46 protein-coding genes, 1 tRNA gene and 1 pseudogene are annotated in these 57,347 nt (G+C 64.0%); 15 read left to right on the top strand and 33 right to left on the bottom strand.

Translation table 11 applies throughout. From position 1 onward, the window contains the following. Nucleotides 1–81: 81 nt before the first annotated feature. Together carA and VEC01_RS13690 are read right to left on the bottom strand one after the other, a co-directional pair. Entirely contained in the window at nucleotides 82–1,236 is a 1,155-nt protein-coding gene (gene carA / locus VEC01_RS13695) for a glutamine-hydrolyzing carbamoyl-phosphate synthase small subunit (protein ID WP_324901450.1), read from the bottom strand. A 263-nt stretch (nucleotides 1,237–1,499) separates the two neighbouring features. Further along, a complete protein-coding gene (locus VEC01_RS13690; protein ID WP_324901449.1) occupies nucleotides 1,500–2,651 on the bottom strand; it encodes a response regulator in 1,152 nt (383 codons plus the stop codon). A gap of 193 nt (nucleotides 2,652–2,844) precedes the next feature. Here VEC01_RS13690 and VEC01_RS13685 point away from each other — a divergent pair, with 193 nt between their 5' ends. Beyond that, on the top strand, nucleotides 2,845–3,291 hold the full coding sequence (locus VEC01_RS13685; RefSeq protein ID WP_324901448.1) for a C40 family peptidase: 447 nt from the start codon (nucleotides 2,845–2,847) through the stop codon (nucleotides 3,289–3,291). A 1-nt stretch (nucleotide 3,292) separates the two neighbouring features. On the opposite strand, the gene VEC01_RS13680 is transcribed toward VEC01_RS13685, so the two are convergent. The 8 genes from VEC01_RS13680 to pstS all read right to left on the bottom strand — a co-directional run bounded on the left by VEC01_RS13680 (nucleotide 3,293) and on the right by pstS (nucleotide 10,821). Continuing rightward, nucleotides 3,293–4,195, bottom strand: a complete 903-nt coding sequence (locus VEC01_RS13680; RefSeq protein WP_324901447.1) for a patatin-like phospholipase family protein — start codon at nucleotides 4,193–4,195, stop codon at nucleotides 3,293–3,295. Nucleotides 4,196–4,288: 93 nt separating this feature from the next. Continuing rightward, entirely contained in the window at nucleotides 4,289–5,584 is a 1,296-nt protein-coding gene (gene phoR, locus VEC01_RS13675; protein ID WP_324901446.1) for a phosphate regulon sensor histidine kinase PhoR, read from the bottom strand. Between the two features lie 9 nt (nucleotides 5,585–5,593). Beyond that, a complete protein-coding gene (locus tag VEC01_RS13670; RefSeq protein ID WP_324901445.1) occupies nucleotides 5,594–6,283 on the bottom strand; it encodes a response regulator in 690 nt (229 codons plus the stop codon). 3 nt (nucleotides 6,284–6,286) lie between these two features. Beyond that, on the bottom strand, nucleotides 6,287–6,994 hold the full coding sequence (gene phoU, locus VEC01_RS13665; RefSeq protein WP_324901444.1) for a phosphate signaling complex protein PhoU: 708 nt from the start codon (nucleotides 6,992–6,994) through the stop codon (nucleotides 6,287–6,289). A gap of 34 nt (nucleotides 6,995–7,028) precedes the next feature. After that, nucleotides 7,029–7,793, bottom strand: a complete 765-nt coding sequence (gene pstB, locus VEC01_RS13660) for a phosphate ABC transporter ATP-binding protein PstB (protein ID WP_324901443.1) — start codon at nucleotides 7,791–7,793, stop codon at nucleotides 7,029–7,031. Between the two features lie 13 nt (nucleotides 7,794–7,806). After that, entirely contained in the window at nucleotides 7,807–8,652 is an 846-nt protein-coding gene (gene pstA, locus VEC01_RS13655) for a phosphate ABC transporter permease PstA (protein WP_324901442.1), read from the bottom strand. Then, nucleotides 8,649–9,596 (bottom strand): phosphate ABC transporter permease subunit PstC, encoded by a 948-nt coding sequence (gene pstC, locus VEC01_RS13650; protein ID WP_414691450.1) that lies wholly within the window; start codon nucleotides 9,594–9,596, stop codon nucleotides 8,649–8,651. Before pstC ends, pstA begins: the two co-directional genes overlap by 4 nt. Nucleotides 9,597–9,777: 181 nt before the next feature. Then, nucleotides 9,778–10,821 carry a phosphate ABC transporter substrate-binding protein PstS gene (gene pstS / locus VEC01_RS13645; protein ID WP_324901440.1) on the bottom strand — a complete coding sequence of 348 codons (1,044 nt, stop codon included), beginning with the start codon at nucleotides 10,819–10,821 and terminating at the stop codon, nucleotides 9,778–9,780. Between the two features lie 179 nt (nucleotides 10,822–11,000). Between pstS and ppk1 the strand changes: the two genes are divergently transcribed. Continuing rightward, nucleotides 11,001–13,103 (top strand): polyphosphate kinase 1, encoded by a 2,103-nt coding sequence (gene ppk1, locus VEC01_RS13640; protein WP_324901439.1) that lies wholly within the window; start codon nucleotides 11,001–11,003, stop codon nucleotides 13,101–13,103. A 10-nt stretch (nucleotides 13,104–13,113) separates the two neighbouring features. Further along, entirely contained in the window at nucleotides 13,114–13,575 is a 462-nt protein-coding gene (locus VEC01_RS13635) for a SixA phosphatase family protein (RefSeq protein WP_324901438.1), read from the top strand. A 10-nt stretch (nucleotides 13,576–13,585) separates the two neighbouring features. Here the strand turns inward: VEC01_RS13635 and upp are convergent, their stop codons facing one another. The 4 genes and pseudogenes from upp to VEC01_RS13615 all read right to left on the bottom strand — a co-directional run bounded on the left by upp (nucleotide 13,586) and on the right by VEC01_RS13615 (nucleotide 16,316). Then, on the bottom strand, nucleotides 13,586–14,236 hold the full coding sequence (gene upp / locus VEC01_RS13630) for a uracil phosphoribosyltransferase (RefSeq protein WP_324901437.1): 651 nt from the start codon (nucleotides 14,234–14,236) through the stop codon (nucleotides 13,586–13,588). A gap of 76 nt (nucleotides 14,237–14,312) precedes the next feature. Next, a complete protein-coding gene (locus VEC01_RS13625; RefSeq protein ID WP_324901436.1) occupies nucleotides 14,313–15,551 on the bottom strand; it encodes a DUF445 domain-containing protein in 1,239 nt (412 codons plus the stop codon). A gap of 105 nt (nucleotides 15,552–15,656) precedes the next feature. Then, nucleotides 15,657–15,820 (bottom strand): annotated as a pseudogene (locus tag VEC01_RS13620) (galactosyldiacylglycerol synthase); the annotation flags it as partial. A 67-nt stretch (nucleotides 15,821–15,887) separates the two neighbouring features. Then, nucleotides 15,888–16,316 (bottom strand): hypothetical protein, encoded by a 429-nt coding sequence (locus tag VEC01_RS13615; RefSeq protein WP_324901434.1) that lies wholly within the window; start codon nucleotides 16,314–16,316, stop codon nucleotides 15,888–15,890. A gap of 132 nt (nucleotides 16,317–16,448) precedes the next feature. On the opposite strand from VEC01_RS13615, the gene VEC01_RS13610 reads away from it, so the two are divergent. Then, on the top strand, nucleotides 16,449–18,527 hold the full coding sequence (locus VEC01_RS13610) for a methyl-accepting chemotaxis protein (RefSeq protein ID WP_324901433.1): 2,079 nt from the start codon (nucleotides 16,449–16,451) through the stop codon (nucleotides 18,525–18,527). A 19-nt stretch (nucleotides 18,528–18,546) separates the two neighbouring features. Here VEC01_RS13610 and VEC01_RS13605 read toward each other — a convergent pair whose 3' ends face one another. The 5 genes from VEC01_RS13605 to VEC01_RS13585 all read right to left on the bottom strand — a co-directional run bounded on the left by VEC01_RS13605 (nucleotide 18,547) and on the right by VEC01_RS13585 (nucleotide 25,034). Continuing rightward, nucleotides 18,547–20,004 (bottom strand): Ppx/GppA phosphatase family protein, encoded by a 1,458-nt coding sequence (locus VEC01_RS13605; protein ID WP_324901432.1) that lies wholly within the window; start codon nucleotides 20,002–20,004, stop codon nucleotides 18,547–18,549. A gap of 139 nt (nucleotides 20,005–20,143) precedes the next feature. Then, nucleotides 20,144–20,944: a substrate-binding periplasmic protein gene (locus tag VEC01_RS13600; protein ID WP_324901431.1), complete on the bottom strand. Its 801-nt coding sequence runs from the start codon at nucleotides 20,942–20,944 to the stop codon at nucleotides 20,144–20,146. Nucleotides 20,945–20,996: 52 nt separating this feature from the next. Next, nucleotides 20,997–23,567, bottom strand: a complete 2,571-nt coding sequence (locus VEC01_RS13595) for a bifunctional diguanylate cyclase/phosphodiesterase (protein WP_324901430.1) — start codon at nucleotides 23,565–23,567, stop codon at nucleotides 20,997–20,999. Between the two features lie 160 nt (nucleotides 23,568–23,727). Beyond that, entirely contained in the window at nucleotides 23,728–24,780 is a 1,053-nt protein-coding gene (locus VEC01_RS13590) for an acyltransferase (protein ID WP_324901429.1), read from the bottom strand. Nucleotides 24,781–24,943: 163 nt separating this feature from the next. Then, a tRNA-Ser gene (locus VEC01_RS13585) sits at nucleotides 24,944–25,034 on the bottom strand. Nucleotides 25,035–25,426: 392 nt separating this feature from the next. Here VEC01_RS13585 and VEC01_RS13580 point away from each other — a divergent pair. Next, nucleotides 25,427–27,181, top strand: a complete 1,755-nt coding sequence (locus VEC01_RS13580; protein ID WP_324901452.1) for a GGDEF domain-containing protein — start codon at nucleotides 25,427–25,429, stop codon at nucleotides 27,179–27,181. Between the two features lie 48 nt (nucleotides 27,182–27,229). On the opposite strand, the gene serS is transcribed toward VEC01_RS13580, so the two are convergent. From serS to VEC01_RS13560, 4 genes are all read right to left on the bottom strand, one after another. After that, nucleotides 27,230–28,525, bottom strand: a complete 1,296-nt coding sequence (serS, locus tag VEC01_RS13575) for a serine--tRNA ligase (protein WP_324901428.1) — start codon at nucleotides 28,523–28,525, stop codon at nucleotides 27,230–27,232. A 121-nt stretch (nucleotides 28,526–28,646) separates the two neighbouring features. After that, the gene (locus VEC01_RS13570; protein WP_324901427.1) at nucleotides 28,647–29,942 is read right to left on the bottom strand and encodes a replication-associated recombination protein A; all 1,296 of its coding nucleotides are present in this window, start codon (nucleotides 29,940–29,942) and stop codon (nucleotides 28,647–28,649) included. A gap of 139 nt (nucleotides 29,943–30,081) precedes the next feature. Further along, entirely contained in the window at nucleotides 30,082–30,723 is a 642-nt protein-coding gene (lolA, locus tag VEC01_RS13565; protein WP_324901451.1) for an outer membrane lipoprotein chaperone LolA, read from the bottom strand. A 23-nt stretch (nucleotides 30,724–30,746) separates the two neighbouring features. Then, the gene (locus tag VEC01_RS13560; RefSeq protein ID WP_324901426.1) at nucleotides 30,747–33,083 is read right to left on the bottom strand and encodes a DNA translocase FtsK; all 2,337 of its coding nucleotides are present in this window, start codon (nucleotides 33,081–33,083) and stop codon (nucleotides 30,747–30,749) included. Nucleotides 33,084–33,316: 233 nt separating this feature from the next. Between VEC01_RS13560 and trxB the strand changes: the two genes are divergently transcribed. From trxB to VEC01_RS13545, 3 genes are all read left to right on the top strand, one after another. Next, on the top strand, nucleotides 33,317–34,273 hold the full coding sequence (trxB, locus tag VEC01_RS13555) for a thioredoxin-disulfide reductase (protein WP_324901425.1): 957 nt from the start codon (nucleotides 33,317–33,319) through the stop codon (nucleotides 34,271–34,273). A 54-nt stretch (nucleotides 34,274–34,327) separates the two neighbouring features. Next, nucleotides 34,328–34,966, top strand: a complete 639-nt coding sequence (locus tag VEC01_RS13550; protein WP_324901424.1) for a Smr/MutS family protein — start codon at nucleotides 34,328–34,330, stop codon at nucleotides 34,964–34,966. A 235-nt stretch (nucleotides 34,967–35,201) separates the two neighbouring features. Next, nucleotides 35,202–35,804, top strand: a complete 603-nt coding sequence (locus VEC01_RS13545; RefSeq protein WP_324901423.1) for a trimeric intracellular cation channel family protein — start codon at nucleotides 35,202–35,204, stop codon at nucleotides 35,802–35,804. 50 nt (nucleotides 35,805–35,854) lie between these two features. Here VEC01_RS13545 and VEC01_RS13540 read toward each other — a convergent pair whose 3' ends face one another. Both VEC01_RS13540 and VEC01_RS13535 read right to left on the bottom strand, forming a co-directional pair. Continuing rightward, the gene (locus VEC01_RS13540; RefSeq protein WP_324901422.1) at nucleotides 35,855–36,193 is read right to left on the bottom strand and encodes a P-II family nitrogen regulator; all 339 of its coding nucleotides are present in this window, start codon (nucleotides 36,191–36,193) and stop codon (nucleotides 35,855–35,857) included. 219 nt (nucleotides 36,194–36,412) lie between these two features. Then, nucleotides 36,413–38,464: an NAD(+) synthase gene (locus VEC01_RS13535; RefSeq protein WP_324901421.1), complete on the bottom strand. Its 2,052-nt coding sequence runs from the start codon at nucleotides 38,462–38,464 to the stop codon at nucleotides 36,413–36,415. Between the two features lie 183 nt (nucleotides 38,465–38,647). Between VEC01_RS13535 and VEC01_RS13530 the strand changes: the two genes are divergently transcribed. Together VEC01_RS13530 and VEC01_RS13525 are read left to right on the top strand one after the other, a co-directional pair. Then, a complete protein-coding gene (locus VEC01_RS13530) occupies nucleotides 38,648–39,778 on the top strand; it encodes a GNAT family N-acetyltransferase (RefSeq protein WP_324901420.1) in 1,131 nt (376 codons plus the stop codon). Nucleotides 39,779–39,877: 99 nt separating this feature from the next. Then, a complete protein-coding gene (locus VEC01_RS13525; RefSeq protein WP_324901419.1) occupies nucleotides 39,878–40,933 on the top strand; it encodes a serine/threonine-protein kinase in 1,056 nt (351 codons plus the stop codon). Nucleotides 40,934–41,053: 120 nt separating this feature from the next. Here the strand turns inward: VEC01_RS13525 and VEC01_RS13520 are convergent, their stop codons facing one another. Then, a complete protein-coding gene (locus VEC01_RS13520) occupies nucleotides 41,054–42,730 on the bottom strand; it encodes an HDOD domain-containing protein (RefSeq protein WP_324901418.1) in 1,677 nt (558 codons plus the stop codon). Nucleotides 42,731–43,131: 401 nt separating this feature from the next. Between VEC01_RS13520 and VEC01_RS13515 the strand changes: the two genes are divergently transcribed. Next, nucleotides 43,132–44,010, top strand: coding sequence for an EamA family transporter (locus VEC01_RS13515; protein ID WP_324901417.1), 879 nt, complete (start codon nucleotides 43,132–43,134; stop codon nucleotides 44,008–44,010). A 44-nt stretch (nucleotides 44,011–44,054) separates the two neighbouring features. Here VEC01_RS13515 and ppa read toward each other — a convergent pair whose 3' ends face one another. The 5 genes from ppa to hemC form a co-directional block, all read right to left on the bottom strand. Further along, entirely contained in the window at nucleotides 44,055–44,594 is a 540-nt protein-coding gene (gene ppa, locus VEC01_RS13510) for an inorganic diphosphatase (protein WP_324901416.1), read from the bottom strand. Nucleotides 44,595–44,754: 160 nt separating this feature from the next. Next, nucleotides 44,755–45,951: a heme biosynthesis protein HemY gene (locus VEC01_RS13505; RefSeq protein WP_324901415.1), complete on the bottom strand. Its 1,197-nt coding sequence runs from the start codon at nucleotides 45,949–45,951 to the stop codon at nucleotides 44,755–44,757. Beyond that, the gene (locus VEC01_RS13500) at nucleotides 45,951–47,105 is read right to left on the bottom strand and encodes a uroporphyrinogen-III C-methyltransferase (protein ID WP_324901414.1); all 1,155 of its coding nucleotides are present in this window, start codon (nucleotides 47,103–47,105) and stop codon (nucleotides 45,951–45,953) included. Before VEC01_RS13500 ends, VEC01_RS13505 begins: the two co-directional genes overlap by 1 nt. After that, complete coding sequence (locus VEC01_RS13495; RefSeq protein ID WP_324901413.1) at nucleotides 47,102–47,884, bottom strand: uroporphyrinogen-III synthase; 783 nt, start codon at nucleotides 47,882–47,884, stop codon at nucleotides 47,102–47,104. The genes VEC01_RS13500 and VEC01_RS13495 overlap by 4 nt, the downstream gene beginning before the upstream one ends. 76 nt (nucleotides 47,885–47,960) lie before the next feature. Beyond that, complete coding sequence (hemC, locus tag VEC01_RS13490; RefSeq protein WP_324901412.1) at nucleotides 47,961–48,908, bottom strand: hydroxymethylbilane synthase; 948 nt, start codon at nucleotides 48,906–48,908, stop codon at nucleotides 47,961–47,963. Between the two features lie 118 nt (nucleotides 48,909–49,026). Here hemC and ppc point away from each other — a divergent pair, with 118 nt between their 5' ends. Further along, nucleotides 49,027–51,885 (top strand): phosphoenolpyruvate carboxylase, encoded by a 2,859-nt coding sequence (ppc, locus tag VEC01_RS13485; RefSeq protein WP_324901411.1) that lies wholly within the window; start codon nucleotides 49,027–49,029, stop codon nucleotides 51,883–51,885. Between the two features lie 10 nt (nucleotides 51,886–51,895). On the opposite strand, the gene VEC01_RS13480 is transcribed toward ppc, so the two are convergent. Together VEC01_RS13480 and VEC01_RS13475 are read right to left on the bottom strand one after the other, a co-directional pair. Beyond that, nucleotides 51,896–52,687: a LytTR family DNA-binding domain-containing protein gene (locus VEC01_RS13480; protein ID WP_324901410.1), complete on the bottom strand. Its 792-nt coding sequence runs from the start codon at nucleotides 52,685–52,687 to the stop codon at nucleotides 51,896–51,898. Then, nucleotides 52,684–53,745 (bottom strand): sensor histidine kinase, encoded by a 1,062-nt coding sequence (locus VEC01_RS13475; RefSeq protein WP_324901409.1) that lies wholly within the window; start codon nucleotides 53,743–53,745, stop codon nucleotides 52,684–52,686. The genes VEC01_RS13480 and VEC01_RS13475 overlap by 4 nt, the downstream gene beginning before the upstream one ends. Before the next feature lie 38 nt (nucleotides 53,746–53,783). Here VEC01_RS13475 and argH point away from each other — a divergent pair, with 38 nt between their 5' ends. The 3 genes from argH to VEC01_RS13460 all read left to right on the top strand — a co-directional run. Beyond that, the gene (gene argH / locus VEC01_RS13470) at nucleotides 53,784–55,178 is read left to right on the top strand and encodes an argininosuccinate lyase (RefSeq protein WP_324901408.1); all 1,395 of its coding nucleotides are present in this window, start codon (nucleotides 53,784–53,786) and stop codon (nucleotides 55,176–55,178) included. Nucleotides 55,179–55,619: 441 nt separating this feature from the next. Further along, the gene (locus VEC01_RS13465) at nucleotides 55,620–56,204 is read left to right on the top strand and encodes a TRAP transporter small permease subunit (protein ID WP_324901407.1); all 585 of its coding nucleotides are present in this window, start codon (nucleotides 55,620–55,622) and stop codon (nucleotides 56,202–56,204) included. Nucleotides 56,205–56,222: 18 nt separating this feature from the next. Next, nucleotides 56,223–57,347 (top strand): TRAP transporter large permease (locus VEC01_RS13460; protein ID WP_324901406.1); only part of this gene is annotated, 1,125 nt, incomplete at its 3' end.

Genomic DNA, 57,347 nt, shown 5'->3' with positions numbered 1-57,347 from the left:
CCGGAGTAGTCGAATTCGCACGCCTGGCCGATGATGATCGGGCCGGCGCCAATGATCAGGATGCTTTTGATGTCTGTGCGCTTAGGCATTTTTGTGTTTCTCCATCATCGCCACGAAGCGATCGAACAGGGGGGCGATGTCAGTCGGGCCGGGCGATGCTTCCGGATGGCCCTGGAAGCAGAACGCCGGCTTGTCGGTGCGCGCGAAACCTTGCAGCGAACCGTCGAACAGCGACACGTGGGTGACGCGGCAGTTGGACGGCAGCGTATCGACGTCGACCGCGAAGCCGTGGTTCTGCGAGGTGATCATTACCTGCCTGGTGTCGAGGTCCTGCACCGGGTGGTTCGCGCCGTGGTGGCCGAACTTCATCTTCAGCGTCTTCGCGCCGGAAGCCAGCGCCATGATCTGATGGCCGAGGCAGATGCCGAAGGTCGGAATGCCGCGCTCGATCAGGTCGCGCGTCGCCGCGATCGCATAATCGCAAGGCTCCGGGTCGCCGGGTCCGTTGGACAGGAAGATGCCGTCCGGGTTCAGCGCCAGCGCATCGGCCGCGCTCGCCTGCGCCGGCAGCACGGTGACCTTGCAGCCGCGCTCCGCCAGCATGCGCAGGATGTTGTACTTCACGCCGTAGTCGAAGGCGACCACATGGTATTTCGGATCGTCCTGCCTGCCGTAGCCGCTGCCGAGCTTCCACTCGGTTTCGTTCCAGACATAGGATTCGGTTGTCGACACCACCTTCGCCAGGTCCATGCCGGCCAGGCCGGGGAAGGAGCGCGCCAGTGCCAGCGCTTCCTCGGCGCTCGCCGATTCGCCGGCGACGATGGCGCCGTTCTGCGCGCCCTTTTCGCGCAGGATGCGGGTCAGCTTGCGGGTGTCGATGCCGGCGATGCCGACTACGTTCTCCGCCTTGAGGTATTCGGACAGGCTGCGCTTTGATCGGAAATTCGAGACCAGCAGCGGCAGGTCCTTGATGATCAGGCCGGCGGCGTGGATCTTCGACGCTTCGACGTCTTCTTCATTGACGCCGACATTGCCGATGTGCGGATAGGTGAGCGTGACGATCTGGCGGCTGTAGCTGGGATCGGTCAGGATTTCCTGGTAGCCGGTCATGGCCGTGTTGAACACGACTTCGCCGATCGTATGACCGGGAGCACCGATGGAAAAACCCTGAAAGATTGACCCGTCTGCGAGCGCAAGGATGGCCGGAACTGATTGGCCAGAAAAAAATGGCAGCAAGGGTAACTCCTGAGATGTTTACCGCCGCTGCGCCGCGCCAGAACGACCGTCGACCAAACGGCTTGCGCTGGCTGTCACGGGTCTTTTTGGGACGGAAATGGAAGGGGTATGCGCTACGGCGGACTGAATTAGTTAAACCCTGAGATTATAGCCGAGAACGCACTCCCCTGCAAACCCGTACGGCTGCTGCAAGCCCGTTACAGCCAGCCGCAGGAGCGCCCGCATCGTGACCGAAACAGCAAGTTACAGCCCGGCCAAATTGCTTATTCCCTGGTCTTTGCCAGGAGCATTTCAACCAGTGGCTGCAATTCCGCCGAGAGCTTGCCGACATGCGGCAAAACCTTGTCGCGGCGCCCCTCCTTGAGCCATTGCAGCAGCGTCGCAAGGTCCGGCACCGGGACCAGCTCGCTGCCGTCATCGCCGCCGTCAAATACGGTTTCGCCGCGATCGAACGCGCCTTCCTCCTCGGCGCCGACAACCCCGGTGACCGCATGATTCAGGCCGAGCGCGGCACGCCGCGCCGCAGCGTCGCATAGCGAGCGCAGCGTCTCCTGCGCCCCGCCGCCGGCGTCGCCGAGAGCCGCCACGCCGCAGCTCGCGATGAACGACATGCGGCGGTCGCCGGCCAGATGCACACAGGCAATGGCGCGGCAAACGCGTTCGGCAAAGATGCGGGCGGCGTCGAAATTGATACTTCCGGTTACCACAGTAAATTCCGCCTCGCCGGTTTTCGAGACCACGTCCGTCTCGCGTACAGTGCGCAGCAGCAGCTGTCCGATCGCATCCACCACGCCGGGCGGCGGTAGCGCGGGAACCCCTGCGAGCTCGACATGCCGGATGCCGGCACGGACGTTGAGCACGGCGAAATTCTTCCTTCCGGCGACTGCGGCGGAAAGAAGCGCCTCCCCTTGCGCCTGCAATTGTTCCGAAGTGGGAAGCGCGACCGGCGCGCTGCCGGCAACATTGCGCACCAGCGCCTCGAGGCTGCGCTCGAATTCGCGCTGCGTCGCGACCAGCTTGGACAGGATATCGAGGCGCGACAGGAGCTGCGCCGTGCCGATGCCTTTCGTGATCAGGTCGGTCGCCCCGGCTGCCTTCACCCGGTCGCGTTCTTCCTGCTCGTCACTGCCCGAGACGACGACGACCGGGATGTCGCGGATGCGGCTGATCCTGGAGCTGCGGATGCGCTTCAGCAGCCCGTAGCCGTCAAGCCTGGGCATGGTGAGGTCGGTAATGACGACGCGGATGCCGGGATCGAGCAGCAGGGTTTCCCAGGCCTGCTCGCCGTCCAGCGCTTCGCGGAACTCGAACATCCCCTCGATGCGCTTGATCAGCGTCGCGCGCACGATGCGGGAATCGTCGGCGATCAGCACCCGGGGTTTGACGGGTAGGTCCATCGGTGTCGGTGTTGTCATGCTGTTTCGTCAATAGCTGCCCTGATGCAAGCATAGCGCTCCGCATAAAATTTTGACAGCTCTACCCTACTTCCCGTACATTGGGTCGTCGCCCGGCGATTACATTACATTTTTTACAATGATTCGACGACTTCTCCCGCTCCGACCGCATGCCTGCGCCATTGCTCTGGCACTGTGGGTTCCGGCCGCATCGATGGCGGAACCGGTCGTCGCGGAACAGACCACGATGCTCACCAGGTTGCAGGACCTGACCTCGCGCGCGTCCGAGGTGGCATTGCGCGCGATGAGCCTGATCGGCGTGCGCTACAAATACGGGGGCGACGCGCCGGAAAACGGGCTGGACTGCAGCGGCCTGGTGCGCTACGTGTTCAAGGAAGTGTGGGGAACGGAACTGCCGCGCACGTCGGTGGAAATGAGCCGTCTCGGCGAGCGCGTCGATACGAAGGAATTGCAGCCGGGCGACCTGGTGTTCTACAACACGCTGCGCCGCGGTTTTTCCCATGTCGGCGTCTACCTCGGCGACAACAAGTTCATCCACGCCCCTTCGCGGGGCGGCGAAGTCCGTATCGAAAGCATGGATATTTCGTACTGGAAGAACCGTTTCAACGGCGCGCGCCGCATCAACACCCCGCCGCAATAACTCACTGCTCGCGCCGCGCCGCAAGCTTGCGCTTGATTTCGGGCATCAGGGCTGCTGCCGCCTGCTCGCCGGCGAGGATTGCGGTATTTCTTCCAGGGAAATCATTTCCCTTCATGCTGCCAAGCCGCGGCTGGATCACCACGTCCGCCTCCTTCAGTTCGAAGGCATTGATGCTCTGCCCCATGATCGCAAAAGTTTGCAGCAGCACATCAAGCGTGCTGGCGGACGGCTGCGCCTCCGGCTGCGATGAAATGTTCACCGCGATCACGAAATCCGCTCCCATTTCCCTTGCAAAGCGGACTGGGACAGGCGACACCAGCCCGCCGTCGACGTAGGATCGCTCGCCGACACGCACCGGCTGGAAGACACCCGGTACGGCCGAGGACGCCCGCACCGCGGCACCGGTGTTGCCGCGCCGAAAAAGAATGGCTTGTCCGCTCTGCAGGTCCGTCGCAACCGCGCCAAAGGGTCGCTTCAGCTTTTCCAGCGGGAGGTTGTTCACACTGCGGTTGACGTAATGTTGCAGCGCCTCGCCCTTGAGCACGCCGGTCGCCTTCGCAAACAGCGGCACCGACCAGTCCGAGATCGCGGCCTCATCCATTTCCAGCGCCATCTTGTGCAACGCAAACCCGTCGTTGCCTGCCGCATAGAGCGCGCCGACCAGGCTTCCCGCGCTGGTGCCGACCACAAGATCCGGAACGATTCCCTGCGCCTCCAGCGCCTTGATCACGCCGATGTGCGCGAAACCGCGTGCCGCGCCGCCGCCCAGTGCAAGACCGACGCGCACCTGGCGCACCTGTTTCGGCTGACCGGCCTGCGCCGCAGGCGGCGGTTCCACGGTGGCGCACGAAGGAAGAAGGACGGCGATGAGGACGGCCAGGACTGCCGACGAGAAACGTTTCATGAAGAAGTGGAAATACTGCGGAATGCGTCGGAAAAGACCGGGCGCGACAAGTCCCGGCGGAAACAGCGCATTGTAGCGGATCGCGCGCCCGCTCTACTCCACGTAAATCGCCTTCCTCGGGAACGTCACCGTGAACGTGCTGCCTTTGTCCGGCTCGGATGTGATCGCCAGCGCTGCATCGTGCCGAAGCAGAACATGCTTGACGATCGCCAGGCCGAGCCCGGTACCCTGCGTTTCCCGCGAACGGCTCTTGTCCACCCGATAGAAGCGCTCGGTCAGGCGCGCGATGTGCTCCGGCCGGATGCCGATACCGGTATCCCGCACCACGAACTGTGCCCCCGCATCGCATGCCTGCCACTCGATCGCGATGCTCCCGCCCGCCGGCGTGTAGCGCACCGCATTGGAGACCAGGTTGCCGAAGGCGCTGCGCAACTCCTCGGTGCCGCCCTTGATATCGGGGCCTGCCGCACGCAGGGAAATTGTATGTCTGCCGGCCGACAGCGCGATCGCTTCCTGCTCGATCTGTTCGAGCAGGACGCGCAGGGCAACGCGTTCGGGCCGCAGCGGGTAATCCACGGATTCGAGGCGGGTCAGCGTCAGCATGTCTTCCACCAGGTTCTGCATGCGCTGCCCCTGCTCGCACATCAGCTTCAGGTGCGCCATCCGGGTCTTCGGGTCGAGGTCGGGCTGGGTGGTGGCGATTTCGAGAAAGCCGTTGATCACGGTGAGCGGCGTGCGCAGCTCGTGCGACGCGTTGGCGATGAAATCGCGCCGCATCATCTCGATGCGCTCGGCTTCCGTGGCATCGTGGGTGACCAGGATCTGGCGCCGGTTCTCGAACGGAATGATCTGCACCACCAGCTTGCGCTCGCGCAGGCTCATGGTCAGCGGCTGCTCATAGCGGCCGAGGATGATGTAGTCCATGAACTCCGGGCTGCGCACCAGATTGGTCACGCGCATGCCCTTGTCGCGTTCCAGGCGCAGCCCCAGGTGGCGCTCGGCGGCCGGGTTGCACCATTCGAGGAACAGCACGTCATCCATGATGACCACGCCGTCGGGCAACAGGCTCATCGCCTGCCGGAAGCGGGCCAGCCACTCGGTCAATTCGGCCTGGTTCTTCTCATCGCCGCGCCGCATCCGGTACAGCCGCGCAAAGACTTCGGTCCATGCGCCCCAGCCGTCCGGCACCTTCGCGCTATTGGGATCGTTCAGCCAGATCGACAGCCGGTAGAGGTAGTGCAGCTGCACGACCACGAAAATCAGCAATCCGGCGATGGCGGCCACGAGCCCGGGCACCAGGCCGAAGAAATACCAGGCAGCCGCGGCGCCGGCGAGCACGAGCGACAGGCGCAGTCCGGCCGGAATCCAGAAGAGCAGGCGTGGATGCATGAGGAAGTATTATTTTTCGGACAGCATGTATCCTACACTGCGCACGGTCTTGATCAGCGTTTCCGCCTCCTTGAGCGCCTTGCGCAGCCGCAGCACGTGCACGTCCACCGTGCGCTCCTCGATCACGACATGGTCGCCCCATACCTTGTCGAGCAGCTGGCTGCGCGAGAATACCCGCTCCGGATGGGCGAGGAAGAACTTCAGCAGCTTGTATTCCGCGTGGCCGATGTCGATCTTCCGGCCGTGCAGCGATACCGAACAGCTGACGGGGTCGAGGGCCACCGGACCGGCCGTCATCACCCCTTGCGCATGCTCGGGCGCCTTGCGCCTCAGCAGCGCCTTGATGCGCGCAGTCAGTTCGCGCGGCGAGAACGGCTTGGTGATGTAGTCGTCGGCGCCGTTGTCCAGCCCGGCGATCTTGTCCTCTTCCATGCTCTTGGCGGTCAGCATGATGACCGGGAGGCCGTTGAGCTGGCGGTCGCCGCGCAGGCGCGACAGCAGGCGCAGCCCGGACTGGTCAGGCAGCATCCAGTCGAGCAGCACCAGCTGCGGCACCCGGCGCTGGATGAATTCCCAGGCGTCGTTCGCGGTGCTCACCGCAAAGGTGTTCCAGCCCGCCGCCTTGAGCGTGAAGGTGACGAGTTCGACGATGGAGGGTTCGTCTTCGACGATCAGGATGGTGGTTTGGTCGACTGCCATGGGTCAGACGCCGCTATCGAGCTTGCTGTGGACATAGTCAGTATGCCGGATATCCTTGCCTTCGACGATATAGATCACGTATTCGGCAATGTTTTTCGCATGGTCGCCGATACGCTCGATCGCCTTGGCCACCCATAGCGTGTCCAGCGCCACCGAGATCGTGCGCGGATCCTCCATCATGAAGGTGACCATCGCCCGCGTGATCGCCCTGAATTCATGGTCGATGGTCTCGTCGCGGGTAATGATGCCCACCGCCTGCTTTTCATCGAGGCGCGCGAACGCATCCAGCGCGTCGTGCAGCGATTGCGCCGCGCCGGCAGCCAGCACGCGCACCGATTCAAAATGCTGGAGCACGCCGACGGTGCCGCGCTCGTGCAGGTGTTTCGCGGTGCGCGCAATCTTGGTCGCTTCGTCGCCGATGCGTTCGAGATCGGTGATCACCTTGAGCGTCGCCATCACTGTGCGCAGGTCGTTGGCCGCCGGCTGGCGCTTGACGATCAGGTGGCTGCAGGCGTCGTCGAGCGCGACCTCGAGCCGGTTGACGCTGTCATCCGACTTGATCACCTGCTCCGCCCGCGCCAGGTCGCCGGCGCGGAAACAGTCCATTGCGTCATTGAACTGGCTTTCCACCAGGCCGCCCATGGTAAGCACCTTGGAGCGGATGGCTTCGAGATCGGAGTCGTATTGCTTGGAAGAGTGGTCGCCGGGCATGGGCTTCTCCTGATTCTGTTGTCCGTATGAAGCATCAGCCGAAACGGCCGGTGATGTAGTCCTGGGTTTCCTTGCGCGCCGGATTCATGAAAATCTGGTCGGTTTCGCCGAACTCCACCAGTTCCCCCAGGTACATGTAGGCAGTATAGTCAGAGCAGCGCGCCGCCTGCTGCATGTTGTGCGTGACGATGGTGATCGTGTAATCCTCTTTCAGCTCGGCGATCAGTTCCTCGATCTTCGCGGTGGAGATCGGATCGAGCGCCGAGGTCGGTTCGTCGAGCAGCAGCACGTCGGGTTTCACCGCGACGCCGCGCGCGATGCACAGCCGCTGCTGCTGGCCGCCGGACAGGGAGAGGCCGCTCTTGTTGAGCTTGTCCTTGACCTCGGTCCACAGCGCCGCCTTCCTCAGTGCCCATTCCACCCGCTCATCCATTTCGCCCCTGGACAGCTTTTCATACAGCCGCACGCCAAACGCGATATTTTCGTAGACGGTCATCGGGAACGGCGTCGGCTTCTGGAACACCATGCCCACCTTCGCGCGCAGCATGTTCACATCCTGCCCGGCGTCGAGGATGTTGCGGCCGTTGTACATGATCCTGCCCTCGGCGCGCTGGCCGGGATACAGGTCGTACATGCGGTTGAGGGTGCGCAGCAGGGTCGACTTGCCGCAGCCGGAAGGGCCGATGAAGGCGGTCACCTTCTTCTCGTAGATGTTCAGGCTGACGTTCTTCAAGCCCTGGAAACCGCCATAGAAAAAGTTCAGGCCGGAGATTTCAAGCGTGGCGTTCAGGGAAGTCATGGTCTCATTCATGTCAGTGCTGTACTTTCTGGCTGAGCAGGGTGCGCGACAGGATATTCAGGCCGAGCACGCTGAAGGTGATCAGCAGCGCCCCGCCCCAGGCAAGCGCGCGCCAGTTGTCGTAGGGGCTCATTGCGAATTGGTAGATCACGACCGGCAGATTGGCCATCGGCGCGTTCATGTTGGCGCTGAAGAACTGGTTGTTAAGCGCAGTAAACAGCAGCGGCGCCGTTTCGCCGGAGATGCGGGCCACCGCCAGCAGCACGCCGGTAATCACGCCTGCCTTCACCGCGCGCAGGCGCACCATCATCGCCACCTTCCAGCGCGGCGCGCCGAGCGAGAATGCGGCCTCGCGCAGGCTGCTGGGCACCAGTTTAAGCATGTTGTCGGTGGTGCGCACCACTACCGGCACCGCGATCAGGGAAATCGCGAAGGTGCCGGCCCAGCCTGAAAAGTGCTTCACGTTCGCCACATAGATCGCATACACGAACAGTCCGATCACGATCGACGGCGCCGACAGCATGATGTCGGTTACGAAACGCGTGACTTGCGCGAGCCAGCTTTCCTCGCCGTATTCCGCGAGATAGATGCCGGCCAGGATGCCGACCGGCGTGCTGATCGCGGTGGCCGCGCCGACCATCAGCAGGCTGCCGACGATGGCGTTCATCAGGCCGCCGCCGTCATTGCCCGGCGCCGGCGTGGTTTCGGTGAAGATCGCCACGCTGAGCGCGCCGGTGCCCTTGACCAGCAGCGTGAACAGGATCCACATCAGGAAGAACAGGCCGACCGCCATCGCGGCGATCGAAAGCGCAATGCCGATACGGTGCGTCCAGAGACGCTTGCGGTAGACGGGATTCATGACTTCATTCCTTCCTTGCGCGACAAGCCCATGAGCATCAGCTTCGCCGCCGACAGCACGATGAAGGTAATTACAAACAGGATCAGGCCGAGCGCGAACAGCGACGACACGTGCAGCTTCGATTCGGCTTCGGCGAACTCGTTGGCCAGGGTGGAGGCGATGCTGTTGCCCGGCGCAAGCAGCGACCAGGAGAGCTTGTGCGCATTGCCGATCACGAAAGTGACCGCCATCGTCTCGCCAAGCGCGCGTCCGAGGCCGAGCATCACGCCGCCGACGACGCCGGTCTTCGTATAGGGGAGCACGATCTGGCGCACCACTTCCCACTTGGTGCAGCCCAGGCCATAGGCGGATTCTTTCAGCACCGCCGGCACGATCTCGAACACGTCACGCATCACCGATGCGATGAACGGAATGATCATCACCGCAAGGATCAGGCCCGCGGTCAGAATGCCGATGCCCATCATCGGCCCCTTGAACAATTGCCCCAGCACCGGCAGCTGGCCCAGGGTCTTGCCGAGCAGGGGCTGGATATGGTCGCCGAACAGAGGGGCGAACACGAACAATCCCCACATCCCGTAGATGATGCTCGGTACGCCGGCCAGCAGTTCGACCGCCGTGCCGAGCGGCCGGCGCAACGCGGCCGGGCAGATCTCGGTGAGGAACAGCGCGATGCCGAAGCTGATCGGAAAGGCAATCAGCAGCGCAATCAGAGAGGTCGCGACGGTGCCGACGATGGCGATCAGCGCGCCGTACTTGTCGTTGACCGGGTCCCACTCGACGGTCGTGATGAAGGCCGGGCCGAATTCGCTGAACGCCGGCCAGGCGCCGATGACGAGGGAGACAATGATGCCCGCGAGCACCAGCAGCACCGACAGCGCGAACAGCAGCGTGACCTTGTGGAACAGGAAATCCTGGATCCGCTGCAAGCGCATGGCCGAGCCCATTGCCTTCTCGGCGGCTCGCCGTTCGCGGTCTTTTTGCTCCACCGCGGCGGCCTGCCCCGCGATCGACGATGAATTGGCATTCATAAGCAGAGGCCCTTGCGGGCGGTTGGATCCGGACGCGGGGCTGTTTTCCGCCCGCCCCGCGCTCCGGACAGTCGCTACACCGGTTGGCGGCATGTCGTTACCAGATCGCCTTGCCGGACGTATCCTTGAGCTGTGCCTTCCACGCATCCTGGACCAGTTTCACGACCGCCGGCGGCATGGAGACGTACTCGAGTTCGGTCGCCATCGCGCCGCCGTTCTTGTACGCCCAGTCGAAGAACTTCAGCACCTCCTTGCCCTTTGCGGCATCGGCTTGCGCCTTGTGCATCAGGATGAAGGATGCGCCCGTGATCGGCCAGCTGTTCTTGCCAGCCTGGTCGGTCAGCACCACCGCAAACCCCGGGGTCTTGGCCCAGTCGGCGCCGGCAGCGGCTGCCTTGAACGTATCGTCATCCGGTTGCACGAACTGGCCGTCCCGGTTCTTCAACTGGGTGTGCGCCATCTTGTTCCTCTTCGCGTACGCATACTCGACATAGCCGATCGAGTTCTTGATGCGCTGCACGTTGGCGGCGACGCCTTCATTGCCCTTGCCGCCCACGCCCACCGGCCATTTCACGGCGGTGCCGGCGCCCACCGTGCTCTTGAAATCCGGACTGGTTTTGGACAGGTAGTCGGTGAACAGGAAGGATGTGCCGGAGCCGTCAGCGCGGTGCACGACGCTGATCTCTTCTGACGGCAACTTGGCGCCAGGGTTCAGGTTGGCGATTTCCGGCGCGTTCCATTTGCTGATCTTGCCGAGGTAGATCTGGGCAAGCACCTCGCCGGTCAGCTTGAGCTGCCCGGGCGCAATGCCATCGATGTTTACCACAGGCACCACGCCCCCCATGATTGCCGGAAATTGCATCATGCCTTCGGCGTCGAGGTCTTCGGCCTTCAGCGGCATGTCGGACGCGCCAAAGTCGACCGTCCTGGCTTTGATCTGCTTGATGCCGCCGCCGGAACCGATGGATTGGTAATTCAGGCCGTTACCGCTGGCCTTCTTGTACTCTTCCGCCCATTTTGCATAGATCGGGTAGGGGAAGGTGGCGCCGGCGCCGGTGATGTCGGCGGCGACCGCGGAGGTGAATGCAAGGGCGGCGCCCGCAGCGACGGCGGCGGAAGCCAGGAATTTGTTCAGTCGCATATCTGCTCCATGAAGTTGTCAAAGTAAGACAGGGCGAACTGTAGCGAAGGAATATGACAGCTTTATGACAGCGAGGAAAACGATATGTCACGAACTGCCGGACGGCGGGGTTTTCGTCATCAATCTGTCATATTGCTTGTCTACACTTTGCCGGCTACTAGCAAAGATCCGCAAAAGGCATGAACAAAAAGACAATTTCTGCCTCACAAGGCCAGCTCGCGCCGGGACAAGGCGGTACCTACCTCAACCGGGAACTGTCGCAGCTTGCGTTCAATCGACGCGTGCTTGCCCAGGCAGACGATCCGGATATTCCGCTGCTGGACCGGTTGCGCTATTTATGTATAGTCAGCAGCAACCTGGATGAATTCTTTGAAGTCCGCATCGCCAGCCTGCTTGCACACAACCGGATGGAGGGCGTGCGCAAGGAGCCGCCGACGCTGACCGCTGCGCTGGAACGCACCAGCGTCGAGTGCCATCAGCTGGTGCGCCGCCAATATGAACTTTTGTACGACATCCTGCGGCAGCTGTCCGCCAAGGGCATCCGTCTGTTGCGGCACCAGGACCGCAACGAAGCGCAGCGCGCCTGGGTGAAATCGTATTTCGACCGCGAGGTGCGGCCGCTGCTGACGCCGATCGGACTGGATCCGGCACATCCGTTTCCACAGGTGGTGAACAAGAGCCTGAATTTCATCGTTGAGCTGTCCGGCACCGACGCGTTCGGCCGCGGCACCGCGATTGCCATACTAAAAGCACCGCGGGTGCTGCCGCGGGTCATCCGCCTGCCGGACGAGCTGTCGAAAAAGGGCGTCTCATTCTGCCTGCTGTCGTCCATCATTCATGCCCATATCGCTGAACTATTTACGGGACGCGAAGTACTTGCATACTCACAATTCCGCGTCACACGTAACAGCGACCTGTGGGTGGATGAAGAGGAAGTAAAGAACCTGCGCCAGGCCTTGCAAACGGAATTGCAGAGTCGCCATTTCGGCTTCGCGGTACGCCTCGAAGTCGCGCACAACTGCCCGGCCCATCTCGCGGATTTCCTGCTCAACCAGTTCTCGATCGACAAAAGCCGCCTCTACGCGGTTGACGGGCCGGTAAACATGGTTCGGCTGCTCGAGCTGGTCAATACCGTCCAACAGGCTTCGCTGCACTTCCCGCCTTTCATGCCGGGCCTGCCGCGCCAGCTCGCCGACGGCGACACGTTCGCGCTGCTGCGCCGGCAGGATGTCCTGCTGCACCACCCCTTCCAGTCATTCCAGCCGGTGGTGGAGTTCATTCGTACCGCCTCCGAGGATCCGAATGTGCTCGCGATCAAGCAGACGATTTATCGCGCCGGGATGAATTCCACCCTGATGGAAGCGCTGATCGCCGCCGCCCAGCGCGGCAAGGAAGTGACGGTGATCGTCGAGCTGATGGCACGTTTCGACGAGGAAGCCAACATCAACTGGGCGGAGCGGCTGGAACGCGTCGGCGCGCAGGTGGTATACGGCGTGGTCGGGCTGAAGACGCACGCGAAGCTGGCGCTGGTGCTGCGGCGTGAAGAAGGCGAACTGCGCTACTATGCCCACCTCGGCACCGGCAATTATCATCCGACCACCACCAAGCATTACACCGACTTCGGCCTGCTCACCGCGCATCCGCACCTGACCGCCGAAGTCAACGAAGTGTTCATCCACCTGACCAGCCTGACCAAGCCCAAAAAACTGCAGTATTTGTGGCTGGCGCCGTTTGCGCTGCACAAGGAACTGGTCAAGTCGATCCAGAACGAAGCCGCGATCGCGCGGCAGGGGCGGCCGGCGCGCATCATCGCCAAGATGAATGCGCTGGTGGACGAATCGGTAATCCGCGCGCTTTACGGAGCCTCGGCCGCCGGCGTGAAAATCGACCTGATCGTGCGTGGCGCGTGCGCCTTGCGGCCGGGCGTGCCCGGGCTGTCGGAAAACATCCGGGTGCGCTCGATCGTCGGCCGTTTCCTCGAGCACAGCCGGATCTATTATTTCCGTAACGATCTCGCGCACGACGTCTATCTTGCCAGCGCGGACTGGATGAACCGCAATCTGTTCCGCCGCGTCGAAGTTGCCTTTCCGGTACTGGACCGGACGCTGAAGAAACGCGTCATCAACGAGGGGCTGAACCCGTATCTGAAGGACAATATGAACGCCTGGGAACTGGATGCCGACGGCCGCTACCACCGGCGCAAAGCGCGCGGCCGGCAGGAACCGTTCTGCGCGCAGCAATACCTGGCGCAATTACTCGGCGCTCCCGGCAAACTGGAATGAAGGGAAGAGCATGGAACTGATACTGTGGCGCCACGCCGAAGCGGAGCCACGCAGCCCGGACAAGCCGGACGAGGCGCGCGCGCTGACCGAAAAGGGACAGAAGCAGGCGCGCCGCATGGCCGACTGGCTGGCAGGAAGCCTGCCCGACGATTGCCGCATCCTGTGCAGTCCGGCGGTTCGTACCGTACAGACAGCCGAAGCACTCGGCCGCAATTTCAAGACCACGGGCGCCCTGGCCCACGATGCGAGCGCAGCGGACATCCTGCAGGCCGCCGGCTGGCCGGATCAGGCCGAGCCGGTGCTGGTGGTGGGACATCAGCCGACGCTCGGACATGTCGTTTCATTGCTGATTGCCGGCCGCCAGCAGGACTGGCACCTGCGCAAGGGCAGCATCTGCTGGATCGCCAGCAAGGGCGACAGCGGGCAGCCCTACCTGAAAGCGGTGCTCGGCGCCGACCTTGCGGGGAAATAACTGGCGGGGCCTACTTGGTGCCGAACAGCCGGTCGCCGGCGTCGCCCAGCCCTGGAATGATGTAGGCCTGCTCGTTGAGGTGCGAGTCAAGCGACGCCACATACACCTTCACGTTCGGATGCGCGGCCTGGAACACCGATACGCCTTCCGGAGCGGCAACCAGGGCAAGGAAGTAGATCATCTCTTCCGGCACCCCGCGCTTGCGCAGCACGTCAACCGCATGCACCGCGGAATTGCCGGTCGCCAGCATCGGATCACACAGGATGAACAGCCGGTCCTGCAAGTCCGGCAAGCGCACCAGGTATTCGACCGGTTGATGCGTCTCGTGGTCGCGGTAGACCCCGATGTGGCCGACGCGGGCCGAGGGCACGAGGTCGAGCAGGCCGTCGCTCATCCCGATCCCGGCACGCAGCACCGGCACTACCGCCAGCTTCCTGCCGGCGATCACCGGCGCATCGATTTCCTGCAGCGGCGTATCGATGCGCTTGGTCGTCATCGGCAGGTCTCGCGTGACCTCGTAACCCATCAGCAGCGTCAACTCGCGCAGCAACTGGCGGAAAGTGCGGGTGGAGGTGTCCTTGTCACGCATGTAGCTGAGCTTGTGCTGGATCAGCGGGTGGTCAAGGATGTACAGGTTCGGGAAGCGGGGATCTTGTTTCATGGCCGGGACTTTTGATTGCCTGTTGCTGGCGTTGTTTGGATTACCCGCCAGTTTACCCTGTCCGTGCTTGCGCAAGCTAGAACAGCCTGGAAATTGCATGCAGCACCAGGCCGACCAGGCCGCCGACCAGTGTGCCGTTGATGCGGATGTACTGAAGGTCCCGGCCGACATGCAGTTCCAGCTTGCGCGACATGGTGTCGGCATCCCATTTCCGGATCACCCGGGCGACCAGGTCGGCGATCATTTCGCGGCGCGCGACGATGGCTTCGGTGGCAACGATCCTTATCCACTGGTTCAGCTTTTTCTGCACCCGCGCCTCCCCCAGCAGTTCGTTGCCGATGGAGCGCAGTCCCTGGTCGAGCTTGGCGGCAAGCTGGGAATCCTCGGCGGCGGCGTCCGCCTCCAGCCGCGCGCGGATATCATGCCAGACACGGAGCATGTAGTTGCGTACCAGAGGGTGGCCGAGGATTTCACTCAGCAGCGCATCGAGTTTTTCTTCGTACTCGGGGGAATTGCGCAGCTGCTCGATGAAGTTGTCCGCCATGCGCTTGAAGCGCAGCCGCCATTCGCTGTCTTCTTCCCGCATCTCGTCCAGCGTGCTCTGCACCGCGTCGAGCAGCCGGTGATAGAGCTTCTCGTCGATCGCCTTGGGCAGCCAGCGCGGGCTGTTTTCATGGATTTTCCAGCGGATATAGTCCTTGTTGTGCTCCAGCGCGTGCGCGGCCATCTCGATCATACGGTTGAACAAGGCCTGGTGATGGTTGCTGGCGACCAGCACCGAGAGGATTTCGGCAACGGCCGGCGCGAACCGGGTGTTTTCCAGCGCTGCTGTGAGCCGGCTATGCATGAACTGGCGCACGTCGTCATCCTCGATTACCTTTAACAATGCAGGGAGGCTGCGCACCAGCTGACGCGCCACAGCCTTGCTGTTTCCCGGCTGTGCCAGCCACGTGGCAGCGGCACCGGCAAAATCGATCGGCCTCAGCTCGTCGCGTATGATTTCCTGGGTAATGAAATTGTGTTCGAGAAAGTTGGACAGGCTGTCGCCGATCCGGTCCTTGTTGCGCGGGATGATCGCGGTATGCGGGATCGGCAGGCCGAGCGGATGGCGGAACAGCGCCGTGACTGCAAACCAGTCAGCCAGCGCGCCGACCATAGCCGCTTCGGAAAATGCCGCCAGGAAGGACAACTGCGGGTAGCGGGGCATCAGCACGCGCGCGACGAGGAACAAAACCGCCATCGCAACAAGCAGGCCGGTTGCGAGGGTACGCGTTTTTTTCAGCTGAAGGATCTGGCTCTGTTCCTGGTCCTGCATCGAATGGCGCCCGGGGTTGAAAATCAGACATCGAATTCGAGCATCGAAGGTTGCGATTAGTTCACGAATGACAACTCAGGAACATTGCCGCAGTGACAACCGGAACAGCAGCCGGCGTACGCGCCACGCCAGCGTCACCGGATCGCTCGCCTTGTGCGCACGCCCTGCTGCAGCAGGTATTGCGCATTGCGCTCTTCCGGTCCGGGAATCGGCGACTTGAGGATCATCGCCTGTCCCATCGCCAGGCATTCGGAAGAAGTCGGGCCGCCGAGCCCGGCCAGACAAGCGAGCGAACGCACGGGCACGCCATCGTGTGCGGCATGCCCGCGTTCGGCCTTACTTACCCTTTTTCGGGCGGCCGGCCTTCAACGCCGGCAAGGTGTCGAGCACGACCTTGAGCTTTGCCGTGTCCATCTCGCGAAGCAGCGCAACCCCGACCCGCAACAGTTCGCTCTTCTTCACCTCGATGCCGGCCTTCAGGCACGCCTTTTTCACATCGCCAAGCACCGCGTATTCCGCTTCCGGCATGGTGAAGCTGTCGCGCACCAGCTTTGGCTTTTTGGGCTTTTCCTTGGCATCGGCATCCGCCTTCACCACCGCCGGCTTCGCCTTCCCGGCAGGTTTCGCCGTTTTTTCCGGCACCCTCGCGGCGATCGCCGTCAGGGTTTCCTTCTCGTTCGCGGCCGATGCGTTCTTTTTCGCCGGCGCGCTTTTCTGTTGCGCGACTTTAACGGCCGGGCGCTTGTCCGGGATTGCCTTTGCCATTGTCCATCCTTTCCTGTTAAATAGTATAAATAATATATATTATTTATCTCTTTTTTGCAATTCATCAACCTTTCATGAAGATGTAACAATGCGGGTTCAAACTTTCCGTGTGTCTAATAACAAGGAAAGAACGTGAGAATCATTCTCGGTCCCGCCGTCTCCCTGATGCAGCGCCTGCGCCTGCTTCCCAAGTTTGCGTTCATGTCGATGGTATTCATGGTGCCGCTGCTGCTCGTGCTGGCACTGCTGTACATGGAGCTGCACAAAGCGGTTTCCACTGCCGAGAGCGAACGCGCCGGGGTGCGCTACATCATTGCGCTGGAGGACATGTTGAGCATGGTGCAGCGGCATCGCGCGCTGCGCCACATGCAGCTGGCAGGGAATGGCGACGTACAGGAGCAGGCACGGCAGACGCGCGAAGCGATCCATCTCCTGATGGAGAAGGTCGACCGCCTCGACAAAAACGCGTCCGGCCTCGGCCTGTCCGCCGCCTGGACCGAGGTCAGGCAGGCCTGGAAAACCGCCCAGGACAGGATTGCGGCGACCAAGTCGAAGGACAGCTACGCGGACCACAGCGCCGTGATCGAAAAGCTGACCCGGCTGATCGCCCTCGCTTCCGACAAGTCCGGGCTGACGATCGACCCCAAACTCGACAGCTACCACCTCAACGCCATGCTGGTGCACAGCCTGCCCGCCGTCACGGACATGCTGTCCACCGTTGCCGGCCGCGGCGCGGCCTACATCGATACCGGCCTGCTGGAGCCGAACGAAGACGTGATGCTCAACTCAAGCGTCATGGTCGGCCGCAGCGAGCTGCGCCGCGTCCCGGGACAATTCGAGGCAGTGTTCCGCGAGAACCGCGAGTTGCGCCGCTCCCTGGAGGGCCGGCTTGCTTCCATCCCGGCGGCGCTGGCCTTCCTCGACCGGGCGCAGAGCGAGGTGCTTAATTCCTATAACCAGACTTCGGGACAGCAGTTCTTCGAAGCCGGGAACAAGAGCATCGACGGCATCTATGCAGCCGCCCGCGCCTGCGCCGAAGAACTGGACGGCCTGCTCGCTCAGCGCATCGAACTCCTTTCCGCAAGGCTGTACCTGATCGTTGCCGCCGCGCTTGGCGGACTGGCCGTGACGGCCTACCTGCTTGCCGGCTTCTACATCTCGTTTTCGCGCGAGGTCAAGGAACTGGAACAAGCGGTCGAGCGCGCGGCCGCGGGCGACCTGACCACGCAGGTGGCATCCGCGGCAAAGGACGAGATCGGCTGCATGGTCAATGCCTTCGGCAAGATGAACGCCGAACTGGCGGAGCTGGTCGCACATGTGCGCGCCGCGAGCGAAACCATCGCCCATACCTCGAACGAGGTCGCATCCGACAGCGCGGACCTGTCTGCCCGCACGGAATCGCAGGCCAGCTCCCTGCAGCAGACCGCCAGCTCAATGGAGGAACTCACTTCCATCGTTCGCCAGAACGACTGCAACGCGAGCCGGGCCAATCAGCTGGCGCTGTCGGCGGCGGAAGTCGCCGCCAAGGGCGGGCAAGCGGTCGGCCAGGTCGTCGAAACCATGGGAGCGATCAAGGAAAGTTCGGGCCGCATCATGGACATCATTCATGTCATCGACGGCATCGCCTTCCAGACCAACATCCTCGCGCTGAATGCGGCCGTCGAAGCGGCACGCGCCGGCGAGCAGGGCCGCGGATTCGCGGTGGTCGCCGCCGAGGTAAGGGCGCTGGCGCAACGCTCGGCCGGCGCAGCGAAGGAAATCAAGGCGCTCATCGAAAGCTCGGTAGGCCAGGTGGAGCAAGGCAATACGCTGGTTGCCGCCGCAGGAAACACGATGGACGAGATCGTCGCATCAGTGCAGCAGGTGGCGCACATCATGAACGACATCACTGCCGCCAGCCGCGAGCAGACCGCGGGCATTGAACAGGTCAACGAGGCGCTCAGCCAGATGGATGCGATCACGCAGCGCAATGCGACGCTGGTGGAACATGCGGCGGAAGCGGCCGCTTCCCTGCGGAGCCAGGCTGACGGACTGACAAAGGCGGTGGCCGTGTTCAAGCTGCGCGAAGCACCGCCGGCCGCCCTGCCCGGGGCACCGGTACAGGAAAAGGCCGGCGCTACCGTTACCCGTCTTGCCGACAGCCGCGCGAGCAGACGGCCTCCTGGTCTCCAGACCGCTTACCGCGCGCCATTGCTCGAACGGCTCGCCTGAACCACGGCGGAGCAAAAATTCAGGGGCAGGTCCGGACACCCATCTCGACACCGACCTCTCCCCACCAGCCGCGTTCCTTGTCGATCCAGTAGGACAGCGTCGGGTGCTGGTCCAGCCAGTCACCCGGCAGCTCGAGCTCGATCCGGCTCTTCATCTTCAGGCGCACCGCGCCCGGGTCATCGTCGATGCGCGCATGCAGGAAGATCGTCGCCAGGCGCAACGCGAGCACCGCCTTGGCAAAATCGGGATCGGCCAGCGCGTCGCCGAGTTTGCGCAGGTTCCCTTTTTGCGCCAGGACAAGCGCGCTCATCAGCCGCTGCTCGCGCGTGGTGAAACCCGGCAGGTCGGCGTTTTCCACCAGATAGGCGCCGTGCTTGTGGTAACCGGTGTGCGATACCGCCAGGCCGACTTCATGCAACTGGCCACCCCAGTAGAGGTACTTCACCAGGGCATCCGACGTCGGCTTGAGCGAACCGTATAGCGCAGCAGCGGCCCGGGCGACCTGCAGTGCGCGGCTTCCCGAGACGTGGAAGCGTTGCAGGAATTCCTGCACCGATTGCTCGCGCCGGTCGCGCTGGCTTGCCCGCAATTGCAGGTCCCACAGCACGCCCATGCGCAGGCCGGCGTCGACGGCCCCGATTGCCGGCACGCGAAGTTCACGCATGACGCCGATCAGGATCGCCAGGCCGCCCGCCACCGCATTCACCCGCTCCGGCTTGATGCCGGCCAGCTCAACTTTGGCCGCGTCGCCGAACGCAATCAGCCGCTTCCTCAGCGCGTCGAGGCTCTTCTGGGACATGGTGCCGTCACCGATGCCGTTCTTCGCGATCGCTTCGGCGATCGCGCGGATCGTGCCCGACGAGCCGTAGGCGGCGGTCCAGAGTTTTGGATCGTACAGCGGCGCGGCGTCCTCGAATTGAGAACGTGCCGAAAGGACTGCGGCATCGAAGGAAGCGGCATCGATGCGTCCCCCGGGGAAGAAGGACCGGCTGTGCGGCACGGTGCCGATGCTGAAGGATTCGACGTGACGGATCTGTGCACCGTCACCGAGGATCAGCTCGGTTGAACCGCCGCCGATGTCGATCACCAGGCGCGGCTCGTCCTGCTGCGCCAAGGCACATGCCACACCCATGTAGATCAGCCGGCCCTCTTCTTCGCCGGAAATGACTTCGATCGGATGGCCGATCGCCGCTTCCGCCCTGGGCAGGAAGGCTGCCGCATTTTTCGCAACACGCAGCGTGTTGGTTGCGACAACGCGGACCGCCTGCAGCGGATAGGCGCCTAGGATGGTGCGGAAACCTTTCAGGGATTCAAGTGCGGTGCGCATTGCCTGCTCGGTCAGATTGCCCTCCGCATCAAGTCCGGCGCCGAGGCGGATCGGGTCGCGCGCGCTTTTCAGGATGCGGATCTGGCCGTCTTCCTGTTTGCCAATGTGGAGGCGGAAGCTGTTGGAACCGAGGTCTACTGCTGCGAACATGCCTAGTCCTTCTCGAGCGTTGCAGGTAAAGATGGTCGAATGTATCACCATCCGCCTGCGTGCAGGAGAGTGTTTATCAAGAAAACCGATGACGATAATGCAGCATTGTGACTGCCGGATGACAGGCGCGATCCAGCAGTCAACGATAGCGTGCGACGATGTCGTTGACTCGGCCCTTCGCCTTCACCTGGTCGAGCGCTGCCTGCAGTTTTGCAACGAGCCGGTCGTCAGTATCCTTGTTCACGGCGAAGTAGTATTGCTGCGATTCGGTCAGGGTCAGCACTTCCTCGTAGTCGCTGGCCGGGTGACCCAGTTCCTTCATGTTCCACATGATCACTTCGGCGCCGTAGGCCCACAGGTCCACCCTTCCCGCATGCAGCATCTTGGCCAGGCTCACGCCGGAATTCGCCTGTACCGTGCGGTCCCGGGACAGTCCCAGCCTGGCCAGCAGCTGGCCGCCGATGTCTTCCCGTACCACGCCGACCTTGTAGGGCGAGTTGTTGATGTCGTCGACGCTCTTGAGCCGGATGCCGGACTGCTTGCGCGCGACGAGAACGATGCGCGACGGCATGATCGGCCCGACCCATTTGAACAGGTGTTCGCGTTCCGCGGTCCGGGTCGTCGAAAACAGTACGACGTTCTTTTCCCTGAGCGCTGTTTCATAACCGCGCGCCCACGGCCAGACCTTGATGTCGGCGCGCGTCTTCTTCGCGCCCGCGTTCGCGAGCATGTCGGCGAGCAGGTCGACCGCGATCCCCTGGCGCTTGCCGTCGCGCTCGAAATTGAAGGGCGGATAGTCCTCGGTGATGAAGGTCAGGTCGTCCACCGACTGCGCTGCGGCGGGCAGGCCGGCAACAAGGGCGGCAATGCCGGCCAGCATGAGCCGGACAAGTGCCGCTGCAAGACCCCGGGTGCGCACGCGGAAATCGGGAAAATCCATTACCCCTGCCTCCACCTTATGAAATGAGGCAATATTTTACTACTGCCAGGCATCAAGCGAGCGATACCGCCAGTACCGGATTGCCGGTTGCCAGGTCAAGTCTCCTGCCGGCTTTGAGCATGTCGAGGAAGGCTTCCGGATCTACCGGCGGACTGAAATGGTAGCCTTGCATTTCATCGCAGCCGAATGCGGCGAGCTGGCTGGCCTGCTCCTGAATTTCCACCCCTTCGGCAACGACTGCGAGATCCATGCTGTGCGCCATGCTGATGATCGCCCGGGCGAGCGCCGAGTCGTCCGGGTTGGCGGTAATGTCGGATACGAAGGAACGGTCCAGCTTGAGCCGGTCGACCGGGAAACGTTTCAGGTAGGACAGGTTGGAATAACCGGTGCCGAAGTCGTCGATCGCGATGCCCACGCCCATCGCCTTGAGCCTGAACAGCACCATCACGGTATTTTCCGGGTTGCGCATCGACGCGGTCTCGGTCACCTCGAGTTCCAGGCAGGAAGGCGGAAGGCCGGAGCATGCGAGCGCATTTTCCACTTCGGCTTCGAACTCGCCGCGCACAAGCTGCTGCGCCGACAGGTTGACCGACACCTGCAGGCCGGCAAAACCGGCGTCGTGCCAGCGCCTTGCCTCCATGCAGGCGGTCCGCATCACCCACTCCCCGATGCCGGCAATCAAGCCGGTTTCCTCCGCCAGCGGAATGAAACGTGCGGGCGGCACCGGACCAAGTTCCGGATGGCGCCAGCGCAGCAGCGCTTCGGCGCCGACGATCCTGCCGCTGCGCAGGTCGACCAGCGGCTGGTACTGCAGCAGGAATTCATTCCGCTCCAGCGCCCGCCGCAGCTGCGACTCCATCACCAGGTGTTCATTCACGCGGCTGTGCATCTCGGCCGCATAGTGCTGCACGCCGTTGCGGCCCTTCTCCTTTGCGTGGTACATCGCGGTGTCGGCGTACTTCAGCAGGGTGAAGGGGTCGCGCGCGTCGCGCGGATAGACGCTGATGCCGATGCTGCAGGTGACCGACACTTCCTGGGTGCCGAGCAGGACGGGTTCGCAGATGCGCTGCATGATGCGGCTTACCAGCGCGGCGACCGCGTCGTCGTCGCCAATGCCTTCCAGCATCAGCACGAATTCGTCACCCCCCAGGCGCGCCAGGGTATCGCCCTTGCGCGCGCATTCGCCCATGCGGGCGGTGATCGTCTTGAGCAGCTCGTCGCCGGCGTCATGGCCGAGCGTATCGTTGACATACTTGAAGCGGTCGAGGTCGAAGAACAGCACATGGAAGACTTCCCCGCTGCGGTCGGCCGCCGCAATCGCCTGCGTCATCCGGTCCATCAGCAGCAAGCGGTTGGGCAAGCCGGTGAGCGCATCATGCAATGCCTGACGGCGCAGCTGCTCCTCGTAATCCTTGTGCCGCGTGATGTCATGGATCACGGTCTGCACTGCCGGCTCGCCGCCGTACTGGAAGGTCGCGCGCCGGATCTCGACGTCGATCAACGTGCCGTCGAAGCGCACCAACTTGCCCTCGAAGGAACGGGACTCGTTGTGCGGCGCGAGCATCTCGTCCATTTTTTCCTGCATGCGTTCGCGCCAGCCAAGCGGCACCATCTGCAGGAAAGGCATGGCCTTCACCTGTTCCGCATTCGGCGCGCCGAGCAGCGTAAGCGTCCCCTGGTTGACGAAGATGATCCTGTCGTTGCGCTCGATCAGGATCGCGTCCGGCGACATTTCCACCACCTGCCGGTAGCGCTCCTCGTTCTCGCGCGCGGCCTGCTCGGCGAGCCTGCGTTCGGCCATTTCCAGGTGCAGGCGCGCGATCGCCTCTTCCTTTTCCGCGACTTTCTGCGCCAGTTCGGCCGTGCGCTGTTCGACAAGGCGCTCCAGTCCCTGGCGGTAGCTGGCAAGTTCCTCGACGTCGCGCTTGATGGAACTCGTCATGTCATTGAAGGCGGAAACGACGACATCGAGCGCATCCGGTTCCGGCCGCGGCCGCCGGCGCAGCTGCAGCGAGGCGCCAAGATTGGACAGGTCGAGCCGGCGCGCGTAGTCGGCAAGCGAGGACAGGTGCCGGCTCACGAAACGGCGGAAGATATACAGCGTAAAGAAGACCACGATCGCGGTCTTGGCGGTCTGCGTGATCAGGATCAGCAGTACCTTGTCCTGCAGCTCGCCGTACAGATCGTCAAGGCTTGCGGTAACGTAGAGCGTGCCCAGCGGGAAGCGGCTCTCCTCGGTGCCGTTCTCTGAAAACTTGATGGGGATGGCGCGCCGAATGGTATTGGCGTCCGGGTTCGCCAGTGCGCCGGTCCGCACCAGCAGCTTTCCGGCGGGATCGCGCAACTCCACCAGCAGGATGCCGGGCAGCCGGGCAATGCCTTCCAGCTGCGTACCGGTCTGCTGCTCATCCATCGTCCATAACGACGCGCCGACGCTGTCGACATAACTGCGCTCGATTTCGTCAAATCGCAGTTCGATCGCCGAGACGCCGTGCCGGTAATCGAGCAGGAGCTGCATCGCGGTCGACAGGAACGCGAGACAGGTGCTGCACACGAGGATGTAGGCGAGCACCCGCCGCGCGAGCGGGTCGGACTGCCGGTACGTGTTCAACATCTTGCTCATGTCTTCATTGAAGCGATGAGGTTGCAAACTCCGCGGCTGCAGCGGAGGCCTGGAACGATGTAAGCCTGGTATCAGGCAAAGAATATTGCCCAAAGGCAAGGATAGCATTTAGCGCGCGATCCCGGAAAACAATGGGTGTTCCAGTGAATTAATGACAACATCACTGCGGCCGCGAGCGGCGCAGCCCGGCGGTGACGGAACGCCACGCGGACAAATGCCGCTTGAGTCCCAGCGCCGGTTGCTCGACCAGGTGCCACGAGGTCCATGCGCATGCCACCGTCAGCACGGCCGTGGCAGCGAGGCCGGCGGCGAACGGCAGGTCCTTCCCGCCCGCCCACTGCACGGTCTGCTGGACCGGGAACGCATAGATATAGATGCCGTAGGAGAGATCGCCGAACCGGCCGGCACGCGACAGCACCGGCCACGCGCGCATGCCGACCGCCAGGGAAACGGCCGGAATCAGCAACAGCAAGGCGGCGCGATCGGCGCCGAGCAATTGGCAGACGAGAGCGATGCCGCCCGCGACACCGAGCAGGTAAAGCGGCCGGTCTTCCCATGCGCGCCGGAACAGGTCGAGGCAGACACCGGCGAAAAAATACAGCCCGAAATGCAGCTGATAGTGCTTGGGATCCGGCGCAAAGCGGAAATAGTAGACGCCCGCCGCGATCGTGCCGAGCAGGATGACCCAGCGCCGGGACATCAGCCCGACGCAGCCGAGCAGCAGCAGCACGATATAGCAGCGCACTTCCAGCGGAATGGTCCACAGCGAACCGTTGACGGCGCGGGGGTGCGGATTGTCCTCGAACACGCCGGGCAGCTCGTAGCGGATCGTCACCACTTTCAGGGTGCGCAGGAAGTCGGTCAGCGCGGGGTGGAAGAAATAGGCGCCGGGATCCAGTGATGACACGGCCGGGCCGAGCAGGAAGGCAGACGCCAGGGTGACGACGGCCAGGCCGGGCCAGATGCGCAGGAAGCGTTTCGCCGCGAAGCGCAGCGCGCTCGGATCCTGGCGCCAGCTCTGCGACACGAGGAAGCCGCTGACCGAAAAGAAAATCAGGACGCCGAAGGTGCCGAGACTCATCCTGAAGATTTCCGGCTCGGGCAGGCCGGAGAGCGCATGCTGGTGACTCACAAGCACGAAGAACGCGGCCATCAAGCGCAGGAAGTCGAAATTATTCTGTCTCGAAATGCTGCCGTCGGCAATGTGGCGCATGGATCGTCGTTCTTGGGGAGGGCGTAAAAGCCGCCCATTCTACAGGAGGCCTCGCCGCACCCCGCATCGAGCGCTATGCGCCGACTCGCGCGGAAAACAAAAAACCCGCGAAATTCATTGAATTCTCGCGGGTTTGCGGATGCTTTCGCAGTGCCTGAAACTTTGGCGGAAAGGGAGGGATTCGAACCCTCGATACGGGAGAACCGTATACTGGATTTCGAGTCCAGCGCATTCGACCACTCTGCCACCTTTCCTGGTCGTTATGCGGCGGGGTGAACGCCGCAAAGCACAGGAGTATAGCAGGCTTTGCGAGGTTACGGAATAGTAATTCCTGCTCCGCCTGGCAATGTCTGTCGCTGCTCCCCGGCGGCCCAGTCTCGGGAAAGAAAGTTCCCTTTCATCATCGTCCTGTCACAAAACCTGACTAATATTCAAGCCGGCATTTGAATACCACTAAGACAAGAAGGCTATCTTGAATCCGCTTCCTGTTTCGACCGCGCCGCACGATGCGGCTCAGGAGTACCAAGTCATGAATGCTGTTGCGAGCGGTGTTGTCGGCGTCGGGCACGGCCGTCTGCGTGTGCTCGGCCGTACTGTCAACGACGGTGATGAGCGGCACGGCAGAGCGCCGGAAACCAGGGATGCGATGCTGCTGGCCCGTCTCAAGGAAATCCTGGCCGGGCGCCAGCTCAATGCCCTTTTCCAGCCCATCATCCATATGCAGCACGGCGAGATCGTCGGCTACGAAGGCCTGATCCGCGGCCCTTCGGACAGCCCCCTGCATTCGCCCATGAATTTGTTCAAGGTCGCCCGCGCGCACAACCTCGCCGTCGAGGTAGAGCACATGTGCAGGCGTATCGTGATAGAGCGCTTTGCCGAGCTGAAGCTGCCCGGCAAGCTGTTCCTCAATGTCAGCCCGGAGATGCTGCTTGAACCGCAGGTACGGCATGGCGAGACCTTGGGCTACATCCATGATGTCGGCCTGAACCCGGACCGCGTCATCATCGAGCTGACGGAAAACCAGCCGACCTATGACTACGAGTTGATGCGCGAGGCGGTGATGCATTACCGCGGCATGGGCTTCCAGATCGCGATCGACGACCTCGGCGCCGGCTTTTCCAGCTTGCGCCTGTGGTCCGAGCTGCGGCCTGAATACGTCAAGATCGACATGCACTTCGTGCAGGGAATCAACCAGGATCCGGTCAAGCTGCAGTTTGTGCGCTCGATCCAGGAGATCGCGGAACAATCGGGTAGCACGGTCATCGCAGAGGGGATAGAAACCCAGGCCGAACTGCTGCTGATCCGGGACCTCGGCATCGCGTGCGGGCAGGGCTATCATCTCGGGCGGCCGCATCCCAGCCCGGGCACCGAACTCTGCGCCGAGACCGCGAAATCGCTGAATCGAAATGGGGTTCCGGTCTATCCCCAAAAGAGCGCATTCGAGCACACGGTCGTGACCGCGATGAAGCTGCTGCGCATTGTGCCTACCGCGACGCCGGACATGACCAATTCCGAGGTGTGCGACATGTTCAACCGTAATCCGGAGCTGGAAGTCATCCCGGTGGTCGAAAATGGCCTGCCGATCGGGCTGATTGCCCGGCGCGACCTGATCGATCGCTTCTCCAGGCTGTATTCGCGCGATCTGTACGGCAAGAAGCCGTGCACCACCTTCATGGACAGTACGCCGCTAATCGCCGACAAGGGCACCAGCCTGCAGGACCTGAGCCGGATGATCGTCGACGCCGCCCGCCATCACCTGTCGAACGGATTCATCATCACGGAAGGCGGCTATTACCTCGGAATGGGCACGGGACAGGACCTGATGCGGGAAATCACGCAGATGCAGATCAACGCCGCCCGCTACGCGAACCCGCTGACCCTGTTGCCCGGCAACGTGCCGATCCATGAACACATCGAACGCCTGCTGCACGGCGGCGTCCGGTTCTGGGCCTGCTACGTCGACCTCGACCATTTCAAGCCCTACAACGACGTCTACAGCTACCGACGCGGTGACGACGTGATCCAGCTCACGGGCCGCATCCTCAGCTCGCATTGCGATCCGAACAGCGACTTCGTCGGCCATATCGGCGGCGACGATTTCATCATCCTGTTCCAGAGCGAAGACTGGGAAGCGCGCTGCAGGGCGCTGATCGATGAATTCGCTGCGGCGATTCCGCTGTTCTATACGGATGAAGACCGCAAGCACGGCGGATACCTGAGCGAAGACCGGCGCGGAAAAAAGGTGTTCCACGCGCTGATCAGCATTTCGCTGGGCGTGGTCAAGGTGGAGCCCGGCCAGTTCTCATCGCACCACCAGATCGCGGCGGCGGCGTCGGACGCAAAGAAGCAGGCAAAAAAAATCCCCGGCAACAGCTTGTTCATCGAACGTCGCCAGGGATAGGCGCCGGCGGCCTGACCCTGTCCTGGGCCAGGGTCGCGGCAGCTTTTCTCAAGCCGCAGGCGCGAGTCGCTTCAAACCGCCCATGTACGGCTGCAGCGCCTCCGGAATCTCCACGCTGCCGTCCGCCTGCTGGTAGTTCTCCAGCACCGCGACGAGGGTGCGGCCGACCGCCAGGCCGGAGCCGTTGAGCGTGTGCACCAGTTCCGGCTTGCCCTGCGCATTGCGGAAGCGCGCCTGCATGCGGCGCGCCTGGAAGGCCTCGCAATTCGATACCGAAGAGATCTCGCGGTAGGTGTTCTGCGCCGGCAGCCATACTTCGATGTCGTAGGTCTTGGCCGCGCCGAAGCCCATGTCGCCGGTGCACAGCGTGATCACGCGGTACGGCAGGCCGAGTTTCTTCAGGATGTTTTCCGCGTGGCCGACCATTTCGTCCAGCGCCTCGTAGGACTTTTCCGGATGCACGATCTGCACCATCTCGACCTTGTCGAACTGGTGCTGGCGGATCATGCCCCGGGTGTCGCGGCCGTAGCTGCCGGCCTCCGAGCGGAAGCACGGGGTGTGCGCGGTCAGCCTGATCGGCAGCGCGTCGGCGCCGACGATCTCGTCGCGCACCATGTTGGTCAGCGACACCTCCGAGGTCGGGATCAGGTACAGCGATTCGCCCTCGCCTTCCTGGCCGCCCTTCTTCGCCGCGAACAGGTCGGCCTCGAACTTTGGCAGCTGGCCGGTGCCGCGCAGCGAGTCGGCATTGACGATGTAGGGCGTGTAGCACTCGGTATAGCCGTGGTCGCGGGTGTGCGTATCCAGCATGAATTGCGCGAGCGCGCGATGCAGGCGGGCAATGCCGCCCTTCATTACGGCGAAGCGGGACCCGGTCAGCTTGGCCGCGACGTCGAAGTCCAGGCCGAGTCCGGCGCCGACATCGACATGATCCTTTACCTCAAAATCGAAGGTCTTCGGCGTGCCGACCTTGCGCACTTCGACGTTGGCGCTCTCGTCCTGGCCGGCCGGCACCGACTCGTGCGGCAGGTTGGGGATGGTCAGCATGAACTCGCTCATCTTCGCCTGCACGACGTCGAGGCGCTCGGCGGAAGCCTTCAGCTCGTCGCCGATGCCGGCCACTTCCGCCATCACGGCGCTGGTATCCTCGCCCTTGCCTTTGAGCATGCCGATCTGCTTGGACAGCGCGTTGCGCTTGCCCTGCAGTTCTTCGGTGCGGGTCTGGATCTGCTTGCGCTCGGCTTCGAGCGCGTTGAAGGCGGCGACGTCGAGCTGGAACTTGCGCGCGGCCAGCCGGGCGGCGACGCTGTCGATGTCCTTGCGGAGAAGTTGAATGTCGATCATGGAATTGCGCTGATGTATGAAAGCGAAACCGCCATTGTACCAAGCGCGGGGGCTGTTCCCGCGACACGCGCGAGCGCGGGCCCTTGATTCTTGGCAAACCGGATGGCGGAAGCCGGGGCCTTTACTTTTTCTCGTTCTTCTTTGCCTCGCGGTCCAGCGTGCGCAGGTAGGCCAGCTTCTCGCCGATCTTGCCTTCCAGCCCGCGCGGCACCGGCTGGTACCAGCCGGGTTCACGCATGCCTTCCGGCAGGTAGGTTTCGCCCGCGGCATACGCATCCGGCTCGTCGTGCGCGTAGCGGTACAGCTTGCCGTAGCCGAGTTCTTTCATCAGCTTGGTCGGCGCGTTGCGCAGGTGCTCCGGCACCGGCCGCGACTTGTCCTTGGCGACGAAGGCGCGGGCGGCGTTGTAGGCATTGTAGACAGCATTCGACTTGGCGGCGCAGCACAGGTAGACCACCGCTTCGGCCAGCGCCAGCTCGCCTTCGGGCGACCCCAGCCGCTCATAGACTTCGGCGGCGTCGAGCGACAGGCGCAACGCGCGCGGGTCGGCCAGGCCGATGTCCTCGGCCGCCATGCGGATGATGCGGCGCGCGAGATAGCGCGGATCGGCGCCGCCGTCGAGCATGCGCACGAACCAGTACAGCGCCGCGTCCGGATGGGAACCGCGGACCGACTTGTGCAGCGCCGAGATCTGGTCGTAGAAGGCGTCGCCGCCCTTGTCGAAACGGCGCAGGTTTTCCGCCAGCGCGGTCGCCAGCAAGGCTTCGTCGACGGTCTGCTGGACGCTGGCCGCCGCCGCGCGGGCGACGATCTCGAGGTTGTTCAGCAGCTTGCGGCCGTCGCCGTCGGCGCTGGCGACCAGCGTCGCCTTCGCCTCCGGCGTGAAGTCGAGGCCGTCGAGCTCCTGGATGCAGGCGCGATCGACCAGTTCGTCGAGGTCTTGTTCCGACAGCGACTTCAAGACATATACCGCGGCGCGCGACAGCAGCGCGCTGTTGACCTCGAAGGACGGGTTTTCGGTAGTGGCGCCGATAAAGGTGAACAGGCCGCTTTCCACATGCGGCAGGAACGCATCCTGCTGGCTCTTGTTGAAGCGGTGCACCTCGTCGACGAACAGGATGGTGCGCCTGCCGGAGTTCGCGCGCACCACCTGCGCATGCTCGACCGCCTCGCGGATGTCCTTGACGCCGGACAGCACCGCCGACAAGGCGATGAACTCGGCGTTGAAGCTGTCCGCCATCAGGCGCGCCAGCGTCGTCTTGCCCACGCCCGGCGGCCCCCAAAGGATCATCGAATGCGGCTCGCCGGACTCGAACGCGACGCGCAGCGGCTTGCCCGCGCCGAGCAGGTGCTGCTGGCCGATCACGTCGTCCAGGGATTGCGGGCGAAGCCGCTCGGCGAGGGGGATGTTTGCCATGTGATTGCGTTCGATTTGCGCTCGAACTTTGCCGTTTTTGCAGGGTGGGTTGAACGTAGCGAAGCCCGCCATTGACCGTATCTGGAGCGCATGGCGGGTTTCGCTACGCTCAACCCACCCCACCCTTCTTTTTTTGCTGTCAATATTGCTGGAACACGTCCGCCCCCTTGGGCACCACGAAGCGGAACTGTTCGCCGCCGAGCGCCGGGTTCTTCTCGAACTTCCTGAAGCTCAGCTGCGACACCTGACCGAAGGAATCGTGCAGTTCCATCGCCTGCGGCACGCCATCCTTCAGGCCGATCGCGATCCGGTCGAAGGTCGTATCCTTCGCCTTCGGCGTCGCTTCCAGCCATTCCAGGCCGTCGCGCGCGCCGGCATCCTTCAGCGTGAAATTCTTTTCAAGGTCATTGCTGCCGAACAGGATCGCCGCCGGCGACGAGCCGAGCGCATTGCCGAGCGCCTTGACCGTCACCTGGTTCAGGTCCTTGTCGTAGATGTAGAGTTTTTCGCCGTCGGCCTGCAGCAGCTGTTCATAAGGCTTCTGATACGTCCAGATGAACTTGCCCGGGCGGGCGAACACGAACGTGCCGCTGGCGCTGCCGGAGGCCTTCTCGCCACCGCCGACGCTCTTGACCTGGCGCTGCACGAACTCGCCGCGCGCGGACTTGGTGGTGCTGACGAAGGACCTGAACTGGTCGAGCGCGGACGCGTGCGCGAATGCGGGCAGCGCAAAGACACACGCCGCAACGAGGCGTGCGGCGTGCTGGCGGAAATGGCGGATTCCTGTCTGGGTCAAGTCTATTCCTATTCCGAGTTGTTCCCGGCTGGCACGAGGATCTCGCGGTTGCCGTTGGATTGCATTGAAGAAACGAGGCCGCTCTGCTCCATCTGTTCCAGCAGGCGCGCTGCGCGATTGTAGCCGATGCGCAGGTGGCGCTGCACCAGCGAGATCGATGCCCTGCGGTGCTTGAGCACAACCGCGACCGCCTGGTCGTACATCGCATCGGCCTCGCCGTCGCCGCCGCCCGTGCCGCCCGGCGCAGCGTCGCCGCCCTCTTCCAGCGTGCCCCCTTCTAGGATTCCCTCGATGTAATTCGGTTCCCCCTGCGCCTTCAGGTGCTGCACCACGCGGTGGACCTCATCATCCGACACGAAGGCGCCGTGCACGCGGATCGGCAGGCCGGTCCCCGGCGGCATGTAGAGCATGTCGCCCATGCCGAGCAGGGTCTCGGCGCCCATCTGGTCAAGGATGGTGCGCGAGTCGATCTTGCTGCTGACCTGGAACGCGATGCGGGTCGGGATGTTGGCCTTGATCAGGCCGGTGATCACGTCCACCGACGGGCGCTGGGTAGCCAGGATCAGATGGATGCCGGCCGCGCGCGCCTTCTGCGCGATACGGGCGATCAATTCCTCGATCTTCTTGCCGACCACCATCATCAGGTCGGCCAGCTCGTCGATGATGATCACGATATTGGGCAGCTTCTCCAGCGGTTCCGGCGCGTCCGGCGTCAGGCTGAACGGATTCGGGATCTTTTCTTCCCGCTTCTCGGCATCGGCGATCTTGTTGTTGTAGCCGGCCAGGTTGCGCACGCCGAGCTTGGACATCAGCTTGTAGCGGCGCTCCATCTCGGCCACCGCCCAGTTCAGCGCATTGCCGGCCTGGCGCATGTCGGTCACCACTGGCGCCAGCAGGTGCGGGATGCCCTCGTACACCGACATTTCCAGCATCTTCGGGTCGATCAGGATCATGCGCACATTGTGCGGATCGGACTTGTACAGCAGCGACAGGATGGTCGCATTGATGCCGACCGACTTGCCCGAGCCGGTGGTGCCGGCGACCAGCAGGTGCGGCATCTTCGCGAGGTCGGCCACCACCGGGTTGCCGGCGATGTCCTTGCCGAGCGCGACGGTGAGGCTGGCATGGCTGTCGTTGTAGACCTTGGAGCCGAGGATTTCCGTCAGGCGCACGATCTGGCGCTTCGGGTTGGGCAGCTCCAGGCCCATGTAGTTCTTGCCCGGGATGGTCTCGACCACGCGGATCGAGGTCAGCGACAGCGAACGCGCGAGGTCGCGCGCCAGGTTCACGATCTGGCTGCCCTTGACGCCGGTGGCCGGCTCGATCTCGTAGCGGGTGATCACCGGGCCCGGATAGGCGGCCACCACCTTGGCCTCGACGCCGAAGTCGGACAGTTTCTTCTCGATCAGGCGGCTGGTGAACTCCAGGGTTTCGACGCTGACCGTCTCCTGCGTCGCCGGCGCCTCGTCCAGCAGCGACAGCGGCGGCAGGTTGGTGTCGGGCAGGTCGGCAAACAGCGACGTCTGCTTTTCCTTTTCCACGCGCTCCGACTTGGGCACCGCGACCACCTGCGGCTCGATGCGGATCGGCTGCGCCTCGACGATCTTGGCGCGCTCCTGAACCACCGCTTCCTCGCGCTTGACCGCGGCCACCTGGCCGACCTTGCGGTCCTCGCGCGCCGAATACAGGTTGCGCACGCCGTTGACGATGCCCTCGATCGCCGCGCCGACGCGTTCAGCCACGTTCAGCCAGGACACATGGAAGAACAGCGAAAAGCCGACGCCGAAAATCAACAGCAGGAACAGCGTCGCGCCGGTGAAGCCGAACGCGCTCTGTGCGGCGCCGCCGACCAGTTCGCCGAGCACGCCGCCCGGCGCCCGCGGCAGCTGCGCCTTGAGCGTGTACATGCGCAGGTATTCGATCGCGACGCTGCCGATCAGCATCAGCACGAAGCCGACCGAACGGATCCAGACTTCCTGGTGGTGTTCCGGCTCCGGCTCCGTCTGGAACAGGAAGCGCTGCGACAGCCGGCGGTAACCGCCCCATACCGAGCGCAGCAGGAACACGCAGCCCCACCAGGCCGAAAAGCCGAAGATGTAGAGCATCAGGTCGGCGAACCAGGCGCCGATGCGGCCGCCCCAGTTATGAATCTGCGGCACCACGGCGGCCTGCGACCAGCCCGGATCGGTTTTCGAATATGTCAGAAAGACAAGAATCAGGTAGACGGTAACGATGGTCAGCACGAACCAGCGCGCCTCGGACAGCAGGCGCACGAGGCGGTTCGGCAGCTGCGGCGCGTCCGTCGGCGTGGTGTTGCGGGTATAGGCTTGCGTTGTTCTGGTCATGATGCATGCGGAATTCGGGGGCGTGCCGGGCCGCGGCGGGAGGGACGATTTCCGGTCGCCACCCGGATTTGCGGGGCCGCTTCGTCTATAATCTTAACCAGTTTTTCTGGTGCAATCCTGAATAAATACTCGGGATGCGCTTGAATTTGTGCCTTTTGGCGACATATGCACGGAAATATACGCGGCATTGGACGCCTGCAGACAAGAATTCCTTCACCTCCCCATCTATTGCTATGGCAACCATCAAACACGCCCACGTACTGATTCTCGGTTCCGGCCCGGCCGGCTACAGCGCAGCCGTCTATGCCGCGCGCGCCAACCTGAAACCCGTACTCATCACCGGCGTCGAGCAGGGCGGTCAGCTGATGACCACCACCGACGTCGAAAACTGGCCCGGCGACCCGATGGGCGTGCAGGGCCCGGAGCTGATGCAGCGCCTGCTGCAGCATGCGGAGCGCTTCAACACCGAGATCGTGTTCGACTACATCCATACCGCGAAGCTGAATGAAAAGCCGATCCGCCTGGTCGGCGATTCCGGCGAATACACCTGCGACGCGTTGATCATCGCTACCGGCGCCTCCGCGCAATACCTCGGCCTGCCGTCCGAAGAAGCCTTCATGGGCAAGGGCGTTTCCGCCTGCGCCACCTGCGACGGCTTCTTCTACAAGAACCAGGCGGTGGCCGTGGTCGGCGGCGGCAATACCGCGGTCGAGGAAGCGCTCTACCTGTCCAACATCGCCAGCAAGGTGACGGTGATCCACCGCCGCAACAAGTTCCGCGCCGAACCTATCCTGATCGACCGCCTGATGGCCAAGGTCGAGGAAGGCAAGATCGAGGTGAAATGGGACCACACGCTGGATGAAGTGACCGGCGACGCCAGCGGCGTCACCGGCATCAACATCAAATCGACGGTCGACGGCAAGGTGACGCCGCTGGAGGTGCAGGGCGTGTTCATCGCGATCGGCCACAAGCCCAACACCGGCATCTTCGACGGCCAGCTCGAGATGCAGAACGGTTACATCAGGACGAAGGGCGGCACGGAAGGTTTCGCTACCGCGACCAATGTCCCGGGCGTGTTCGCCGCCGGCGACGTGCAGGATCATGTGTACCGCCAGGCGGTCACCAGCGCCGGTACCGGCTGCATGGCCGCGCTCGACGCCCAGCGTTACCTGGAAAGCCTCGAGGGCTGATCCACCGCAGCAACCCGTGCGCGCCGCTGGCGCGCGCGGCACAGGAAGCACATCATGTCTGGCTCCATCAAGGACTTTTCCGGCTTGAAGAAGCTGCGCGCGGAAATCAAGGCGCAGGAAGAAGCGCGCAAGGCGGCGGAGGCGGAACGCCTGCGGCGCGAGCAGGAAAGCCGGCGCGACGCCGAGCTCTTTCGACGCAGCATAGGCGACGTCACGCCCATCGCCCCACCCGACAAGGCCGAGTCGAAACCGGCGCCGCCGCTCCCGATCCCGCACCAGCGCCTGGCCGACGAGCAGGCCGCGCTGGAGGAATCGCTGTCCGACGAATTCAATGTCGACACCCTGCTCGACACCGACCATGAACTCAGTTACGCCCGCCCCGGCATCGGCCCGGAGATTCTGCGCAAGCTGCGGCGCGGCGAATGGGTGATCCAGGCGCAGCTGGACCTGCACGGCATGCGGCGCGAGGAAGCGCGCGAGGCGCTGGCGGACTTCCTGCGCAACGCGGTCAAGCGCGGCATGCGCTGCGTGCGGGTGGTGCATGGCAAGGGGCTGGGCTCGGTCAACAAGGAGCCTGTCCTGAAAAGCAAGGTGCGCAGCTGGCTGGTGCAGAAGGAGGAAGTGATCGCCTTTTGCCAGGCGCGCGCGGCGGAAGGCGGCGCTGGAGCGCTGGTGGTGTTGTTGCGGGCATAGCGATCTTCGCGTCGACTGCCGTCGTACGATCTCCATCGCTCCCGCGCAGGCGGGAGCCCATGGTGAAGCAGCGGCGCCCTCCCCCTGCAAGTGTGGCGGTATCGGCAATCGGGGGCGGTATCGGGATGCACGCGGCCGCCGGCGCCCGCATTCCCGCCGCGGCAAACGGTTTCCGCCTTGCTTTCCTCCCCCGCCCAAGTATCATGCACCGCAAACCACTTCCCTGCCCCACCGCATGACCCTGGTCAAGATCCTCGAAATCCTCGCGATCCTCGTCGGCGCCTTTTCCGGCTTCATCGAGGCGCGCAGCAAGAAAATGGATGTGGTCGGCATCTTCACCGTCGCCTTCATCACCGCCTTCGGCGGAGGCACGCTGCGCGACATCCTGCTCGACAAGCGGCCGCTGTTCTGGGTCACCCACCAGGAATACGCGATCCTGATCTTCCTGCTGGCGCTGGTCGCGGTGCCGGCCATCCGCACGCTGCGCCGGATCGTGTCGGCAAAGCTGCTCGTCACCGCCGACGCGCTGGGCCTTGGCCTGTTCTCGATTGTCGGCGTGTCGGAAGCGCTCTCGGCGGGCATGCCGCTGTTCATCGCCTCCATGATGGGCGTGATCACCGGCATATTCGGCGGGGTGCTGCGCGATATCGTGTGCAACGAGATTCCGATGGTGCTGCGCGATGGCAAGCCCTACGCGATCTGTTCGTTTGCGGGATGCTGGATGTACCTGCTGATGCAGCAGGCCGGCGTGCCTGCCGATTTCTCGCTCTGGTCGAGCGCGCTGGCAATCACCGTGTTCAGGCTGCTGACGTGGGCGAAGGATATCCGCCTGGAGTAGAAGCCGCCGGGCGCGGGCGCGCGCAGCCCCGGCAGCAAGGATATACGGTCTTACACTGCGTCCGGCCCGGTCTCGCCGGTGCGGATGCGGATCACCTGTTCCACTTCGCGCACGAAGATCTTGCCGTCGCCGATCTTGCCGGTGCGCGCCGCCTTGATGATCGCATCGACCGCCTGCTCGACCACCTTGTCATCGATCACCGCTTCGATCTTCACCTTCGGCAGGAAATCAACCACGTACTCGGCGCCGCGATACAGCTCCGTGTGGCCCTTCTGGCGGCCGAAGCCCTTCACTTCCGTCACGGTCAGACCGGTGACGCCGATTTCGCCGAGCGCTTCACGCACTTCGTCCAGCTTGAACGGTTTGATGATTGCAGTAACCAGCTTCATAACAGCTCCTTAGTCATATTGCTTGCGAAAGCGGGAAGTCGCCGGCGTCGCACCAGTCGCACTCCAGGGCGCGGCGCGGCTGCCGGTCGGCGCCTTTCGGCGCAATTCTCTTTTATTGTAATCAATTGCGCGGCGTGACCCGCGTCCTCGCTACGATAACCCGCGCCGGGGATCTCGGCAATGCCGGACGCCGCCCGCGCATCTTCCTGTCCTGCCCGGTCATCGTTCCGGGATATTGTCGAGCTCCTTCATCCATACCGCCGCCTCGGAATCGCTCGGCGCGCGCCAGTCGCCGCGCGGCGACAGCGATCCGCCGGAACCCACCTTGGGCGCGTTCGGAATGCAGGTGCGCTTGAACTGGCTGGTCTGGAAGAAGCGGCGCAGGAAGATGGCCAGGTTGCGCTTGATTGCCGCAAGACCATATTCATTCCTGACCGCGTGCGCCTCGTCCGGCCACCGCCCCGCCTTGCGGTCGCGCCATGCGTGCAACGCCAGGAACGCCACCTTGGACGGCGAGAACCCGAAACGCAGCGTGTAATACAGGTTGAAATCCTGCAGCTCGTACGGCCCGATCACGCTCTCCGTCTTCTGCTCCGGTGCATGGCCGGACTTGCCCGGCACCAGCTCCGGGCTGATGTCGGTGTCCAGCACGCTGAGCAGCACGTCCGAGCCGGCGCCGCCGATCTGCCCGGTTTCCGCGACCCAGCGCACCAGATGCGCGATCAGCGTCTTCGGAACGCTCGCATTGACGCTGTAATGCGACATGTGGTCGCCCACGCCGTAGGTGCACCATCCCAGCGCCAGCTCGCTCAGGTCGCCGGTGCCGATCACGATCCCGTTGTGCAGGTTCGCCAGCCGGAACAGATGGCTGGTGCGCTCGCCTGCCTGCACGTTCTCGAAGGTCACGTCGTAGTTTTCCTCGCCCGACGCATAGCTGTGGCCGAGATCCTTGAGCATCTGCTCGCAGCTCGGCCGGATGTCGATTTCCATCGCGGCGCAGCCGACGACTTCCATCAGCTTGCGCGCCTGCAGCAGCGTCCGCTCGCTGGTCGCAAAGCCGGGCATCGTCACGCCGAGGATATTCGTGCGCGGCAGCTTCAGGCGGTCCATCGCCTTGGCGCACACCAGCAGCGCGTGGGTGGAATCGAGGCCGCCGGACACGCCGATGACGACTTTCGACATGCCAGACGCGGACAGCCGCTGCGCCAGCGCCTGCACCTGGATGTTGTAGACCTCGTTGCAGCGCTCGTCGCGGCGCTGCGGATCGGACGGGACATAGGGAAAACGCTCGATGTTCCTTTTCAGCGGCAATTCGCTCTCGACAGGCAGGTCGAGCCGGAATGCGACGGTCCTGAATTTCGACACTTCGGCGCCGTGGCGACGCACGGAGTCGCCGAAAGTCGTCATGCGCATGCGCTCGCGCGACACCCGCTCCAGGTCGACGTCGCCATAGATGAGGTGCGATTCGTCCGAGAAGCGCTCCGACTCCGCCAGGAGCTCGCCATTCTCGTAGATCAGCGCCTGCCCGTCCCACGCCATGTCGGTCGACGATTCCCCCTTGCCGGCGGAAGAATACAGGTACGCGGACAGGCAGCGGGCGGATTGCTGCGCCACCAGCTGATGCCGGTAGCGCGACTTGCCGACCACGATGTTCGATGCCGACAGGTTCACGAGCACGCTGGCGCCGGCTAGCGCGGCGAAGGTGGACGGGGGAATCGGCACCCACACGTCTTCGCAGATCTCGACATGGAAGCGGAACAGCGGCAGGTTCGCCAGCTCGAACAGCAGGGATGGGCCGAACGGCACCCGCTGGCCGAACAGCGCCACCTCGGAAACCGCTGCGCTGTCGGCCGGGCTGAACTGCCTGGCCTCGTAGAATTCGCCGTAGTTTGGCAGATAACTCTTCGGGACGATGCCCTGCACCCGCCCCGATGCCACGACTGCGGCGCAGTTGAAAAGCCGGTGCTCGACGCGAAGCGGCAAGCCGACGATCATCGCAATCGGAAGCCGCGCCGAGGCGGCGACGATGGATTCGAGCGCCACGAGGCTCGCGTCGAGCAGGGCTGACTGGTGGAACAGGTCGTCGCACGTATAGGCGGACAGGCCGAGCTCGGGAAAGGCAATCAGCGCGGCGCCGTTCCTCGCGGCCTCTTCAGCAAGGGCGAGGGTTTCCTTCGCATTGAATACGGGATCGGCGACGCGGCACTTGGGCACGCCCACGGCCACGCGGGCGAAAGCATGCGAATAGATGTTGAAGAATTGCTTGCTCATCGTTACCTTACTGAAGAATGGCACGCCCCTGGCGCACACGCCTTGCGGCACGGCGTTTCGGACCCGCCGGTCAGATTTTGCGTAGAATGACTGACGCTGCAACGGATCCCGCCGGGGCGCCGGCCCGTAAAATTCCTGCGCGCAATAACGGCGCCACCCCAGGCCAGTGGTTTGATATCAATAGTGAATTATCGCACGCGAATCGTCTCTGCTCTCTCCGACATCGGCCAGACGGCATGGGATGGACTGGCAGGGAGCCAGGATGAGCGCAATCCCTTTCTTTCCTACGCCTTTCTCGACGCATTGCATGCGTCCGGCAGTGCCTGCGCGAAAACCGGCTGGCAGCCGCAGTACCTGACCTTATGGCAGGGAAACCGGCTGGAAGCGGCATTGCCGCTTTATGTGAAATCGCATTCCTACGGGGAATACGTGTTCGACTGGGCCTGGGCCGACGCCTATCGCCGCAACGGCCTCGACTACTACCCGAAGCTGCTGTCGGCGATTCCGTTTACGCCGGTCACCGGCGCGCGCCTGCTCGCGCGCAGCAACGCCGCGGCGCGGGATCTGGCCCAGGCGCTTTGCGCGCTGCAGGAGAGCAATGGATTGTCGTCGACGCACATCCTGTTTCCGCCGCAGCCGCAGGCCGAGCTGCTCGAAACATCCGGCTTCATGCTGCGTTCCGGCGTCCAGTTCCACTGGCTCAACCAAGGCTATCGCGATTTCGATGATTTCCTGTCCTCGCTCGATCGCAAGAAACGCAAGAACATCCGCGCCGAGCGGCGCAAGGTGCAGGAAGCCGGCGTCACCTTCCGGCAGGTGGCGGGAACGGAGGCGAGCGAAGCCGACTGGCGCTTCTTCAAGCGCTGCTACGACCGCACCTACGCCGCGCATTATTCGACGCCCTATCTGAACCTCGACTTCTTCCTGCGCATCGCGCGGACCATGCCGCAGCATCTGCGCCTGATCATCGCCGAGCGGCGCGGCAAGCCGGTCGCGAGTTCCTTCGTGGTGCACGACGAGCGCACGCTGTACGGCCGCTACTGGGGCGCGATCGAGGATATTCCCTGCCTGCATTTCGAGACCGCGTATTACCAGCCGCTCGACTTCTGCATCGCGAGGGGCATCGCCTGTTTCGAGGGTGGTGCGCAGGGCGAACACAAGATGGCGCGCGGCTTCCTGCCGCAAAAAACCTGGTCGGCGCACTGGCTCGCGCATCCCGCCTTCGCAGACGCGATCGAACGCTTCCTGCAGCAGGAGGCCGGCGGCATCGATGCCTATATCGATGAACTCAACGAGCGCAATCCGTTCAAGTAACCGAAAGTTCAATAATCACCGCCCCCGTTTGTTACAGTGATTGCCAAAACGGCCTAATTTCTTGCCAAACCAGATGCTTCGCGGCATGCTCTCGCCATCATGTCCGCGCCATCGCCCGCCCTCAACACTCCCGACACCGCCGCCGCTCCCGCAGTGACCCGCATCGGCCGCTTCTACATCAGCCGCGAACTGAGCCGGGGCAGCATCGGCTGCGTCTACCTCGGCCACGATCCGGTGATCGGGCGCGACATCGCGATCAAGACTTTCAATCCGCGGCTGACCGCCGCCGAGCGCCACCGCTATGAGCAGCAGTTCATCAACGAAGCGCGTGCCGCCGGCCTGCTGTCGCATCCGCATATCGTGACTGTCTATGATGCGTCGGTGGAAGGCGGCATGCCGTGGATCGCGCTGGAATACCTGCAGGGGCGCGAGCTGAGCAAGCTGCTCGATGGCGGCCACCGCTACCTGCCGGAGGAAGTGGCCGCCATCGTATGGAAGATCGCCGACGCGCTCGATCATGCGCACCGGCGCGGCGTCATCCACCGCGACGTCAAGCCGGCGAACATTTTCATGATCAGGGACGACCAGCCCAAGCTGGTCGATTTCGGCATCGCGCGCTCGCCCAACCGCATTCCCGAAAAGAGCGCCGACCCGCAGGGACCGGTGACGCTGGTGACCGGCAACCGCCTGGTCGGCACGCCGAATTACATGTCGCCGGAACAGGCGTCCGGCAAGCCGGTGGATGCGCGCACCGATATCTATTCGCTCGGCGCGGTCATGTACGAAATGCTGACCGGCCGCAAACCGTTTACCGCCGACAGCGCGGACAAGCTGCTGCAGCAGATCGCCTGCAAGGCGCCGGCGGCGCCGCACGAGATCGATTCGAAAATTCCGCCGGCACTGTCGCAAATCGTCATGACGGCGATGAGCAAGCGCCCGGAAAAGCGCTACGAGACGGCGGAAAAGATGGCGCTCGACATCAGGCGCTACCTGGTGCGCCAGCGCCGCGCGCGGCGGCGGATGAAGATCCCGGTGCCGGCACTGGAGCAGCATGATCCGCAGGCCGTGCAGCAGGAGCGCGGCGCGCTGTTCTGGATCAGCTGCCTGTCGCTGGCGGCAGCGGCCGGCATTGCGGCATTGGCAGTGCTGCGCTAGGCTCTGTTTGACAAGCGTAGCGAGCGGGCCGGATTGGCGTCGGGCAGCGCACGCGTACGCGAGGTACGCAGGGCAACGCAGGCGTCAATCCGGTTTGCGCAGTAGCCTGTCAGACACAGCCTAGCGCGCGTTGAGTGCGGTCAGCACCTGTCCCTTCAGGGTCTTGATCAGCGCGGTTTCGTCGGGCGGCACGCCTTCCGGCGCGGCCGACACGCGATCGGCGTAGAACAGGCCGAGCTGCTTCTTCTGCACCACCAGCGGCAGGACGATGAAACTGCGCGCATCGGGCAGCAGCGTGCGGTGCCATCCGGGCAGCAGGTCGCGGATCTTGGGTACCGTCGCGTCGGAAATCATGAGGTCGGCATCGTTTTCCAGCGCAAGGTGGAACAGGTCGCGCGCGGTGGCGATGGGGAACACGAAACCGGCCTGGCGCTCCTCGTTGTTTTCGCCCATCGCGATGCGCGCGCGGTACTGGTGCGCATGAATGTCTTTCAGGCACACGGTAGCAAAGCGGAAGCCGAGGCTGTTGTAGAGCGTCTCCAGCACCAGCAGCATCAGATCGTTCACCTTGCAGCGGCCCGACGCCATCATCTGGGTCACGTCCTGCACGCCTGCCAGCAGCAGGTCGCGCGCATTCATCGGCTTGCCGCTCGCATGGCGCTCGTAGATCTGGAGCGGCAGCGCCTCTTCCACCAGGTCCAGCAGCAATTCGGTCGGCAGGCCCGATTCGAGATCGGGCTTTTGCGCAGCGGATGCAGCCGCCGGAGCCGCGGCCGCAGGGCCGGCCTGGCCGGCAGCCACGCCTGCCGTCGCATCCGGCGCGGCCGTCTCCTGCGCCGCATGTTCGTGCTCGTCCGCCTGCAGCGCGAGCTCCGCATTGCTGGCCAGGACGCGCGTTTCCTGCGCTACGCCTGCGAACAGGTGGCTGAGCTTGGCCTGGTCGAGGCCGAGCGCCGCGCCAAAGCGCGTCAGCACCGCGCGGTTCGCCGCTTCCTGGCCGGGCGCATTCATGTTCGGAATCAGGCGGGCAGCGGCGGAACTGAAGGCGGCCACCTGCTGCAGCCATTCCTGCCTGCCCTTCGCCGGCTTCAGAACGCCCGGCGGCGGCGGGTTCAGCGCCTGCACGATGCTGTCGGGGATGTTCCATTCGCGCAGTACCGCTTCGGCCAGTGCCTCGAAAGTGCAGCCGAGCACCTGCATCGATGCCTGGACCGGGGTGTGGGTGCCGGCGTCGACCAGCTTCGCCACATCGTCATACAGCGTATGGTCGTAGGCGGCCACCAGCAGCCGGCCGATATTCTTGAACAGCGAGGCGACGGCCGCCTCTTCCGCATCCTTGAAATGGCTGCGCCGCGCGATCTCCCGCCCGACGATGCTGGCGCACAGCGCGTGGCTGAGTTCATTGCGTACGCTTTTCGCGTTCCTGCTCGACATGCGGTCGACCAGCAGCATCGCCAGCGCCGCCGTCTTCACGGTGTCGAAGCCAAGCAGGAAAATCGCTTTCGAGATCGTCGTCACCGGCGTGCCGGCGGCGGTCCGATAGGTAACGGTGTTGGAAATGCGCAGGATCTTCTGCGTCAGGGCGACGTCGGACAGGATGAAATGTGCCAGGTTGCGCACCGCCTCGTCATTCGACGACGTCATTTGCACGACACGGGAAACCGAACTTCCCAGCGCCGGCAAATCGGCTGCCGCGCCTATCTTCTGCAGCAGGCTGTCGCGCGCGGAGTTGGGCTTGTCGTTGCCATCCCAAAAATCGACTTCGGGCCTGGCCGTCCCTGTATTTTGAAGAACCACTTCTGCATGCTCCTGAATGATGCGCTCGCGTCACTGCATGATGACGCATCGGGTCGGACTTGTCGATGACGCGTCCGCAGTCGTATCCGTATTCGTGACTATATCGGCAGGCAGGGCCGGATATTGAGCGCTCAAGCGCTGCCCATGCCCTGCTCCACCGCGTCCAGGAACAGCCTCACGTGGGCTGCAGGATGACGATTCGGCAAGTGGATCCCGTAAAGCCCGCTGCGGCCGCTCCTGGCAGCCCGGCAGCAACCGCACCAGCCGCTTTTCCGCGGGGTCGGCCTCGATCATCAGTCCACCTGTTTTTTCCGTTCGAAAATTGCCTTTTCCAAAATCTGCTTAAATCAACACGCAGAAACAATAAAATCGAATGCAACGCCTCCCAACTGCCCGCCGCCATGAAGCCCGCCGATATCCTGCTCGCGCTCGTAGTCGTCCTCGTCTGGGGATTCAATTTCGTGGTCATCAAGCTCGGCCTGCAGGGCCTGCCGCCGATCCTGTTCACCGCGCTGCGCTTTGTGTTCGCCGCGCTGCCGATGGCGTTCTTCCTGCGCCGGCCGGCGGTGCCGTGGCGGCTGCTCGCAGGCTACGCCGCATTCCAGTTCGCGCTGCAGTTCACTTTGCTGTTTTCCGGCATGCAGCTCGGCTTGCCGCCGGGCCTGGCGTCGCTGGTGATCCAGCTGCAAGCCTTCTTCACCATCGGCTTGGCGGTCGTGGTGCTTGGCGAACGGCCGCGGGCGGCGCAGATCGTCGGGTCGCTGATCGCGTTTTCCGGCATGGTGCTGGTGGCGATGCATCTCGATACGCCCGCCACCTTCGCGGGCTTCCTGATGGTGATCGCCGCCGGCCTCAGCTGGGGCGTGGGGAACATCTTCACCAAGCGCATCGGCAAGGTGGACGCGCTGGCCCTCGTCGTCTGGGGCTCGCTGCTGGCCGCGCCGCCGCTGCTGCTGGCATCCTTCGCACTGGAAGGGCCGGCGGCGATTGTCGCGGCGCTTTCACAGGTAAACCGGATCTCGGCCGGCGCAGTGCTGTTCCAGGCCTGGCCGACCACCATCCTCGGGTTCGGCATCTGGTCCATGCTGATGCGCAAATATCCAGCGGCCACTGTGGCGCCGTTCACGCTGCTTGTACCGGTTGTCGGCATGCTCAGCGCCGCATTGGTACTGGGCGAGCCGCTGCAATGGTGGAAGCTTGCCGCCGGCCTGCTGGTGCTCGCTGGGCTGGCGCTGAACCAGTTCGGCGGCCTGGCACGCACGCCCTCGGCCGTTAAATAAAAAAAGCGCACCACGGTGCGCTTTTTCTTCCTGCGGCGGCCAGCTTACTTGCTGTGCTCGCGATCGTAGGCAGCAATGCCTGAAAGGATTTCCTGCTTTGCTTCTTCCGGACCGAACCAGCCTTCGACCTTCACCCACTTGCCCGGCTCCAGGTCCTTGTAGTGCTCGAAGAAGTGCTGGATCTGCTGCAGGCGCAGTTCGTTCATGTCTTCCGGCTTCTGCCAGTGCTTGTAGATCGGCAGCACCTTGTCGACCGGGACCGCGAGCAGCTTCGCATCGCCGCCGGCCTCGTCCTTCATCTTCAGCAAGCCGATCGGGCGGCAACGCACGACGACGCCGGGAATCAGCGGGAACGGCGTGACCACCAGCACGTCGACCGGGTCGCCGTCGTCGGAAATGGTATTGGGAATGTAGCCGTAGTTGCAGGGATAGTGCATCGCCGTGCCCATGAAGCGATCGACGAAAATCGCGCCGGTTTCCTTGTCGACCTCGTACTTGATCGGATCGGCATTCATCGGGATTTCAATGATGACGTTGAAATCGTCCGGAACATTGCGGCCGGCGGGAACGTTACTCAGACTCATGTTGCTCTCTCAGTAAGAATGGAAATTTCGAAAACACGAAATTATAACGGCTTTCATTCGGCGCTCGTGCGTCGCAACAAGAAACGATACGAATGTGCACACGCCTTTGCGCTGCGTCAGGCGTGCGTCAGGATGCGGTGGTAGAAGCGCCTGCTGACGCTTACAGGAGGGTCGCCAGCGCGCACTGTCGGTAATGGGCGGCCGCTTCGTCGGCATGTTGCAGCGCCTCGTGCAGTTGCGCGAGTTTCAGGTGCGCCTCGCGCACGGTTTCGGCTTCGCTTGCATGCGACAGCGCCTGTTCCAGGTGGCGTTGCGCCTTGCCCCACAGCTTTTGCCGCAGGCACAGCTTGCCGAGCGTGAGCGCAAGTTCGGCGTCGCCCGGGTGCGCGCGCGCCCACTCCTCGCAGCGTTCGATCTGCGCCAGCAGTTCCGGCGAACCCGCGGCTCCGCCGGAGTCGCCGTACGCGAGCACCAGGCGCTCGTCCCATTCCACCGCCAGCGCCTTTTCGATCACCGCGCGCGCTTCGTCATGCAGCCCCCTGGCATTGAATGCCCGCGCCGCGCGCACCGCGACCCAGGGCCGCACCCGGTCTTCGGCGGGAATGGTTGCCAGCACACCGCGCAGCGCTTCCGCGTCATGCGCGCTGCTCGACAACAGGTCGTCGTAGGCCAGCTCGCGCAGCCGGCGCGACAGGGCCGGATGGACCGCGTTGCGCTTGTCGAGCATGCGCACGAGGCGCAGGACTTCCGGCCAGTTCTTCGCGCGCTGGTTGGCCTTCAGCGCGAGCCGCAGTGCATGGATGTGGCGCTGGCCGCTGGAATTGAGCTCGTTCAGCGATTCCAGCGCGAGGTCCGGCTCATGGCCGTCGATCGACAGTTCGATCGCCGTCATCAGGCGCGCAGTCTTTAAAGCCGGGTCGTCGCGGACTTTCGCAAGCCACATGTCGCGGCGTTCCGGATGCCCCATGCGGTGCGCGGCGCGCGCCGCGATCAGCGCCGCCAGACCGCCGTTGTCCGGCACCTCGGCCGCGCGGGCCGCCGCTTTCTCGGCATGGCCGAAGCGTCCCTCGAACAGCGCCTTGAGCGAATCGCGCAATGCACGGTTGCCTTCGCGGTCACGCTTGTCGCGGCGGTAGGCGGACACCCGCTGCGGCATCTGCTGCGTGCGGCGGATCGCGCCAAGGATTGCGAACAGCACCACGAACAGCAGTGCGGTCAGCACGATAAACAGGTTGAGCGACAGGTCGACCCGGTAAGGCGGATAGAAGAAGACGACATTGCCCGGGTTGAAGCGGGCGCCGACGGCCAGGCCGATGGCGGCGGCAAACAGGATGACGAGCGACAGGAAGATCCGCATTACGGTTTCGCCTTGTAATTGCGGACGGCATTGAGACTTTCAGCGAGCGTCGGCATTTCGATCGACAGGTTGCTCGCCTGGACCTGGCGCAGCAGCGCCTGGGTCGTCTGGGTCTGCTTGGCGCGGGTGTCGAAATACTTCGCGATCGCATCCTGCGCCGCGACCAGGTCGCTGCGGAAGGCGGACTCGTTGCGGGTCAGCAGCGCCAGCCGCGCATTGAGCAGGCGCAGCTTGAGGTTTTCCCGCGCGTAGTAAGCCTGCGTCGGCGACAGCAGCAAGGCATCCGACACCTCGACATTGCGCACGCGGACCAGCTGCCGGATCTCGCCCCACATCTCGCTGGTCCAGCTGTGCCAGAGTTCCTCGAGGTTGCCGAGCCAGTCGCCGGAGGCGCTTGCCTTGCCTTCCGCCGGCCGGGCTTCTGCATTCCTGGCAGCGCGGCGCGGCGCGCGCGGCTGGTTTGCAGCGACCGCCGGCTTCTCGTCGGCCAGCAGAGGCATGCTGTCGACCTGGCCGATGATGCTGTCGAGGCGCAGCGCGATGCCGGTCAGGTCGACCACCGGCAGCGCCTTGAGGCGCTCCAGGTCCGCGGCGATGGCGCGGCGGATGATGATGAACTGCGGCTTGTCCGAACGGGAAAGACGGTTGTCCGCATTCTGCAGCGCGATCACCGCGCCCTGCACATTGCCGGCAAGCTGCAGCTGCTGGCTGGCGGTGGACAACACCTGCTCGATTTCGGCGAGCGCCCAATCGTCCCGGTTGCGCGACAGCTCCTGGTAGAGATGTTCGAGCGCGAGCTGCTGGCTCTGCGCTTCGACCTGCTTGTTTTCCAGGACATTGACCTTGGCCTGCATTTCCTTCATCGCGTCCTGCACCGACTTGACCATCACCTTGGTCTCGGTGGTGACCGTTTCGCCGCTGCGCAGCCGCTGCGCCATCTCTTCGCGCAGCTGGCCGATCTCGCGTTCGGAGTTCCACCATTGCGCGCCCAGGAGCAGCGCCAGCACCCCGAGGCCTGCCAGCATGACCCTGTTCATCTGCCGCAGGCGTGCCGGATTGTCATTTTGAAAAGCGGCGGCGGCAGGCGCCTGGGCAGGCGTCTGGCCCGGCTGCGCGGGCTGATGGGCGTCGGAAGAAGATGGCAATTCGTTCATGCTCGAAATTGTAACGCGGCCAATAAGGGTTCGTCCCCTGAACCGGTCTGTGTGACTTGGACAAAGCCCAGTGTTTGCGCGGTTTCCGCGATGCGCACATGCGGAACCACGATGTGCTGCTGTTGCATTTTAGCCACGCCAGCATCGCCGGACGCATCGCGCACCATCTGCAGCAGGTAGCGCAAGGCTTCCGAGCTGGTGATGATCCAGTCGGCACCGGCCTCGAGCAGCGCGAGCAGGCGCCGCGCGCCGGCGTCGTCGAGTGCCGGGGCGCTGCGCCGGTAGGCGGCGACCTGCTCCACCTCGACACCCTGCTCGCGCAGCGCGTCGGCCAGCAGCTCGCGCCCGGTCTCGCCGCGAATGATCATCACCCGCCTGCCGCGCAGGGCATCGAGGTCGAGCGCTTCCAGCAGCGTCTGGGAATCGGTGCGTTGCGGATCGAGCGGGCTGAAGATGGTTGCGTTCTGCGGCGTCACGCCATGCCGCGCCAGCGCGGCCTTGCTGCCTTCGCCGACCACCGCAAGCGCGACTTCCCGCGGCCAGTCCTGCAGGTGCGCGAACGCGGCGTCGATCGCATTCGGGCTGACGAACGCCACCATCGCATAGCGGCGAATATCGCGCAGCGCCGCGTGCAGCGCCGACTGGTCCGGCAGGGGCTGGATGTCCAGCAGAGGGAACACCTCGGCATGGCGGCCGGCCGCTGCGAATTTCTGCGCGAGCGGCGCGGCCTGCGCCAGCGGGCGGGTGATGACTACGGGACGGGTGCGCGGGTCGGTCATCGTGTGATCCGGGTCCGCCCCGCCCAAGGCGGGACGGAATCCGTCGGTGAGGTGGAATGGAGACGCGTCGCCCTGGTCAGCCCGCGTCCATCGCCTTGCAGACGGCAAGGATGTCGTCCGCGCCCTGCCCTTGCAGCGCCGCGGCGATCTGCCGGCCGAGCGCTTCGGGCGCGTTCGCGGCACCGGAAGCGTCCGCGGTCGCGATCCGCTTGCCGTCGGGCGTGGCAACCATCGCGCGCAGGCGCATGTCGCCGCCATCGACAGTCGCGAATGCCGCCAGCGGAATCTGGCAGCTGCCGCCGAAGACGCGCGACACGGTGCGCTCGGCGCTCACCGCCTGCGCCGTCGCTTCATGATTGAGCGGCGCCAGCAGCTGCGTCAGGTCGTCGCGGCCGTCGAGGATTTCGATCGCCATTGCGCCCTGCCCGGGAGCGGGCAGGCTTTGTTCCGGTTCGATCAGCGAGCGGATGCGCTCGGGCATGCCAAGCCGCTTCAGGCCGGCGGCGGCGAGAATGATCGCCGCATATTCGCCGCGGTCGAGCTTGCCGAGCCGGGTGTCGAGATTGCCGCGCAGCGGGCGGATCACCAGCTGCGGATAGCGCGCGGCGATCAAGGCCTGGCGGCGCAGGCTGCTGGTCCCGACGACGGCGCCGGCGGGCAGCGCATCGAGCGACGCATAGTCGTTCGACACGAAGGCGTCGCGCGGATCCTCGCGCTCGAGCACGGCCGCCAGCGCAAAGCCCTGCGGCAGCTCCATCGGCACATCCTTGAGCGAATGCACCGCGAGGTCGGCGCGGCGTTCTTCCATCGCGACTTCGAGTTCCTTGACGAACAGCCCCTTGCCGCCGACCTTGGACAGGGTACGGTCGAGGATCTGGTCGCCTTTGGTGGTCATGCCCAGAATTTCGATACTGCACTGCGGATATAATGCAGACAACCTTGCGCGGACATGCTCTGCCTGCCACATGGCAAGGCGGCTTTCTCGCGATGCGATCACGAGTTTTGCTGGAGGAGTTACTTTCACGACGGGCACTTTCGAGGGTTCGTTGAAGCGAGGAACGCAGAGCCGCGATTTTATCATGCGCGCACCCCGCGACCGTGCCTTCAGGCCACTTTTCCCATACCGATTGCAAGCATTCAACATGGCAAAACAAGCAAACCCATCCGCTGCTCCCGCACGGCAGCCCACGGACAAGGACGCCCCGCTGAAGGAAGACATCCGCCTGCTCGGCCGGCTGCTCGGCAACGTGCTGCGCGAGCAGGAAGGCGAAGCGGTATTCCATGTGGTCGAAACGATCCGCCAGACCGCGGTGCGTTTCCGCCGCGAGTCGGACGCGCAGTCCGGCACGGAACTGAACCGGCTCCTGAAGAAACTCACGCGCGACCAGACGATTTCCGTGGTGCGCGCATTTTCATATTTCTCCCACCTGGCCAATATCGCCGAAGACCAGCACCACAATCGCCGCCGGCGCGCGCACATGCTCGCCGGTTCCGCACCGCAGCCGGGCAGCGTCGCCTGCGCACTGTCGCGCCTCGACGACGCCGGCGTCTCCGGCGCCTCGGTACGCAGCTTCTTCAAGGGCGCGCTGATTTCGCCGGTGCTGACCGCGCATCCGACCGAGGTGCAGCGCAAGAGCATCCTCGACGCCGAACGCGAGATCGCGCGGCTGCTGGCCGAGCGCGACCATCCGCTCACGCCCAGGGAACTGCTGCGCAACACGGAGCTGCTGCATGCCTGCGTCGCGACCTTGTGGCAGACCCGCATGCTGCGCTACACCAAGCTGACCGTGGCGGACGAAATCGAGAATGCGCTTTCCTACTACCGCATTACCTTCCTGCGCGAACTGCCCGGGCTGTACGAAGACATCGAGCATGAGATCGCCGCCCAGTTCCCGCAACGCCACGCCGCGTCGGAACGCGAGCTGCCGCCCTTCCTGCAGATGGGCAGCTGGATCGGCGGCGACCGCGACGGCAATCCCAACGTCAATGCCGGCACGATGCAGCATGCGCTGACGCGGCAGTCGACCGCGATCTTCGATTTCTATCTCGATGAAGTGCACGCGCTGGGCGCCGAGCTGTCGATCTCGACGCTGCTGGTGGGCGTCAGCCCGGAACTGCAGGCGCTGGCCGACGCGTCGCCCGACCAGTCCGAGCATCGCTCCGACGAGCCCTACCGGCGCGCGCTGATCGGCCTCTACGCGCGCCTCGCGGCCACCGCGCGCACCCTCGGCGCGGCCCACGTGCTGCGCCAGGAAGTCGGCGCCGCGGCGCCCTACACCGACGCCGCGGAATTCACGCGCGACCTGCAGGTGCTGGTCGATTCGCTGCGCAGCCACCATGGCGCGCCGTTGATCAACCCGCGCCTCGCCACGCTCAGGCGCGCCTCGGAAATCTTCGGTTTTCACCTCGCCACGCTGGACATGCGCCAGAGCTCCGACGTGCATGAACGCGTGCTGGCGGAACTGTTCGCCAGTGCCCAAGTGCAGCAGGACTATGCCGCCTTGTCCGAGGAAGACAAGGTTGCGCTGCTGCTCGACGAACTTGGCAAGCCGCGCCTGCTGTATTCGCCGTATCTGGCGTACTCGGAGCAGACCGAATCCGAACTGACCATCCTGCGCACCGCGCGCGACATCCGCCGGCGCTATGGCGAACGCGCGATACGCAACTACATCATCTCCCACACCGAAACGGTGTCCGACCTGCTCGAAGTGCTGCTGCTGCAGAAGGAAACCGGCCTGCTGCACATGGCATGGAACAAGGACGGCGAGAGCGGCGGCGCGCGCATGGAGCTGATGGTGATTCCGCTGTTCGAAACCATCCCCGACCTGCGCTGCGCGGCCGGCATCATGGAAAGCTTCATGGCGCTGCCGCTGGTGCGCCGGCTGATCTCCCAGCAGGGAGAGATGCAGGAAGTCATGCTCGGCTATTCCGACTCCAACAAGGATGGCGGCTTCCTGACCTCCAACTGGGAACTGTACAAGGCGGAACTGGGGCTGGTCGACCTGTTCGACCGCGCCGGCGTCAAACTGCGCCTGTTCCATGGCCGCGGCGGGACGGTCGGGCGCGGGGGCGGGCCGAGCTACGACGCCATCCTTGCGCAGCCGGCGGGCACCGTGAACGGCCAGATCCGGCTGACCGAGCAGGGCGAGATCATCGCGTCGAAATTTTCAAATCCGGAAATCGGCCGCCGCAACCTCGAGCTGCTGGTTGCCGCCACCCTGGAGGCAAGCCTGGCGCCGAACGCGGCCCAGGGCCGGCGCGCGAAACAGCTGGCCGAGTTCGAGGGCGTGATGGAGGAATTGTCCGAGCGCGCGTACCGCAGTTACCGCAACCTCGTCTACGAGACGCCCGGCTTTACCGACTATTTCTTCGCCGCCACGCCGATCGCGGAAATCGCGGAACTGAACATCGGGTCGCGCCCGGCCTCGCGCAAGGCCAGCCGCCGCATCGAGGACTTGCGCGCGATTCCCTGGGGTTTCTCCTGGGGCCAGTGCCGCCTGCTGCTGCCCGGCTGGTACGGCTTCGGCAGCGCAGTCTCGTCCTGGCTGCACGAGAACGACGGCGCAGCGGACTACAAGCGCCGCGTCGCGACCCTGCGCGCGATGTTCCGGGAATGGCCGTTCTTCGCCACCCTGCTGTCGAACATGGACATGGTACTGGCGAAGACCGATCTGGCGGTCGCATCGCGCTACGCCGAGCTGGTCGCCGACAGGAAGCTGCGCAACGCCATCTTCAAGCGCATTCTGGAAGAGCACGAGCGCACTGCCGCAAGCCTGGCCGCGATTACTGGCGCGAAGGAAAGGCTGGCCGCGAACCCGCTCCTGGCGCGCTCGATCAAGAACCGCTTCGCCTATCTCGATCCGCTCAACCACCTGCAGGTGGAGCTGATCAAGCGCCACCGCGGCGCGACGGCGGAAGGACGCACGCTGGATGAACGGGTGAGGCGCGGCATCCACCTGTCGATCAACGGCATCGCCGCGGGCCTGCGCAATACCGGCTGACAGCCGGGGACTACCTGACGAGCGCCTTCACCACCGGCCACTGGCGCCGCGAGATCGGCAGGCGCTCGTCGACGTCGCGCAGGATCACCTGCCACGCCTCCTGTCCCCGGTCCGCGTCGCCGTCGCCGTCGGCGCCGTGGTGGGCGCGCTCAACGCCGATGATGGCTTCGCGCGCCACCAGCGCGCTGCGATGCACGCGGACGAACACCTCGCCCAGCTCTTCCTCGATCGAGGTCAGCGATTCCTCGATCAGGTAATCCCGGGTATGCGTGCGCAAGGTGACGTACTTCAGTTCCGCCTTCAGGTAGATCACGTCGCGCACCGGCACCAGCAGCACCCGGCCGCGCTCCTGCACCGAGAAGTTGCGCCGCGCCGGATGCAAGGCTTTCGTCGCCCCGGCGATCGCCGCCGGCTGCGGGGACGCCTGTGCGCGCAGGCTGGCGGCGCGGCGCAGGGCTTCCGCCAGCCGTTCCGCGCGCACCGGCTTCAGCAGGTAGTCCAGCGCGTGCACCTCGAATGCCTTGATCGCATATTCGTCGAAGGCGGTAATGAAGATCACCGCCGGCGGAGCGGCGTCCCGCATCAGTTGCGCGGCAAGCTCGATGCCGGTCATGCCGGGCATCTGCACGTCGAGCAGCACGATGTCCGGCCGCGCCGCGGCGATGCCATCGAGCGCCGCCTGCGCACCGTCCGCCTCGCCGGCCAGCTCGTGCGGGAACTCCGTTGCGATGTCGGACAACAGTGTCTTCAGGCGTGCGCGCGCCGGCGCTTCGTCGTCGACGATGAACAGGCGTTGCATCATGCGCCCTCCCTGACGTAAGGAAAACGTATCCGGACTTCGAACTGGCCGGGCCGTTCAGCGGTCGTCAGCTGCGCCTCGACATCGTAGAGCAAGGCCAGCCGCTCCCGGATATTATCGAGCGCCATGTGGTTGCCGTCGACCGCCGGTTTGTCGCCGGCGAAGGGATTGACGACGGTGATCTCGATGCGGTCGACGGCGCGCGCCACGCGCACCACCACTTCCACCGGCACCACCGCCGGCTCCACGCCGTAGCGCACCGCGTTCTCCAGCAGCGGCTGCAGCAGGAGCACCGGCACGCGCGCGCGGCGCAGCACCTCGTCGCCGATACTCTCCATTTCCCAGCGCACCTGCAGGCGCTCGCCCAGCCGCACCTTTTCGATCGACAGATACTGCTCGCAAAGCCGGATCTCGCTCTCCAGCGTGGTCATGTTGCGCGGGTCCTTCATCAGCACGCGGAACAGGTCCGCCAGGTCTTCCAGCACCGTTTCGGCGCGGCGCGGCTCGGTCCGGATCAGCGACAGCGCCGCGTTCAGGCTGTTGAACAGGAAGTGCGGGCGGATCCGCGCCTGCAACGCCTGCAGCCGCGCTTCGACCAGCGCCGGCGAATAGGCGCGCGTGCGCAGCTCGAAATAATGCTGTGCCAGCACGCCGAGCAATGCCGCGACCAGCGCACCGGCGCCGGCGGTGATCGCGCCAGAACCGGGCACGACGCCGCTTGCCGTGAACAAATGGACAATGATGCCCGTAACGGCAGCGGGAATGGCCGCGCAGGCAGAACGCTGCACCCATGCCGGCACGCCGGCGCCAACGCGACGGATCAGCCGGCGCACGCCGCACAGCGCGAACAGCGACCACAGGCATGACAGTTCGACCAGCATCGACGCCTCGACGAAGGCCAGCAGGCCGAGCCGCCACCCGGGCGCCTGGAGCAGCTTGACCGCCAGCGCGAGCGCATTGACCGCGACAAGTGTACGAAATACCACACCGACGTTGCAGCAGTCCGGGATGACGGGCTCGGCAGAGCCGGCGGCGGTGACGGAAGCGGCGGGAAGCGGCATGAGGCGGGATATAATCTCGTATTCAACGGGATTCAATTATGACAGCACAACTCTCCAAAAAAAGCGAGGCCTGGTCGGCCCGCTTTTCCGAACCGGTCTCCGATCTGGTCAAACGTTACACTGCATCGGTCTTCTTCGACAAGCGCATGGCAGACGCCGATATGCAGGGCTCGCTGGCGCATGCGGAAATGCTCGCCCACCAGGGCATCATCAGCGCCCAGGACCATGCCGACATCCAGCGCGGCATGGCGCAGATCCGGTCCGAGATCGCATCCGGCAAGTTCGAGTGGCTGCTCGACCTGGAAGACGTTCACCTGAACATTGAAAAGCGCCTGACCGAGCTGGTCGGCGATGCCGGCAAGCGGCTGCATACCGGCCGCTCCCGCAACGACCAGGTGGCGACCGACATCCGCCTCTACCTGCGCGCCGCGATCGACGACATCGCCGGCCTGCTGCGCGAGCTGCGCCTGGCGCTGCTCGACCTGGCGGAACAGCACGCCGGCACCATCCTACCCGGCTTCACCCACATGCAGGTGGCGCAGCCGATCACCTTCGGCCATCACATGCTGGCCTACGTCGAGATGTTCGGCCGCGACGCCGAGCGCATGGCCGACTGCCGCAAGCGCGTCAACCGCCTGCCGCTGGGCGCCGCCGCGCTGGCCGGCACCACTTTCCCGATCGACCGCGAGCGCGTCGCCAGGACGCTCGGCTTCGAGGATGTCTGCCGCAACTCGCTGGACGCGGTGTCAGACCGCGACTTCGCGGTCGAATTCTGCGCCGCCGCCGCGCTGGTGATGACGCACATCTCGCGCATGTCGGAAGAGCTGGTGATCTGGATGAGCCCGCGCGTGGGCTTCATCGACATCGCCGACCGTTTCTGCACCGGCTCCTCGATCATGCCGCAGAAAAAGAATCCCGACGTGCCGGAACTGGCGCGCGGCAAGACCGGACGCGTGAACGGCCACCTGATCGGCCTGCTCACGCTGATGAAAGGCCAGCCGCTGGCGTACAACAAGGACAACCAGGAAGACAAGGAGCCGCTGTTCGACACCGTGGACACGGTCACCGACACGCTGCGGATTTTCGCCGACATGGCGCGCGGCATCACGGTCAAGCCGGAAGCGATGCGCGCCGCAGCCCTGCAGGGCTACGCGACCGCCACCGATTTGGCGGACTACCTGGTCAAGAAGGGCCTGCCTTTCCGCGACGCGCACGAAGCGGTTGCGCACGCGGTGCGCGCCTGCGAACAGCGCGGCTGCGACCTGACCGAGCTGACGCTCGATGAAATGCGCGCGTTTTCCCCGCTGATCGACGCGGACGTGTTCCAGGTTCTCACCCTCGAAGGCTCGGTCGCATCCCGCAACCACATCGGCGGCACCGCGCCGGAGCAGGTGCGGGCAGCGATCGCGCACGTGCGCGCGCAGCTCGGCTGATTGCGTCACCAATGCAGGCCGCCGGCGCCCCATGCCGGCGGCATTTTTTTTGCGCCGTTATCCTCGCGCGGACCAGCGAAATCCGCGGAAAGCGCGTATGCTTTTGCATGGATGGCAGATGCCGTCGACCGGCGTATTCCGGCCACCATCCCCGGCACTCCACCCGCGCTTCCATTGCCTGCTTCGTTGCAGACACCCCACAACTGCGTAGTTCTACGTAGAGACTTCTCCGTACAAATCCGGTTGAAGATGAAAAAAATCACGCCCTTTTGCATCGCAGCATGAAAAGAATATTCCCTGTCCGGGGGGAATGTTCGCTTGCACAATAAATTGACATATACTGCCCCGAATCAAAAAACCGCCCTAGGTAAGCAAACATCCTCCGCACATAAAAACCAGGCGGTCAGGCATAGACAATTTTTCATTCATGGAGACGGACTCATGTCTTTTCTACTCTCGTTGTCGAGATTCATTGACGCGCTCAATGAAAAAATAGGGAGCGGCGTCAGCTGGGCCCTGCTGATCTCGGTGCTGATCTGCACCGGTAACGCGCTGGTCCGGTATGCGCTGCATACCAGCTCCAATGCCTGGCTCGAGATCCAATGGTATCTGTTCTCCGCGATCTTCCTGCTCGCGACCTCGTATACGCTGCGCCGCAACGAGCACGTTCGCATCGACGTCGTCGCCGGCCGCTTCTCCAAGCGCACCCAGGTCTGGATCGACATCTTCGGCTTTCTTACCTTCCTGCTGCCGATGACCCTGATCATCCTGTACTACGCGATCCCGTATGCCTGGATCTCGTTCCAGAGCCAGGAAGTGTCGAGCAACGCCGGCGGCCTGATCGTATGGCCGGCGAAAGCCCTGATCCCGCTCGGGTTCCTGCTGCTGACGCTGCAGGGCATCTCGGAACTGATCAAGCGGATCGGCTACCTGCAAGGCAAGGTGGATGCAAGCGCGTTTGAAAAGCATGCGACCACGCCGGAAGAAGAAATCGAGGCGATCAAAGCCGCGAACAAACTCAACTGATCGTCTGGAGACGCAACAATGGAGCAATTTCTCATCGCCAATATGGCGCCGATCATGTTCGGCACCCTGGTGGTATTCCTGCTATCGGGCTTCCCGGTAGCGTTCTCGCTGGCGGCGAACGGCTTGTTCTTCGGCCTGCTCGGCATCGAACTCGGCCTGCTGCGTCCGGAGCTGCTGCAGGCATTGCCGAACCGTGTGTTCGGCATCATGGCCAACGACACGCTGCTGGCCATTCCGTTCTTTACCTTCATGGGCCTGATCCTGGAACGCTCCGGGATGGCGGAAGACTTGCTGGATACCATCGGCCAGCTGTTCGGCCCTGTGCGCGGCGGTGTCGCTTACGCGGTGATCTTCGTCGGCGCGCTGCTGGCGGCGACCACCGGCGTGGTCGCGGCTTCCGTGATTTCGATGGGCCTGATCTCGCTGCCGGTGATGCTGCGTTACGGTTATGACAAGAAGCTGGCGTCCGGCGTGATCGCCGCATCCGGCACCTTGGCGCAGATCATCCCGCCGTCGCTGGTGCTGATCGTGATGGCCGACCAGCTCGGCCGCTCCGTCGGCGACATGTACAAGGCGGCATTCGTGCCCGGCCTGCTGTTGACCGCGATGTATGCCGGTTATGTGCTGGCGATGTCCATCTTCAAGCCGCATTCGGTGCCGGCATTGCCGCCGGAAGCGCGCAACCTGCGCGAGCCGAACGGCAATAGCGGCATTGTTTCGCTGCTGGTGCTGATCGCGCTGGCAACCGCCGCCGCCTTCGGCTTCGCGGCATACTACGGCTCCACCCACCCGAATGCGGCCGCTGACGAAGTCGGCATCTATTCCGCTGCGTTCGCGATCATCGGCTCGTTCGTTCTGGCAGTGTTCAACCGCCAGCTCAAGCTCGGCCTGCTGTCGCGCATGGCGGAGAAGGTGGTGTTCGTGCTGATCCCGCCGCTGGCGCTGATCTTCCTCGTGCTCGGCACCATCTTCGTCGGTATCGCAACCCCGACCGAAGGCGGCGGCATGGGCGCGTTCGGCGCGCTGGTGCTGGCGATGATGAACCGCCGCCTGTCCTGGTCGCTGATGAAGCAGGCGATGGATTCCACCACCCGCCTGTCCTGCTTCGTGGTGTTCATCCTGATCGGTTCTTCCGTGTTCGGC

It is taken from the genome of Noviherbaspirillum sp., assembly GCF_035627455.1.
GTDB lineage: Bacteria > Pseudomonadota > Gammaproteobacteria > Burkholderiales > Burkholderiaceae_D > Noviherbaspirillum.
Note: the sequence above shows the minus strand (reverse complement) of the source record. Positions and strands in the feature narration are given on the sequence as shown.

Bases quoted from the DNA above. Each gene is read 5' to 3' on its own strand.
- VEC01_RS13535 (WP_324901421.1), bottom strand. From the start codon at position 38,464: ATGAGCAAGCAATTCTTCAACATCTATTCGCATGCTTTCGCCCGCGTG.
- ppa (WP_324901416.1), bottom strand. From the start codon at position 44,594: ATGAGTCTGAGTAACGTTCCCGCCGGCCGCAATGTTCCGGACGATTTC.
- VEC01_RS13525 (WP_324901419.1), top strand. From the start codon at position 39,878: ATGTCCGCGCCATCGCCCGCCCTCAACACTCCCGACACCGCCGCCGCT.
- VEC01_RS13685 (WP_324901448.1), top strand. From the start codon at position 2,845: ATGGCGGAACCGGTCGTCGCGGAACAGACCACGATGCTCACCAGGTTG.
- pstA (WP_324901442.1), bottom strand. From the start codon at position 8,652: ATGAATCCCGTCTACCGCAAGCGTCTCTGGACGCACCGTATCGGCATT.
- pstB (WP_324901443.1), bottom strand. From the start codon at position 7,793: ATGACTTCCCTGAACGCCACGCTTGAAATCTCCGGCCTGAACTTTTTC.
- trxB (WP_324901425.1), top strand. From the start codon at position 33,317: ATGGCAACCATCAAACACGCCCACGTACTGATTCTCGGTTCCGGCCCG.
- VEC01_RS13625 (WP_324901436.1), bottom strand. From the start codon at position 15,551: ATGCAGGACCAGGAACAGAGCCAGATCCTTCAGCTGAAAAAAACGCGT.
- VEC01_RS13495 (WP_324901413.1), bottom strand. From the start codon at position 47,884: ATGACCGACCCGCGCACCCGTCCCGTAGTCATCACCCGCCCGCTGGCG.
- VEC01_RS13500 (WP_324901414.1), bottom strand. From the start codon at position 47,105: ATGAACGAATTGCCATCTTCTTCCGACGCCCATCAGCCCGCGCAGCCG.
- serS (WP_324901428.1), bottom strand. From the start codon at position 28,525: ATGATCGACATTCAACTTCTCCGCAAGGACATCGACAGCGTCGCCGCC.
- VEC01_RS13570 (WP_324901427.1), bottom strand. From the start codon at position 29,942: ATGGCAAACATCCCCCTCGCCGAGCGGCTTCGCCCGCAATCCCTGGAC.
- VEC01_RS13635 (WP_324901438.1), top strand. From the start codon at position 13,114: ATGGAACTGATACTGTGGCGCCACGCCGAAGCGGAGCCACGCAGCCCG.
- VEC01_RS13590 (WP_324901429.1), bottom strand. From the start codon at position 24,780: ATGCGCCACATTGCCGACGGCAGCATTTCGAGACAGAATAATTTCGAC.
- VEC01_RS13515 (WP_324901417.1), top strand. From the start codon at position 43,132: ATGAAGCCCGCCGATATCCTGCTCGCGCTCGTAGTCGTCCTCGTCTGG.
- VEC01_RS13505 (WP_324901415.1), bottom strand. From the start codon at position 45,951: ATGCGGATCTTCCTGTCGCTCGTCATCCTGTTTGCCGCCGCCATCGGC.
- VEC01_RS13680 (WP_324901447.1), bottom strand. From the start codon at position 4,195: ATGAAACGTTTCTCGTCGGCAGTCCTGGCCGTCCTCATCGCCGTCCTT.
- phoR (WP_324901446.1), bottom strand. From the start codon at position 5,584: ATGCATCCACGCCTGCTCTTCTGGATTCCGGCCGGACTGCGCCTGTCG.
- VEC01_RS13600 (WP_324901431.1), bottom strand. From the start codon at position 20,944: ATGGATTTTCCCGATTTCCGCGTGCGCACCCGGGGTCTTGCAGCGGCA.
- VEC01_RS13615 (WP_324901434.1), bottom strand. From the start codon at position 16,316: ATGGCAAAGGCAATCCCGGACAAGCGCCCGGCCGTTAAAGTCGCGCAA.
- VEC01_RS13545 (WP_324901423.1), top strand. From the start codon at position 35,202: ATGACCCTGGTCAAGATCCTCGAAATCCTCGCGATCCTCGTCGGCGCC.
- VEC01_RS13670 (WP_324901445.1), bottom strand. From the start codon at position 6,283: ATGGCAGTCGACCAAACCACCATCCTGATCGTCGAAGACGAACCCTCC.
- VEC01_RS13475 (WP_324901409.1), bottom strand. From the start codon at position 53,745: ATGCCGCTTCCCGCCGCTTCCGTCACCGCCGCCGGCTCTGCCGAGCCC.
- VEC01_RS13540 (WP_324901422.1), bottom strand. From the start codon at position 36,193: ATGAAGCTGGTTACTGCAATCATCAAACCGTTCAAGCTGGACGAAGTG.
- phoU (WP_324901444.1), bottom strand. From the start codon at position 6,994: ATGCCCGGCGACCACTCTTCCAAGCAATACGACTCCGATCTCGAAGCC.
- VEC01_RS13580 (WP_324901452.1), top strand. From the start codon at position 25,427: ATGCTGCTGGCCCGTCTCAAGGAAATCCTGGCCGGGCGCCAGCTCAAT.
- VEC01_RS13465 (WP_324901407.1), top strand. From the start codon at position 55,620: ATGTCTTTTCTACTCTCGTTGTCGAGATTCATTGACGCGCTCAATGAA.
- VEC01_RS13550 (WP_324901424.1), top strand. From the start codon at position 34,328: ATGTCTGGCTCCATCAAGGACTTTTCCGGCTTGAAGAAGCTGCGCGCG.
- pstS (WP_324901440.1), bottom strand. From the start codon at position 10,821: ATGCGACTGAACAAATTCCTGGCTTCCGCCGCCGTCGCTGCGGGCGCC.
- VEC01_RS13560 (WP_324901426.1), bottom strand. From the start codon at position 33,083: ATGACCAGAACAACGCAAGCCTATACCCGCAACACCACGCCGACGGAC.
- VEC01_RS13605 (WP_324901432.1), bottom strand. From the start codon at position 20,004: ATGTTCGCAGCAGTAGACCTCGGTTCCAACAGCTTCCGCCTCCACATT.
- VEC01_RS13480 (WP_324901410.1), bottom strand. From the start codon at position 52,687: ATGATGCAACGCCTGTTCATCGTCGACGACGAAGCGCCGGCGCGCGCA.
- upp (WP_324901437.1), bottom strand. From the start codon at position 14,236: ATGAAACAAGATCCCCGCTTCCCGAACCTGTACATCCTTGACCACCCG.
- argH (WP_324901408.1), top strand. From the start codon at position 53,784: ATGACAGCACAACTCTCCAAAAAAAGCGAGGCCTGGTCGGCCCGCTTT.
- pstC (WP_414691450.1), bottom strand. From the start codon at position 9,596: ATGGGCTCGGCCATGCGCTTGCAGCGGATCCAGGATTTCCTGTTCCAC.
- VEC01_RS13690 (WP_324901449.1), bottom strand. From the start codon at position 2,651: ATGACAACACCGACACCGATGGACCTACCCGTCAAACCCCGGGTGCTG.
- ppk1 (WP_324901439.1), top strand. From the start codon at position 11,001: ATGAACAAAAAGACAATTTCTGCCTCACAAGGCCAGCTCGCGCCGGGA.
- VEC01_RS13595 (WP_324901430.1), bottom strand. From the start codon at position 23,567: ATGAGCAAGATGTTGAACACGTACCGGCAGTCCGACCCGCTCGCGCGG.
- ppc (WP_324901411.1), top strand. From the start codon at position 49,027: ATGGCAAAACAAGCAAACCCATCCGCTGCTCCCGCACGGCAGCCCACG.